The organism is Anaeromassilibacillus sp. 1001302B_160321_C8, from assembly GCF_015554745.1.
In the GTDB taxonomy this organism is placed as follows: Bacteria; Bacillota; Clostridia; order Oscillospirales; family Acutalibacteraceae; genus Anaeromassilibacillus; species Anaeromassilibacillus stercoravium.
In genome coordinates this window covers 1-57671 of record NZ_JADNJD010000007.1, presented here as the reverse complement: position 1 = coordinate 57671, position 57671 = coordinate 1, and the positions used below count along the sequence as shown (strand labels likewise).

Annotated in this window: 54 protein-coding genes and 2 pseudogenes (1 of these 56 running past the window's edge); 9 read left to right on the top strand and 47 right to left on the bottom strand. The window is 60.1% G+C overall.

The genetic code is table 11. From position 1 onward, the window contains the following. The 6 genes from I2E77_RS06500 to I2E77_RS06475 form a co-directional block, all read left to right on the top strand. On the top strand, positions 1–812 hold the 3' portion of the coding sequence (locus I2E77_RS06500; RefSeq protein ID WP_195450873.1) for a relaxase/mobilization nuclease domain-containing protein. The gene continues 403 nt to the left of window position 1, outside the view; 812 of the gene's 1215 nt are visible here — the last part of the coding sequence; the start codon falls outside the window, past its left edge; it ends in the stop codon at positions 810–812. Between the two features lie 70 nt (positions 813–882). Further along, positions 883–1413, top strand: a complete 531-nt coding sequence (locus I2E77_RS06495; RefSeq protein WP_195450872.1) for a hypothetical protein — start codon at positions 883–885, stop codon at positions 1411–1413. Positions 1414–1464: 51 nt separating this feature from the next. Further along, positions 1465–1740, top strand: a complete 276-nt coding sequence (locus tag I2E77_RS06490; protein ID WP_195450871.1) for a hypothetical protein — start codon at positions 1465–1467, stop codon at positions 1738–1740. 33 nt (positions 1741–1773) lie between these two features. Next, positions 1774–2886, top strand: a complete 1113-nt coding sequence (locus tag I2E77_RS06485; protein ID WP_195450870.1) for a sortase — start codon at positions 1774–1776, stop codon at positions 2884–2886. 11 nt (positions 2887–2897) lie between these two features. Then, entirely contained in the window at positions 2898–3155 is a 258-nt protein-coding gene (locus tag I2E77_RS06480; RefSeq protein ID WP_195450869.1) for a hypothetical protein, read from the top strand. A gap of 39 nt (positions 3156–3194) precedes the next feature. Then, positions 3195–3671 carry a hypothetical protein gene (locus I2E77_RS06475; RefSeq protein WP_195450868.1) on the top strand — a complete coding sequence of 159 codons (477 nt, stop codon included), beginning with the start codon at positions 3195–3197 and terminating at the stop codon, positions 3669–3671. A gap of 56 nt (positions 3672–3727) precedes the next feature. Here I2E77_RS06475 and I2E77_RS06470 read toward each other — a convergent pair whose 3' ends face one another. The 3 genes from I2E77_RS06470 to I2E77_RS06460 all read right to left on the bottom strand — a co-directional run bounded on the left by I2E77_RS06470 (position 3728) and on the right by I2E77_RS06460 (position 5344). Next, positions 3728–4768: a HipA domain-containing protein gene (locus I2E77_RS06470; RefSeq protein ID WP_195450867.1), complete on the bottom strand. Its 1041-nt coding sequence runs from the start codon at positions 4766–4768 to the stop codon at positions 3728–3730. Then, complete coding sequence (locus I2E77_RS06465) at positions 4758–4988, bottom strand: hypothetical protein (protein WP_195450866.1); 231 nt, start codon at positions 4986–4988, stop codon at positions 4758–4760. The genes I2E77_RS06470 and I2E77_RS06465 overlap by 11 nt, the downstream gene beginning before the upstream one ends. 122 nt (positions 4989–5110) lie before the next feature. Further along, on the bottom strand, positions 5111–5344 hold the full coding sequence (locus I2E77_RS06460) for a hypothetical protein (RefSeq protein ID WP_195450865.1): 234 nt from the start codon (positions 5342–5344) through the stop codon (positions 5111–5113). Between the two features lie 189 nt (positions 5345–5533). On the opposite strand from I2E77_RS06460, the gene I2E77_RS06455 reads away from it, so the two are divergent. Next, positions 5534–6304, top strand: a complete 771-nt coding sequence (locus I2E77_RS06455; protein WP_195450864.1) for a hypothetical protein — start codon at positions 5534–5536, stop codon at positions 6302–6304. Between the two features lie 325 nt (positions 6305–6629). On the opposite strand, the gene I2E77_RS06450 is transcribed toward I2E77_RS06455, so the two are convergent. Next, the gene (locus I2E77_RS06450) at positions 6630–8441 is read right to left on the bottom strand and encodes an InlB B-repeat-containing protein (protein ID WP_195450863.1); all 1812 of its coding nucleotides are present in this window, start codon (positions 8439–8441) and stop codon (positions 6630–6632) included. Positions 8442–8724: 283 nt separating this feature from the next. On the opposite strand from I2E77_RS06450, the gene I2E77_RS06445 reads away from it, so the two are divergent. Beyond that, the gene (locus tag I2E77_RS06445) at positions 8725–8967 is read left to right on the top strand and encodes a type II toxin-antitoxin system Phd/YefM family antitoxin (protein ID WP_195450862.1); all 243 of its coding nucleotides are present in this window, start codon (positions 8725–8727) and stop codon (positions 8965–8967) included. Next, complete coding sequence (locus tag I2E77_RS06440) at positions 8964–9338, top strand: type II toxin-antitoxin system death-on-curing family toxin (protein WP_195450861.1); 375 nt, start codon at positions 8964–8966, stop codon at positions 9336–9338. The genes I2E77_RS06445 and I2E77_RS06440 overlap by 4 nt, the downstream gene beginning before the upstream one ends. 80 nt (positions 9339–9418) lie before the next feature. Here I2E77_RS06440 and I2E77_RS06435 read toward each other — a convergent pair whose 3' ends face one another. The 43 genes and pseudogenes from I2E77_RS06435 to tnpA form a co-directional block, all read right to left on the bottom strand. Next, complete coding sequence (locus I2E77_RS06435) at positions 9419–9895, bottom strand: hypothetical protein (RefSeq protein WP_195450860.1); 477 nt, start codon at positions 9893–9895, stop codon at positions 9419–9421. Positions 9896–9898: 3 nt separating this feature from the next. Beyond that, positions 9899–13354 (bottom strand): InlB B-repeat-containing protein, encoded by a 3456-nt coding sequence (locus tag I2E77_RS06430; protein WP_195450859.1) that lies wholly within the window; start codon positions 13352–13354, stop codon positions 9899–9901. A 113-nt stretch (positions 13355–13467) separates the two neighbouring features. Next, entirely contained in the window at positions 13468–19575 is a 6108-nt protein-coding gene (locus I2E77_RS06425) for a hypothetical protein (RefSeq protein WP_195450858.1), read from the bottom strand. 118 nt (positions 19576–19693) lie between these two features. Next, positions 19694–20878 carry a colicin transporter gene (locus tag I2E77_RS06420; RefSeq protein WP_195450857.1) on the bottom strand — a complete coding sequence of 395 codons (1185 nt, stop codon included), beginning with the start codon at positions 20876–20878 and terminating at the stop codon, positions 19694–19696. Positions 20879–21041: 163 nt separating this feature from the next. Continuing rightward, the gene (locus I2E77_RS06415) at positions 21042–21689 is read right to left on the bottom strand and encodes a hypothetical protein (RefSeq protein ID WP_195450856.1); all 648 of its coding nucleotides are present in this window, start codon (positions 21687–21689) and stop codon (positions 21042–21044) included. A 16-nt stretch (positions 21690–21705) separates the two neighbouring features. Beyond that, on the bottom strand, positions 21706–22206 hold the full coding sequence (locus tag I2E77_RS06410; RefSeq protein ID WP_195450855.1) for a hypothetical protein: 501 nt from the start codon (positions 22204–22206) through the stop codon (positions 21706–21708). A gap of 71 nt (positions 22207–22277) precedes the next feature. Continuing rightward, positions 22278–22874, bottom strand: a complete 597-nt coding sequence (locus I2E77_RS06405) for a DUF805 domain-containing protein (protein WP_195450854.1) — start codon at positions 22872–22874, stop codon at positions 22278–22280. Positions 22875–22888: 14 nt separating this feature from the next. Then, positions 22889–23716, bottom strand: a complete 828-nt coding sequence (locus I2E77_RS06400) for a class B sortase (RefSeq protein WP_195450853.1) — start codon at positions 23714–23716, stop codon at positions 22889–22891. Beyond that, on the bottom strand, positions 23706–26015 hold the full coding sequence (locus tag I2E77_RS06395) for a VaFE repeat-containing surface-anchored protein (protein WP_243252549.1): 2310 nt from the start codon (positions 26013–26015) through the stop codon (positions 23706–23708). The genes I2E77_RS06400 and I2E77_RS06395 overlap by 11 nt, the downstream gene beginning before the upstream one ends. Positions 26016–26318: 303 nt before the next feature. Then, positions 26319–26597 (bottom strand): annotated as a pseudogene (locus I2E77_RS14265) (SpaA isopeptide-forming pilin-related protein); the annotation flags it as partial. Between the two features lie 732 nt (positions 26598–27329). Further along, positions 27330–28511 (bottom strand): hypothetical protein, encoded by a 1182-nt coding sequence (locus tag I2E77_RS06390; RefSeq protein ID WP_195450851.1) that lies wholly within the window; start codon positions 28509–28511, stop codon positions 27330–27332. A gap of 9 nt (positions 28512–28520) precedes the next feature. Further along, positions 28521–29060, bottom strand: a complete 540-nt coding sequence (locus I2E77_RS06385; RefSeq protein WP_195450850.1) for a DUF4313 domain-containing protein — start codon at positions 29058–29060, stop codon at positions 28521–28523. A 3-nt stretch (positions 29061–29063) separates the two neighbouring features. Further along, positions 29064–31244: a type IA DNA topoisomerase gene (locus I2E77_RS06380; RefSeq protein ID WP_195450849.1), complete on the bottom strand. Its 2181-nt coding sequence runs from the start codon at positions 31242–31244 to the stop codon at positions 29064–29066. A gap of 57 nt (positions 31245–31301) precedes the next feature. Next, positions 31302–31583, bottom strand: a complete 282-nt coding sequence (locus tag I2E77_RS06375; RefSeq protein WP_195450848.1) for a hypothetical protein — start codon at positions 31581–31583, stop codon at positions 31302–31304. A gap of 93 nt (positions 31584–31676) precedes the next feature. Beyond that, positions 31677–31940, bottom strand: a complete 264-nt coding sequence (locus I2E77_RS06370; protein ID WP_195450847.1) for a hypothetical protein — start codon at positions 31938–31940, stop codon at positions 31677–31679. After that, positions 31940–32809 carry a MuF-C-terminal domain-containing protein gene (locus I2E77_RS06365; protein ID WP_195450846.1) on the bottom strand — a complete coding sequence of 290 codons (870 nt, stop codon included), beginning with the start codon at positions 32807–32809 and terminating at the stop codon, positions 31940–31942. The genes I2E77_RS06370 and I2E77_RS06365 overlap by 1 nt, the downstream gene beginning before the upstream one ends. Further along, positions 32806–33105, bottom strand: coding sequence for a hypothetical protein (locus I2E77_RS06360; protein WP_195450845.1), 300 nt, complete (start codon positions 33103–33105; stop codon positions 32806–32808). Before I2E77_RS06360 ends, I2E77_RS06365 begins: the two co-directional genes overlap by 4 nt. A gap of 177 nt (positions 33106–33282) precedes the next feature. Then, positions 33283–33855, bottom strand: a complete 573-nt coding sequence (locus I2E77_RS06355; RefSeq protein WP_195450844.1) for a DUF3846 domain-containing protein — start codon at positions 33853–33855, stop codon at positions 33283–33285. Positions 33856–33872: 17 nt separating this feature from the next. Next, on the bottom strand, positions 33873–35186 hold the full coding sequence (locus I2E77_RS13765; protein WP_207738207.1) for an LPD11 domain-containing protein: 1314 nt from the start codon (positions 35184–35186) through the stop codon (positions 33873–33875). Between the two features lie 27 nt (positions 35187–35213). Continuing rightward, positions 35214–36860, bottom strand: a complete 1647-nt coding sequence (locus I2E77_RS06345; RefSeq protein ID WP_195450843.1) for a hypothetical protein — start codon at positions 36858–36860, stop codon at positions 35214–35216. 15 nt (positions 36861–36875) lie between these two features. After that, positions 36876–37628, bottom strand: coding sequence for a hypothetical protein (locus I2E77_RS06340; RefSeq protein WP_195450842.1), 753 nt, complete (start codon positions 37626–37628; stop codon positions 36876–36878). A 122-nt stretch (positions 37629–37750) separates the two neighbouring features. Further along, positions 37751–38422 (bottom strand): hypothetical protein, encoded by a 672-nt coding sequence (locus tag I2E77_RS06335; protein ID WP_195450841.1) that lies wholly within the window; start codon positions 38420–38422, stop codon positions 37751–37753. Positions 38423–38477: 55 nt separating this feature from the next. Beyond that, entirely contained in the window at positions 38478–39749 is a 1272-nt protein-coding gene (locus I2E77_RS06330) for a hypothetical protein (RefSeq protein WP_195450840.1), read from the bottom strand. Positions 39750–39833: 84 nt separating this feature from the next. Beyond that, positions 39834–40892: a type IV secretion system protein gene (locus I2E77_RS06325; protein ID WP_195450839.1), complete on the bottom strand. Its 1059-nt coding sequence runs from the start codon at positions 40890–40892 to the stop codon at positions 39834–39836. Between the two features lie 25 nt (positions 40893–40917). Further along, positions 40918–41778, bottom strand: a complete 861-nt coding sequence (locus I2E77_RS06320) for a hypothetical protein (protein WP_195450838.1) — start codon at positions 41776–41778, stop codon at positions 40918–40920. A 17-nt stretch (positions 41779–41795) separates the two neighbouring features. After that, on the bottom strand, positions 41796–43601 hold the full coding sequence (locus tag I2E77_RS14080; protein ID WP_195450837.1) for a phage tail tip lysozyme: 1806 nt from the start codon (positions 43599–43601) through the stop codon (positions 41796–41798). Positions 43602–43646: 45 nt separating this feature from the next. Next, a complete protein-coding gene (locus tag I2E77_RS06310; RefSeq protein ID WP_207738206.1) occupies positions 43647–46319 on the bottom strand; it encodes a VirB4-like conjugal transfer ATPase, CD1110 family in 2673 nt (890 codons plus the stop codon). 10 nt (positions 46320–46329) lie between these two features. Beyond that, complete coding sequence (locus I2E77_RS06305; RefSeq protein ID WP_195450836.1) at positions 46330–46770, bottom strand: PrgI family protein; 441 nt, start codon at positions 46768–46770, stop codon at positions 46330–46332. A gap of 13 nt (positions 46771–46783) precedes the next feature. Next, entirely contained in the window at positions 46784–47089 is a 306-nt protein-coding gene (locus tag I2E77_RS06300; protein ID WP_207738205.1) for a hypothetical protein, read from the bottom strand. Between the two features lie 40 nt (positions 47090–47129). After that, entirely contained in the window at positions 47130–47372 is a 243-nt protein-coding gene (locus tag I2E77_RS06295; protein WP_195450835.1) for a hypothetical protein, read from the bottom strand. Between the two features lie 276 nt (positions 47373–47648). Next, positions 47649–47999: a lipocalin family protein gene (locus tag I2E77_RS06290; protein ID WP_195450834.1), complete on the bottom strand. Its 351-nt coding sequence runs from the start codon at positions 47997–47999 to the stop codon at positions 47649–47651. Between the two features lie 27 nt (positions 48000–48026). Then, entirely contained in the window at positions 48027–48428 is a 402-nt protein-coding gene (locus I2E77_RS06285) for a zinc ribbon domain-containing protein (protein WP_195450833.1), read from the bottom strand. A gap of 23 nt (positions 48429–48451) precedes the next feature. After that, positions 48452–49039, bottom strand: a complete 588-nt coding sequence (locus I2E77_RS06280) for a zinc ribbon domain-containing protein (protein ID WP_195450911.1) — start codon at positions 49037–49039, stop codon at positions 48452–48454. A gap of 197 nt (positions 49040–49236) precedes the next feature. Next, positions 49237–49845 (bottom strand): recombinase family protein, encoded by a 609-nt coding sequence (locus I2E77_RS06275; protein ID WP_195450832.1) that lies wholly within the window; start codon positions 49843–49845, stop codon positions 49237–49239. Between the two features lie 158 nt (positions 49846–50003). Continuing rightward, the gene (locus tag I2E77_RS06270; protein ID WP_195450831.1) at positions 50004–50294 is read right to left on the bottom strand and encodes a molecular chaperone; all 291 of its coding nucleotides are present in this window, start codon (positions 50292–50294) and stop codon (positions 50004–50006) included. Next, positions 50272–50565 carry a hypothetical protein gene (locus I2E77_RS06265; RefSeq protein WP_195450830.1) on the bottom strand — a complete coding sequence of 98 codons (294 nt, stop codon included), beginning with the start codon at positions 50563–50565 and terminating at the stop codon, positions 50272–50274. The genes I2E77_RS06270 and I2E77_RS06265 overlap by 23 nt, the downstream gene beginning before the upstream one ends. 93 nt (positions 50566–50658) lie before the next feature. Further along, positions 50659–50946: a CD1845 family protein gene (locus tag I2E77_RS06260; RefSeq protein WP_195450829.1), complete on the bottom strand. Its 288-nt coding sequence runs from the start codon at positions 50944–50946 to the stop codon at positions 50659–50661. 2 nt (positions 50947–50948) lie between these two features. Continuing rightward, positions 50949–51224: a DUF6809 family protein gene (locus I2E77_RS06255; RefSeq protein WP_195450828.1), complete on the bottom strand. Its 276-nt coding sequence runs from the start codon at positions 51222–51224 to the stop codon at positions 50949–50951. A 14-nt stretch (positions 51225–51238) separates the two neighbouring features. Further along, complete coding sequence (locus I2E77_RS06250; protein ID WP_142692024.1) at positions 51239–51616, bottom strand: TnpV protein; 378 nt, start codon at positions 51614–51616, stop codon at positions 51239–51241. Then, positions 51613–54018: a recombinase family protein gene (locus I2E77_RS06245; RefSeq protein WP_195450827.1), complete on the bottom strand. Its 2406-nt coding sequence runs from the start codon at positions 54016–54018 to the stop codon at positions 51613–51615. Before I2E77_RS06245 ends, I2E77_RS06250 begins: the two co-directional genes overlap by 4 nt. A 62-nt stretch (positions 54019–54080) precedes the next feature. Continuing rightward, a complete protein-coding gene (locus I2E77_RS06240; RefSeq protein WP_195450826.1) occupies positions 54081–54650 on the bottom strand; it encodes a type IV secretory system conjugative DNA transfer family protein in 570 nt (189 codons plus the stop codon). A 10-nt stretch (positions 54651–54660) separates the two neighbouring features. Next, entirely contained in the window at positions 54661–55746 is a 1086-nt protein-coding gene (locus tag I2E77_RS06235; RefSeq protein WP_195450825.1) for a hypothetical protein, read from the bottom strand. A gap of 1430 nt (positions 55747–57176) precedes the next feature. Further along, positions 57177–57433, bottom strand: a pseudogene (gene tnpA / locus I2E77_RS06230) (IS200/IS605 family transposase); the annotation flags it as partial. Between the last annotated feature and the right edge of the window lie 238 nt (positions 57434–57671).

The window sequence follows — 57671 nt, the reverse complement described above, 5'->3', positions numbered from 1 at the left end:
ACACCTACCGGTACGCGATCCACATGGTCATCAACCGCTCCAACATCGTGACGGGGAAACGTCTTGCCGAGGGCACCGGTGCGCAGGCGAAACGCAACCGGGCCAACCGTGTCCGCACCATGGACAAGGAGTGGGGATTGCAGCAGGTGGAGGAGGGTGTGCGGAACTCCAAGGTTCATGCGAAGCAGCCGTCCAAGATCGAGAAGGAGATCGAGTCGCGCGGTGTCCGTTCGTATAAGACGAATTTGCGGGAGCTGTGCCGGATCGCGGCACAGCGTGCAACGAACCTTGTGGAGTACCGGGAACTGTTGGAGGGCTGGGGAGTGGACACCCAGTTCCGCAGGGGGCGGATGTATGTCACCGATACGGACAACGCCCGTTACTCGTTCTCGGTGACGAAGCTGGACGCTTCGCTGAACCCGGAGGGATTGGAACGTGCGTTCCGGAACAACGCTGCGGGCAACAGCGCGAACGGCGCAGACCGCACCGAAACGGTTCGAGCCGAATATCTGTCCGGCATCAGGGACGCCTATCTGGCGTACCGCCGTCAGGCGCAGAGCATGGAGGGCACCACACTCTCGAAGTTTCCGAAGCTCAAACTGCACCGTCCGCCCGAGGAGATCGCCGGTGATCCGGAGGTGCGGCGCACCATCCTCGCTTACTGGCGCGGGGCGGACGAACTGCGCGTGAAGCTCGCCTCCGATGTGCCCTATGCCCGCAGGCAGGAGAAACATGGTGAAACAGCGACAGGTACCACTGGTGCGGGGCGTTCCGTCCAGCACGAGGCGCGTGGCAAAAATCAGGAACGGTGACACGCCCAACCGTGGATAGTTAGATAGCATGATATAATGATAGTGTACGCGGAGAAAGGAGAATACCGCGATGGCGAAGGACTTTGAGCAAGTGGAGGCCGAAACGAAAACCGGCGGGAACGTCACGCTCGACGCCGAAGCCCAGCAGTCCCGTGAAGCCGGGAAACAACTGGCGGAGGAAGGCAGCGGGAACGCCGACATCCTCGCCGCCGCACGCTCGATGGAGCAGGCGGCGAGGAAGCAGAAGAACCTGACCATCGAACTGAGGCAGACCACCAAGGCGGTCGCCGACACGCTGAAGGAGATCGAGGACATCCGCAGCAGCCTCCATGACATCACCAGTCAGGCACAGCAGGCAGCGTTGAACGGCGTCACCGCTGCGCAGGAGCAGGCGCAGGAGGAAACCATCAAGCGGTTGGACGAGGTGTCGAAGAAGAACATCGAGTACATCGATGCTCTCACGCAGGAGTCCAAACGCCGCATCGAGCGGCTGAAGATGGTCACGCTCCCGGACCGCCTGTTCAACTTCGGGAAGTGGACAGCCCTCTTCCTCATCCTCATCATCCTGTGCCACATCGTGTGGGCTATGGTGATGGGATAATAAAAAAGCAGAAAAGGAAAACGGCTATTTATCAAAGAAAAGAGATTCATGATGAGCGAGAATGAGGTAGATCAACTCAGAGAGCAGTACACCCAGTTCGCCAATACGCTTGCCAAGCTGAGCTTATGTTTGAGTACGCTCACGAAAACAATCCACAAGTTGGAAGGACTCGCCGCGCTCATTGATTTACAGATCGAGGCATTGCGTCCTCAAAACGGAAACCGCGCAATGGAACTTCTGCCCGGCATGGGTGCGGACATGGAGTTCGCAGAACTCGGCGATGATGGTAAGACGTTCATCGAAACGGAAGACGATGGGAAAGCCTGATCCAAAGGCATCCTTCACACTAAAGGAGTTGAATTGGACGGAAACACACCCCAATGGGATGACATCATTTCAGGAGAATGGAATGAGGAGGATTCCGATTCGCCTCACAGGCATATCAAGGAACCCGATACGTTTGGTCATGTTCTCCAACTTGTGACGGGCATCGCTTTCCTCCTCGCCATCATCGCCATCTTCCAGCTTGTGTGGCAGACCTACGGCAACGAGCTTGACGCCATCCACACGCAGGAGACCATCGCTATCAATAACGGATTCGATGAAACCATTGTGCCGGACTCCGACAAAATCGCACGGTCGCAGGCAGGTGAACCGCCGGTTGATCCACAGCCAGCGGAATCCGGTTTCATCGGATGGATGTACATCCCACGTTTTGGTCTGGAATGGAAACGAGCCATACAGGAGGGCGTCGATCCATCCATCCTCGCAAATCTCGGCCTCGGTCACTATGAACAGACGGTCATGCCCGGTGCCATAGGCAACACCGCCTATGCCGGACACCGGACCCCCAGCGACCTCGGGTATGCCGACCGGTTGCAGGCCGGGGACTCCATCATTATCCAGACCAACACCACTTGGTATGTGTACACGGTTCAGAAAAGCTGGATCGTGCCCATGTCCGATGTGAGCGTGCTCGACAGTCAGGGCGATGAGCGAACCCTTACGCTGACCACCTGCGACCCGATGTACCAAGTTCCTGCACCGAACAGGCTCATCATTCGGGCGAACTTCGACTATTGGGCCAACACGGCGGACGGCATTCCGGCGGAACTTTCCGATCAGCAGCCATCCACACCAGTGCAGGATACCGTTGCGAACATCACCAAGGTGGTGCGCGACATCTCAAAACATGCGCCCATCACGCCGCTGCTGTTCGCTGCTGTTTTCGTTTTGTGGTTGGTATTCAATGGAATCTGCTGGCTCGCTTTCCGCAGGGAACGTGAGCCGAAGGCACCTACATGGAATGTGCTCACGCTGCTGTGGCGTCTGCAATGCGGCCCTGCCGCGCCGCGCGTCATCCAGTACATGCTCATGTGGATGGCGATATTGTTCGCCTGTTGGGCATGGCTGTGCCCCTTCTTGGCAAGCAACGTCCCATGGCTGGAAACACCGTATCCCGGCCTGCAATAGGAGAAAAGACAGTGAGTTTGAAGACCGTTACCGTGTATGCGCTTGAATGCGACTACTGCCATGCTCGTATTCCCGACCGGGAGTCCGGGCTGGTCGGCTGGGACACAATTGACGGCATCAATGCAGAATTACAGGACCAGTATGAACAGTGGGGCGTCACATCGGACGGACGCCACTGCTGCACCGGCTGCCTCTCTGTCACCGAAGATGACCGATACGTGACGCCGGACGGGACGGCGGCCACGCCGTTAGACGGCATCCGTAATTAAGGGTTTCATATTCGATTCATCCGACCGAAAGGAACGAAAATGGAAACGGAAAACAATATGATCGTCGAAACCCTATTGGAGCTTTCCGACGCATCGGACGAGCACATGGAAGAGGTGCTGTCCGACATCCCGATCTTCACCGAGCGGGATATGCTCAGCGAATGGGACGGTCTGCCGGTGAAAAGCAAACTCCCTCCGGAGGTGGAGGCCGGGTTCAAAACACGCAGCCAGTGGGAAGAACAGAACCTCTACCCGAAGGACGATGCGCGTCCTGTGCGAATGCACCCCTCGCCCCGCGCCCAGCGCACCTTCGATTACTACCATGTATCGGATACCGGCACCGTGACGGCGCAGGCTGAGGACGAGGAAAAACAAGTCCGTGTGACTCTCTGCGTCCATCCCGATGTCAAGAGGAACCTGCAAAGGCAGGCGGATGAACTGGACATGTCCGTATCCGACTACATCACCTTGCTCGTGACGCATCTCTATGACGATGAGTGCGGTGAAACGGACTGACGAAAAGTGAAAGGCCCCGCAGGGATGAATCCCACGGGGCCTTCCTACGGCCAGCATTACCTCTGCTGGTCTCTATTATGGTTTTCGCAGTACTGGCTTGATAATTCCATGGAAGCCGTTTTAGCGGATTGCGCTTCGTTCTTGAGAGTGACGCGCTTGTCGGGCACGTTGCTTTCTTTCTCCAACTTTCTTTCCTCAAGGAAAAGCTCATAAGCGGGTTGAAGAATCATATCCCTACGCAGTTCAACCATGCGTGTGTAGAACTCACGCCTTGCATCGCTGAGATAGGGCGTCTGTGCTATCAGGTTTCTGATCTGCTCGAAATCGATTTTAGGCAGCAGCTCACCAAGAGCCGCCCGCGCCTTGGTCCCTTCCGCTGAAAGCATGAACTCGTGATAATGGACCTTCTTCTTCCCCAGCCGCAGCGCTGCCGTGGGAAAGGTCATGGTTCGCTTCTCGAAACTTTCCCTGTCTGCCAGCAGCCCCTCCATGGCGTTTTCATTGAGCTGCGGATAGAGACATGATCCACAGTCATAAACAGGAGCCAAACCAACGATTCTGTTCTCCGCCTTATTGAGGATATACCCCCAATTTCCGGCATGACGGTCAAAGTTCCCGATCAGGGCATCCACAGTGAACATCTTCCAATATCTGTTTTCCGCCTCCGCGCGGATGTCGTGCAGAGCATCGTGATTGGCGAATACGGCAATCAGGTTGTCATAGAGGGGTGTGCGCCCTCCTGCGGTGGAGCTGTCAAGGAATGAGTTTTCCAGTTTTTTGAACTCAATGAGTTCATAGTTCTGCGCGTCCGGCAAGTTCTCGATGAAATCCCTGCACGCCACAACCACCTTGCCATTATAGGTCCCCAGCAAAGTTTCCTGAACGGGGAGTCCTGCTATTTCATAAATATGGGAGCCGAGATATTCGGAAACAGGCGCACTGGAATAGCTCGCCTGCAACGGCTTCTTTTCGTCCGATTCGAGTTTCTGCCCGAATTTGAGCATATAAACACTGCCATCGTAAATGACCTTGCGCTTGAAGTCCGCACCTTCATAGGTGTTGACAAGCTGTGTGCAGTTGGTGAAGTCAATCGTCATCGTTCTTCCTCCATCCATACTGAACATAATAGCGTCTGACCCAAGCATCGTTTTCCTCGCTAACGCTTCTGGCCGCAGCCTGCACCTCGTCGAGGTAGCAGTCCAGATTCAGTTTTTCGTCACGCTCCCATGCCGCGAGAAGTTCATTGATGGCATATTCAAGATCGGGCGGGACCTTGAACGGCAGTTGTTCAGGCCGCAAAATGCCGGACGTATCCATAATTTTCCACCTCCCAATATGCTCTGCTCCAAAAATATGGAGAAATAGGGCGCAGTTTTTTATTGCAACATGCCATCGCTGCCGGTCTCCTGATGAAGCGTGAGAAGCAAGATAGACCGGCGTCAGAACAGCGTGTAATACACCACAAGGGTGATAATGTTGAGCGCGGTGCCGAGGAACGCCCATTTGACCGCCGTCTTGCCGATGAAGCTGTTCTTCTTCCGCCAGCGCAGCCAGACGAAAAGCGGACCGAGAATGTTGAACCAGTAGCCAACGATAAGCCACACGATCCGGTCGAACACGGTGGGAATGGGAACGCGCAGATTGGGGTCAAACGTCCCGACTTCATATTTCATATGCCATCGCCTCCTTGACGAAACGGCTGTCAAACACTATTCTTCTACTTTCCTATTTTACAACATTTTGCCGTGATATGCAACGGAGAACCCCACCGCTGCCACGGACGGCGCGGACGGGGAAAACGCGGGTCCTTATAATTGTTGTAATGGCTTTACGGCCAGAAAATCCAACGGAAAGGGACCAAAATGGCACAGGCAAAAGGCTTTGCAGGGAAACTGGCAGCAGTGACGGTCGGAATCGGTCTTATGGGAATCCTGACCGGATGCGGCGGCCCGTCCCTCAGCGGCCACACCTATTACAGCGTCTCCGCCATCGACGGTGACGAAAGCTCCATCAGCTTCGATGGCGATACATGGAAGATGACGGAGGACGACAACTGGTACTCGGGCACATGGACGCAGGCCGACAACGGCAGCATCACCTTGGACGAATCCCATGGCGAGATCATCACCCTAACCCCCATCGAAGGCAGCGACGGATACCAGTATGCGGGCAAGGAGAAGCTGGGCACCCGCTTCTACCCGAGCAAGGAGGAGGCGCAGACCGCCACACATGAGTTCACGGACAACCTGCCGAACACCGTCATGGACTATCTGGAATCCGCCGACTGGAAGAAGGCGACAGGCAGCGGAAGCTCCTGCCAGCAGGCGGAGATGATCTCCTTCAAGGACGGCACGGCAGATTTCGTCAAGGGCGTCTACGATCAGGAGAACTACATCTTCCACCAAGGGCCGAACGACGGAGAATGGGGAGCCTCGGACCATTCCGGCGAATACTCCGTCACCGTGGACCAATTCTCCCGTTTCAATTCCAGCGACAACCCCCAGTTCATCGGCAACCTCACCATCGAAGGCGCGGAGACCACCTACAAGCTGGAAGTCATGTCTGACAGCATGAGACTCACGCTGGACAAGGACAACAGCATGGACCTGATCTTCACCGCGAAATCGAAATAGGAGTCCGTCTGGTGCCGGGGATAGTATGTCATTGAGGGCGCGATCTTCTCCTATTCTCAGCGCCCTTTCCCTCCTCAGCGAGCAGCCGGTGGGGACCTTCAGAATCCTCACCGGCTTCTTCTTGCCCAACCGGCCCGGCAGGCGTCCGAACAGCTCACACAGGACACGGCAACGAGTATGGAAATGCGGGAATCAGGCGTTGGGAGTATACTTGCTTATGGGGTGTCCACTTCTCCTGTCATGAACATCCTCTTTCAGGGAACAGCCCGGCAAGGATTTGCGAATCCTTGCCGGGCTGTCTTTGTTTCCAGCTTATTGATGCCGGTCAGCGGGTGCTGTGACGGCGGCGGATGATGGCCGCTCCCGCACCGGCTGCGGCGAGGGCCAGTGCGCTCATGACGCTGGTGATGATGCCGATACCGGTCTGTGCGAGACCCTGTGTGGACTGCGGGTCACCAGTGGTTTGATCCGGGTCCTGCTGTCCATCGGTCTGCTGGCCGTCGCCGGTGGGCTTCTGGTCGGGATCGGTGGTCTGGTTCGGGTTCTCGTCCGTGCCGGGGTTCTGGCTCCAGCGGGCGTACAGGGTGATGTTGTCCGAAACCGGTGCGGAGAAGTCGAAGACCTGCGTGCATTCGGGGTCGGTGTACCAGCCTGCGAACGAATAGCCGTCACGGTGGACGGTGGGCATCTCGGCGGTCGTGCCCTTGTCGATGACCTGCGTGTCCGGGTTGTTCACGCCTTCGGCCTGCGCGTCGAAGTTGACGGTGATCTTGCCTTCGGCGACCTTCTCCCAGCCCGCGTACAGAGTGATGTCCTCCGGGACGGCTGTCGAGAAGTCGTAGGGGACCGTGCACACCGGGTCGATGTACCAGCCGGTGAACACGTAGCCGTCACGGCTGATGGTGGGTTCCTTGACGGACTGGCCGGGCACGGTGGTCTCCGGTTCCGGGGCCTTCACGTCGGAGGTCTGCGTGTTGAACGTGACGGTGGCGTCATCGGGGGCCGCGTACTCGTTCACGATGTCCACATCGTCGGCCTGCGTGAGCTTGAACGTGTTCGTCGCGGGCTTCCACTCCACGTTGACGATGAGATCGGGCGTGTCCGTGGGCGACGGGAGGGTGACCTGCGTGGCGTCATACTGGTTTTCCTCGATCACGTCGAAGGTGAGTGTGTCGCTGAACGCCGTGTCGAACGCGGTCGTGTCGTAGTACACGTCCTTCTGGGACGAGTCGAGCGGTTCGGTGCTGACGCCCAGCGCATCGGTGAGGCTGACGTTCAGCTCGCCGAAGTCGATGTCGCCGTTCTCGTCCCACACGGCGTCCTTCTGATTGGAGAACTCGTAGGTGTCGTTGTCGAGATGCTGGTCGGTGTCGCCCTCCTTGGGCGTGTAGCGCAGGTCGAAGTTGAACCGGTTGGCATACGCCTTGGTGAGGCTGTCGGCCTTGGCGTCCTCCTCGTCCTTCCACTCCTTGTGGCCCACGCCCTCCACGGTTTCGACGGTCGCGTTGGCGAACGCGGTCGCCATGGAGTATTCGTCGATCTGGTCGGATGGTGCCTCGGGCAGGTTGACGGCACCCGTGCCGCCGCTGACGCTGCTGATGGTGTAGGAGACCTTGTTGTCGTCGGTGACCGAGAACACGAGGCCGACGGTGACCGCACGACCGTTGTTCATTCCATAGCCACCGAGCTGTTCGACGCCTGTGTTGCCGACGGTTTCGATGACGGCGAGGTTGGCGTTGTAGTAGGTGGTGCCATCGGAACCCTGCGCGCTGACCCAGCCCTTCTCGGACCATTCCTGAAGCTGGTCGAGGGTCACGTTGTCGAGGATGCCGCTCAGGTCCACGCCGCTGACGCCCGCGTGCTTGTCGCTGAGGTCCACGCTGTTGGTGAGCGTGCCCAACGACTGCATGGGCGTGGTGCTTCCGGTGGAACGGTCGAGCACCTGCACGTCGTACTTGTATTCACCCACGTTGGAGTCCTTGCCGCTGCCGAAGGTCATGACGGTCAGTACCGGTTCATCGCTTTCGAGGGTGTCGGCGTTGGCGGTGAATGTCATTCCGGTGGCAGCGGTGAGCATGGCGGCTACCGCCAGTCCGCTCGCTACCAGCCTCGGTGTTGTGTTCTTTGTAATGGTCATATCCATTTCTTTCTCTTGTGTACAACAAGACGGGAGAGGATGGGATGCGGAACACCGTGTCCCGTCCTCTCCCTGACGGAGGAAGCTCCCTTTTTGGTGAAAAGAGTCTGTACAGGACAAGGGAACATCCTCCGCTGGTATCCATTTTACACTTCGGGGTCGTCCAAACCTGCAAAGCAGGCAGGGGACGGCCCGGACGAAAATTGCGGTGAGAAAACGCCTCTATAAAATAGGTTGTATTTCTCCTATTATTCGGGTATAATAGGGTCAGGAGGTGTTTGAAATGGTTGTTGATACGAAGAACATTGTCTCAATCACGGAGGCGAACCAGAATTTCTCCCGTGTCGCCCGGATGGTGGATGAAAGCGGCGTGGCCGTCATCCTGAAGAACAATGTTCCGCGCTACGTACTGGTGGAGATCAGCCAGATGGAAAACGAACAGACGGCGGAGGACGAGGACGTGCTGGCCATATCCCGGCGTCTTATCGCCAAAAACCGCCATGCCTACGAGGAGCTGGCGAAATGAGGAACCTGTCGAAAAAGCAGGTCCTCGCCCTGCATTCCGACCTGATACGGGAGTTCGGCGGAACGGAGGGGATTCGGGACGAAGGGCTGTTGGAATCGGCCCTGGCCGCCCCGTTCCAGACCTTTGACGGGGAACCGGCCTATCCGTCCCTGCAAGCGAAGGCCGCCCGGCTCGGTTTCGGTCTTGTGAGCAACCATCCCTTTGTGGATGGGAACAAACGGACCGGCGCTCATGTCATGCTGGTCTTTCTTGCCTTGAACGGCGTGGAATTGTGCTATGGACAAGAGGATCTGATCTCCATCTTCCTGTCCGTCGCGTCCGGGATGTCGGATTGGCGTGATCTTCAGCGATGGATATTGGAACATGAATGACGGAAGGGGCCTGCGGTTGCAACCGCAGGCCCCTTCTCTATTTTCCGCAGCCGGTGGCTGCGGGGTGTTGGAAGCGATGGCTACGCTTCATGATCCGGCGTCGGGTCGGCGTCGGCGGCCATCATCCTGCGGACATGCAGGATGATGGCGAGGGCGGCCGCGAGGATCGCCGCGCCAGCAGTGGCGGCGACCGCCGGGAGGATGCCCGCTCCTGTGGCTCCGAGGTTTCCTGCGTCCTCGGTCATCACATGAACGTCGTCCGTGACGGTGTTCGGGTTGGACTGCTGCCCGCCGCCGGTGATATGGATTTCACCTCCGGTGTTCGGCTTATCGTCCGTACCGGGCGAATCCGGGGTGTCCGGATCGTCGGGCTGGCCGGGGTTGTCCGGCTGGGACGGATCGTCCGGCTGGTCGGGATCATCCGGCGTATTCGGGTCCTCGGACGCGGCCCCGTAGGTGAACGTGTAGCTGACGTTCCGATCCCCGTTCGTGATGGTGAACGTGACCGTCGTAGCGCCGGGGCGGCTGACGATCTCCCAGCCGTCCGGTACGTCCACGAGCTACACGATGCTGCCTGCGGGGATCGTGTACTCGCCGTCGCGGGTCGGGTCGAAGCCGTCCAGTTCCTTCCCGTCGATGAGGGCGCGCACGCCCTTTAGCTCGTCGATGACCGCGTTGCGCGTCCATTCGGCGGTGAGTGTGATGTCTCCGGTGACGGGCTGGCCGAAGTCATACGGCTGGCCGTCGAGCATCCAGCCTGCGAACGTGTAGCCGTCGCGGGTCGGGTCGGCGGGCTTGACCGCCTTCCCGCCATCGTCCACGGTCTGCGCGTCCACAGCGCTGCCGCCATTGGAGTCGAAGGTGACCGTGTGCGTCACGGGCGCGGGCGTCTCGTCCTTCTCCCATTGGGCGACGATGGTGATGTCACCGGTCACCGGCTGGGTGAAGTCATACGGCTGGCCGCCCAGCGTCCACCCTTGGAACGTGTAACCGTCCCTGACCGGGGTGGCGGGTTGGGTGATCCGCACTCCGTCCTGCACCTTGTAGCTGGTAACCGCTTCCCCGTTGGCGGGGTCGATGGTCACGGTGTGCATGGCCGGGGTGGCGTTCCAACCGGCGGTGAGCGTGATGTCGCCGGTCACCGGCTGATTGAAGTCATACGGCTGGCCGCCCAGCAGCCACCCGGTGAACTCGTAGCCGTCGCGGGTCGGGTCGGCGGGCTTGACCGCCTTCCCGCCATCGTCCACGGTCTGCGCGTCCACAGCGCTGCCGCCCATGGTGTCGAACGTGACCGTGTGGGTCACGGGCGCGGGCGTCTCGTCCTTCTTCCAATGGGCGGTGAGCGTGATGTCGCCGGTCACCGGCTGGCCGAAGTCATACGGCTGGCCGCCGAGGAACCATTGGACGAACGTGTACCCGTCCTTGACCGGGGTTCCGGGGAACATGGCCTGTTCGCCGTCGTCCACGGTCTGCGCCGGATAGGTGGTGCCGCCGTCCGAATCGAAGGTGACGGTGTGCGTCACGGGCGTGGGCGTGATCTTCTCCCAGCCAGCGAACAGGGTCAGGTTGTGGGTGACGGTAGTGCCGAAATCGTACCTGTTCTGGCAGGCTTCATCCGTGTACCAGCCGGTGAACGTGTAGCCTTCGCGTGTCGGCTGCGCCGGTTCGGTGGCCTTGCCCTGCCAGCCGACCTTCTGCGTGGGGATGGTGTGGTCCCCGCCGTTGACGCTGAACACCACGTTGTACTGGATGGGCTGCCATCCGGCGGTCAGCGTGAACCCGGCGTGCACGGGCTGGGTGAAGTCATAGGGCTTGCCGTCCTCGCGTAGCCAGCCGGTGAACTCGTAGCCGTCACGCACCGGCTTCGTCGGCTCCTTGAGCCTGTCGCCGTCCGTGACCTGCTGTGCGGGCGTGCTGGTGCCTCCCTCGGGATCGAGGAACGTCACAGTGAACTGCTCGCCGCTGGCGGTCGTCCATTGGGCGATGAGGGTCATGTCGTTGCGGATGGGCTGGCCGAACGAGTCGAACATGGACCCGCTTTCCATCTTCCAGCCGGTGAACGTGTGCCCCTCCCACTCCGGGTCGGCGGGTTTCTCCAGCACGTCGCCGTCATCGATGGTGACGGTATCGGTCAGGCCGTCATGCCCGTAGTCGTAGGTGACGGTGTGCGTGGTCACCCACCCTGCGGTGAGGGTGATGTCCTTGGTGACGGGCTGGGCGAAATCGTAGGGGTTACCGTCCAGCATCCAGCCGATGAACCGTGCGCCGGGCTTGGTGGGATCGGCGGGCTTTGCGACTTTCTTGCCGTCCTGCACGTATTCGGTGATGTCCTCGCCGATGCCGCCGTTCATGAGGAACGTGACCTTATGCGTCTTGGCCGCCGGTGGTGCGAACACGTAGGTGACCGACAGGCTTCCGTCGTCGCTGGTGAGCGTCCAGCCGAGCCGTCCATCCGTCAGCTTGGTCGCCGTCCATCCGGCGGGGATGTTGTTCAGCGTCACACTGGCACCCTCGGGGATGTTGAACAGGCCGCCGTTCACCGGGTCGAACGAGGCAACGGGCGTGTTATCGTCGCCGTAGGTGGCGGTCACACCGGCCAGCTCGCTCGTGGACTGGGTACCGTATTGGAACGTCCATGTGACCGACAGGCTTCCGTCCGCGCTGACCATCTTCCATGTGAGTGTGCCGTCCTCATGCACGGTGACCCAATTGTCGGAGGGCAGGCCCTCCAAGGTGATCTCCGATCCGTTGGGCACCGTCCATGTGCCGTCGGCCTTCGGTGTGAAGCTGTCGATAGGCTGGCCGTCGGCATAGGCTTTCACGTTCGCCAGATCGTCCAGCGAGGCCGGTGGCGTTTCGAGCGTGAACAGGTATTCGGCCTTCACCTTGCCGTCCGGGCTGGTGATGGTCAGGCGCGTTCCGGTTTCCTCGGAAGTGGAGCTTACCGTCCAGTCGTCGGGGTATCCGGTGTAGACGAGCATCCCGTAGTCGTAGGGGATGGTGAACTGTCCGCCATGCCAGTCGAACCCCTCGATCTGCCTGCCGTCGCGCGTGGTGATCTTCAGGTCCTTGAGCATGTTGATGTCATACGTCCACGCATAGGAGGATTCGGGCACGGGCGTGAAGCTGTAGGTAACCTCATCGAGGGTGCTGCTGAGGGTGATGCGCTGCGCGCCGCCGGTGACGGTGGCGTTCGCGGTCTCCTCCCATCCGTCAGGGATGTTTTCGAGGGTGACGCGGTGACCTTCGGGGATGTCGTAGCTGACGCCCTTGGTGCCGTCGAATCCGGTGACCAGAGAGCCGTCGTCGAGGCGGGCGACGACCACGCCGAGTTCATTGGACGGCTTCGGCGCGTCGAACATGAACGTGTAGGTGACCTGCGGCGTGTCCGCGTTCTTGGGTTTGAACACGTACCGGCGGCCTTCCCCGTTCTGGTAGTCTCCGACGCTGAATGTCCATGCCTGTCCCGGCCAGCCGGTGAACCCGGTCACGTCGCTGCCGCGCAGCCCGTGGATGGTCACGTCCTTGGAGCAGTCGTCGGGCTGTTCCACGCCGTTGACGGTCAGGTGCAGGCCGCGCAGCTCGTCCGTGGTGTGCGCGATGTCGGTCGCGCCGTCGAACCACCACCGGTACTCTGCCCCGCCGTTCTTCAGGAGGTAGTACGCGCTCATCTTCCCGGTGAGGTCGTGCACCATCATGTCGCAATCGACGGTCCATCCGGCGGGCACGTCGTGTATCTCCACCTTGCCGTTCACGGTGTAGGTTTCGGCGTCCGTGTAGTCGGTGTTGGGATCGTCCGCTCCCTTGGTCGGGTCGAAGCCGTCGAGCGGTTCCCCGTCCACAGTGAACCATGTGCCCGTAGGGGCGGTGGATCGGGGTGCGGCCAATGTCTGGACCGTGTGTACGGCCTGTGCGGCGAATGCGCCGATGCTGTCCGCGTTGGCTGTGGCGGCGACGCCCAGCAGCATGGATACTGTCAGGGTGCCCGCCAGCAGAACGGTTGTTTTCCTTTTCATGTTCACTCACATTTCTTTAGAAGGCCGAAAGAGGAAGGGGCGTGTCCGGCTTGATGCGGGCACGCCCCTTGAGTCACTTCGGGCAGGGGGCCTGCCTTCGGTTATGTGTCAGGTCAGGCGGCGTGCCTGCCGCGTGGATCGCGCCTGCGGCGCTTGTTCCACGCTACAGTGCCTCCGCCCAGTCCCAGCAGCAGCGCGGCCAGTCCGGCTGCCCCGCCGATGGCGGCTCCCGTCTGGGAGAGGCCGCCGGTGACGGTGACGCTCTCGTTCGGCAGTCGGCGTTCGCCCACATGGAACGGGGTGTCCTCCACCGGGCTGTCCGGGTTGGACTGGTCGGTGGGCCGGTAGACCTTCTCCACCCAGTAGTAGCTGCCGTTGAACTTGACGGTCACATCCGGGGAATCCACCTTCGTCTCACCGCCCTTGAGGGTCACGCGGTCGGTGGTGGTGACGAGCTTGTCCTTGGACACGTCATCACCCTCGGCGCGCTGCCACAGCTCGAACTCGATCTGCGTGCCGGCCACCACATTGCCCTGAATGAGGGCAGTGTCGTGGAACGGCTTGTTGGCGGTCGCGTTCTCCTGTGCCTTGGTGGTCACGGTGAGGATTTCGGTGGTCTCCTTGGCGCGGCCCAGCGTATCCGTGAAGATCGCCGTGTCCTCCACCTTGTCGTCTACGATGCCGTCGCCGTCCTTGTCGGTATCATCGCCCGGCTCGTCGGCGCGGACGGGCCGCTTCAGGCTGAGCACCCAATTGTAGGTGGCGATGCGCTCCGTCTTGAACTCGGGGCCGAGGATTTCCACCTTGCCGTCCTTGCGGGCGGTTGCCTCCTGCTCGGCGGTGACCGTCGCGTAGTCGGCGTACTCCTCCAGTGGCTTGGCGGTCTCCGGGTCGAAGTCGTTCTCGTAGAGTGCCCACGAGAGCTTCGTGCCCTTGGCGACCGGGCCGTAGACGATAGCCTTGTCCCGGATGGCGACGCCCATCTTCTCCTCGCTCACGGCCTTGGTCTCGGCGTGGATGACGCGGAACGTCTCTTCCGGGTCACGCGCCTTTCCGGTGTGGACGATGCGGTACTCCGTGCCGGGGTGGCTCACGCCGTCCGGAGTGACGGTAGGCTCATCGGCGGCCCATGAGCCGCCGTTGCCGCCGTTGTCGCCCGGCTCGCCGTACAGGTCGAGACGGTCGTCCTCGGTGGTGGGGGCCTTGTCCCAGATGCGCAGCACCCAGTAGTATTCGCCCACGGCCTTCTTCCAGTCGCCGTCATAGTGGTCGAGGATGTTCACATCCGGGGATGTGGCGGTCTCCTGACCCATGGTCAGCGGCTGGCCCTCGGCGTCCACGGTGGTCACGTACTCGTCGGTGTCCGGTCCGCCGTTCTGGTTGACCTTGTACAGGTCCCATGCGGCCATGAGCCGGTCGTTGGCGGCGATGTTCTCCAACTTCACGGTGTCGTGCACGTTGGACTGCTCCGCCATGACCTCGGTTACCACACTGGTGTCGGCGCTGATGCCGTGCAGGCTTTCGGGCTGCTGGTTGTCGCGGCCCGTGTGGAACGGCTTGTCATGGTCGCCGGGGAACTCCACGACCTCGCTCCACCAGTAGTCGCCAGCCTTCTCAAGTTCGATGTGCTCGGACTCGATCTCGGTGGTGCCGTTGGCAAGCGTGCCGCCCACCTTCACCGGTTCGGTGGACTGGACGACCTCACCGGTCTCCTTGCTCACAAGGTCGAAGCGGATGGTCGCGTCCTCGGGCAGGCGTCCGTGGATGAACGCCGTATCCCAGATTTCGTTGGCGACCGCGCCCCAGTCGTAGGTGGCGGTGGTGATGCTCACCGCGTGGAAGGACTCGGACTTGATGCGCTTGGCGGAGTCGTTGGCCTTCGTCTCGCCGCCGGTCACCTTGTCCGTGACGAACTCGGTGCCGTCGGGCTTGCGGAAGTTGAACACCCAGTAATAGTCGCCGTACTCGCCCTTATCGAGGTGGTAGGTGCCGGAGTCGTGCGTCTTCTGGTTCTCCGTCAGAGCCTCGGGGTTGTACGTCCACACGACGGTATCCTGTGCGGGATCGTCGCCGTCCGCACGCTTGTACAGCGTGTAGCCGAGCTGGTAGCCCTCAAGGACATGGCCTTCGATGTTGGCGTGGTCGGACACGTCAGCGCCCTCATAGGAGACGTTGATGTAGTTCTCGCCCTTGTAGCTCTGCGCGTTGCCCGCCGGATCGACCGCAGCCTCGCCGTTGCTCGACGGGTTCTCCCACGTCGGGCTGGCGGTCACGTCCGTGGAGATGCGGATGACCTCGAAATGCTCGTCCTTGACCTGCGTGCCCTCGTAGATGAGGTGACGGTCGGCGTAGCCGTGCATATCTTTCGGGGTCTTCGACTCCTGATCCTGCGGGACGCTCTGCCAGTCATCATCGAGGAAACCAGCCTGCGTGGCGTCGGCTGCGGAATCGAACGGGGTGAACACCTCGTCGGAGATGGTCGGCGCTCCGCCCTTGTCGTCCGGGGTCCAAATCTTGAACCTCCACTGGTAGCTGCCCACGCCGGGGTTCTCGAACCACGGGGCGGTGAAGGTCACCGGGTGGATGCGGAAATCGCCGATGGCCTCCTTCGGAAGGTCGATGCGTCCGGTGGTGGCGACGGGCTTCTCGCCGGTCGTCTTGCCGTCCATGCCCTCGGTGGCCTTCCACAGCTCCACCTCGTACTGCGTACCCTCCGGGATGACGCCGGTGAGCGTGATCGTGTCGGCCACGCTCATGGTGTTCGTCCACAGCGGCTCCACGCTCTTGGACTGGGCCTCGATAATGTCGAAGCTCTCCGACTTGACGCGCTTGGCGTCATACCAGACGATGTTGCTGTTGCCGTCGATGGTCGGGTTGTAGTCCGGGTCGGTGGAGGTGTTGGAGTTCGGGTTGGTGTCCACATCCGGGTTCTGGATGACGAGCCGGTAGTAGTAGGTACCGGCGGGGAACAGCGTCTTGTCGGTCAGGTCCACGGTCTCGGACTTGAGCTTCTGCATGTCCTTCTTGACCGTGGCGACGCCCTCGATGTTCACGGACTGGATGGCGGGCAGGTCCCAGTTCTGGCCCTCCCACACCTTCACGTCCGTGTCGCCGTTGTCGCTGGCCGGGTCCTCGCGCCAAATCTCGAACCGCATGGTGGTGCCGGGGTCGGTCTGGGCGATGAGCTTGTCAACGTCCACGTCGGACTCCTGATACGACCACTGCTTCAGCATGTCGTAGCTGCTGATGGTCTTTTCGGCGTAGTTCTCCGAGTCGATGCTGAACCACTTCTTGGCCCGTTCGGTGGCGAACTTCTGCACCGGCGTGCGCTCCTCGGACGGGTAGCCGGTCTCGGTGCTGTCGCCGGACTGTCCGAAGTCCTGCTTGTCGAGCACCTGACCGTCCGTGCCGTAGAGCGTGGCGGTGAAGTAGTACATGCCAGCGCCGCACGGGTTGTACTTTCCGGCGTTCTCGTACCCGTCCGAAGGGCATTCGGGCACAATGAACTGCTCGCCGGTGACCTTGATGGTCTGGTAGCCGCGCCGGTTGGTGCGCCCGTCGATGGCCTCGCCTCCATCCTCGAAGGGGATGAAGTTGGCCTGATTCACGTCACGGCGAATCTGGCCGACCATCTGGCCCTTGGTCTGCCCGTTGTGACCGTCGTTGCGCCACAGGCGCACGATCACGTAGGAGTCGTCCGGGATCATGCCCGCGTTGTCATGGAGGTTGCCGTTGCCGGTGCCCTCATGGCCGACGGTCTCATCGTAGATGGTCACCTCGTCGTAGAGCTGGCCGCCGACGGCGCCCATGGCCTGCGCGTGGCTGGTGATGATACCGCCGCCGCGCACACGAACCTTCTCGGTCTCCTCGCCGAGCTTACCCTTGTCCACGACCGCGCCGGACGCCGTATGCAGCGACGCCACCCAGTACACGGTGCCGGAACGCCACGAATAGGCGTCCGGGCTTGTCACGTCGAACTCAGACTTGACGTTGGAGTTGTCGGCCTGATCGTCGGTGATGTCCACGCGGACCTCATCGAGAATCTTACCTGCGTTCCCGTTGGGGAGGCTGTCGCCGGACACGGCCTCGTAGGCGGTGAAGGTCACGTACCAGCCGCGCCCCACCTTGCCCCGGACGGTGGCGACATCGTGGAAGGCATCGCCCACGCTCACGTCCGCGTCGGACACCTGCGTGCTGATGGTCGGCATCTCCACGCGCACGGTCTCCTCCGGGATGCCGAGCTGGTGGCGTGCCCGTTCCTTGCCGTCCGGGCCGTACAGGCGCACATCCCAGTACACGAAGCCGGGGTCCACGCCGGAGGCCGAAGTGACCATGGCGCTCTTCTCGTACTCGTCGTTGCCGCCCTTCGAGTAGAAGGTCTGGGGACGGTTGTGGGAGTCCTCGGCCTGCTTTTCGGTCACGTCCACGCGCTCCTCATACAGCGGTTCGAGGCTGGTGACGGCGGGGTTGTCGGAGCCGTCCGGAAGGGTCGCGTCCATCAGGGTCGGGCCGTATGCCTTGAACACCAGATAGGAGCCGGGTTCGATGATGCCGGTGACGGTGGCCTTGTCGCCGAACCACTGGTCGAAGGTGACGCGCTCGTTGGTGACCTGCGATTCCAGCAGCACGGGCAGCACATGCACGGTCTCGGTCTCGATGCCCAGATCATGCGAGTCGAGTACATCTCCGCGCTGGTTGTACAGCGTGGCCTTGAAGTACACGTAGCCTTCGGTGGGGCTGCTGATGCTGTCGGTGCGGATGGTGAACGATCCCTGCTCGCTGGAGGCGTCCGCCTGCTCGTTGGTGATCTGGATGGTCTGGTCCAGCAGCAGCGGGACGCTGGTGTCCGGCTCATTGGGGACAGCCGAATACGCCTGCACCTTCACGTAGCTGCCACGGGCCACGCGGCCATTGATCTTCACGGTGTCGTAGAACTTCTCGTTGAGGCCCACGACGCGCTTGCTCACATCCGTGGTGATGTGCGGCGCGTCAACCACCCACGTCTCGGTGGGTTCGCGGTCGTCCGTGTCCACCGCTTCGCGCATGTGTCCCTGCTTGGGAATCTGCACGTCGAACCAGTAACGGCCCGCCTTCCACTTCTCCCAGCCGAAGTCGGAGGGCAGGAAGTCCGGGCTGTTGACGGTGGGCTGCAACGGCGTGGTGAACGACTTTTCGACCTTCTGATCCACGGTCTCGTCCGCCGGGTTGCCGTCCCAGTTCAGGATGACCTTGCCGGTGATGGTCTCCTTCCGGTCGCCGTATCCGCTCAGGTTGATGGTGTCGTGCACCGGGCGGGTGTCGCCCGCATGATCGAACGTGTTCGTGGCGACCGTGCTCACATCAAGGGGATAGGACGCCTCCACCTTGAACTCGATGGTCGCGTTCTTGTATTGGGGGTCATCGACCCTGAACAGCGGCTGACCGACGGAATCCATGCGCATGGCCTTGAGGCTCGGATAGGAAACAGTTACCTGTACGTCGCCGTCATCGGTCGCCGTCCACGCGATGTGCTCCTCCTGTCCGGTCGTGGTGCCGGAATAGGTGTTGGTGCCGGTCGCGTCGAACACGGCGGGGCCGTTGAGCGTGACGGTGTACTGGACGCCTGCCAGATACTGATTGTTGGCGTTCAGGATGCCGGGGTTGACGGTACCCTTGAGCTTGCCTTCCGTGTACTGGTAGGAGGCATTGATGTTGGACGGCGTGTTGACATAGGCGTCGTTCCACATCTCGTTGGCCTTGGCGGCGACGGCATTGATGTCCGCGCCTTCCAGACCGGCGGCCACCAGCTCGTTAAAGTGAGTGTCGGACCTGTCCAGATGTGCGTGCAGGGCGTAGGCGATGGCGGCCTGCGTGAAGTCGGAACGGTCGGCCTTGTACTTGTTCACCATGTACGCGGCGATCTTGGAGTTCGCGTCTGTGGCCTCCTGCCATGTGCCGGTGTTGTACAGGGGGTTACCGGCTGACAGGCAGTAGTAGGGGTTGTCGCCGTTGTAGCCCATCGGGCCGAGTGCGGACGCATGGTATCCGACGTACCATGAGCCGCTGCTGGCGGGGTTGAACCAGTAGCCGGGGAGGCTGCCGCAGGCAGCCTGCGCCGTCACGGTGCCGGTGAGCAGTGTCGCCGCCGAGACGATCAACGCCGCAAAAGCACGTAGGATGCGCCCGATACGGGGCCCAGCCTTGCTTCTGCGGCTTTCCATGGATTTCTTTGGTTGTCCCATGGATTTCTCCTTTCTGATATGGTAATGGGTAACCACAGGACAGTATACCAGCACCGGCAAATAAAGGCTCTGCCACACCAAAAACCGGTGTGGCAGAGCCTTCTCAGAACTTTCTTGTTCAATTATCTACGGTCGTGCTCCAACTGTTTCCCTCAAGGGGAGTGATTGGTGACCCATAGCTGTCATAACCATATACGCCGTTGACGGGTCCATCGTCGAACCATTGCCCGCCGGAATCGGTCACATGATCGCCAGCGCTGTAACCGCCGCCGGAATAGCCGCCCGATCCGCCGGAAGAACCGCCGGAATACGATCCCCCGCCGGAATAGCCGCCCGTGGAGCCGCCGGAATACGAGCCGGAGGACGTACCGCCGCCATAATACCCGGAACCGGAATAGGAGCCGCCGGACGAACCGGAAACCGGGGCAGAGGACGCCGCCGCTGCGGCCTCGGCCTGCGCCTTGGCTTCGGCGTCGGCCTGCTCCTTCGCCGTAATGGAGTCGTTCACCGTCTTCACCGCGTTGTCCACAGCGATCTTCTGATCCGTGTACTCCTTCGCAGTGGTCACGCTATCGTCATTCAGAACCTTCTTCGCGGCGTCCAGCACGGTTTTCAGGCTGTCGCGCGTGGCGTTGTCCTGCACCTTCCCGTCGGAATCGGTGTAGGTCTTGTCCGCGCTGTCCACGGAGGATTGCAGCGCGGCCTTCGCGTCGGCCAGCGTCTTCGCGTCCACGGAACCGGTCACGGCATCCATGACCTTATCCAACCGGCTCATGGCGTCCCCGGCATTCTCGGCATCCGCGTCATACGCGGCCTGCGCGGCCATCTCCTGCCAGATGAGCCACCGGTTCGCGCCGGTATCGTCTACGCCGGTCTGGGCCTGCGCCTTGTCGATGGCGTCGGACAGGGCCGTGATGACGGCCTCATCCGCCACCTGAACCTCCTCGGTGCCGTCAAGGAGTTCCTGCGCGTCCCCGATCTTCGCGGTGAGCTGCTTGTCCACGGCCTGCGCGTTCGCCTGCGCCGAGTCCACGCCCCGCTGCACGTTGGACGCGGCGTAGGCGTAGCCGCCCGCTCCGCAGCCCAGCACCACAACCGCCGCAACCGCCACGGCGATCCCGATGTTCCGCCTGCGGTGGCTCCGCCCGCGCCGGGAGGAACCGGCATCCTCATCCGTTGCGGCATCGGAGACCCCGCGCAGGACCTCCGTATCGTGCAGGACGGCGGTCTCCGCCTCCTCGGGGGGCGTGCCGCCGCCTGTATCCTTCTCATCGTAAAGCGATGCTTCCCTGTATTCATCCATGATGGGTTCCCTTCTTCCGGGTCGAGTTTCAGCTTGACTACTTTTCTTGTTTGGTAGTCTTGTTGTTTGAGTTTATTGTAGCATAATAGCAAGATTGGCGTCAAGGCGACGAAAACATGAAGGAGGCGTCCTCCGCAGAGGACGCCCCCATACCGGCTTGTTATCAGGCGAAATCAAACGGAATCACGGGCTTCTCCTCCGTTTCTCCGTCTTCCTCCTCCGGCGTGTCATCCTCGTCCGGTTCCTCGTCGTAGCCGTCGTCCTGCGCAAGCTCCGCGTCCTGTATGCGCTGGATCGCGGCGGGCGTGTAGCCCATGCTGGCGGCAACGGTCTCGTCGCTGTCATCCGGGTGGACGTGCTTGAGGTAGTCGAACACGGCCAGAGCACGCTTATTGATGGACACGGTGGCCGCATCGGAATAGCAGAGCTGTTCCATGGCGAAGAACCGTTCGCCGTTGATGAGGTCGTCGCCCTCACGCCACAGTATCTTCTCCCCGTCCTTTTTGAGCCACACGATGCCGTCCAGCTCGTCCGGGGCGACGAGGAGCATGGCGCTGCCGGGGCGGCGGACGGCGGCGGTCACCATGGTCCCGTCGTCGAACCGGAAGCTGCCCCGGTTCTCGCCCTGCTGGGGCGGGGTGCCGTCGTACCAGTGCTGGACGAGGATCACGCCCTGCCCCTTCAGGTCGCCGAGGTACAGGTTCCAGTCGGTGAGGATGCTCACGCCCTCCTTCCGGTGGGGTTCCGGGCAGGTCAGGGACGTGTCGAACTCCTCGTACCGGTGGCTCCGGTAGAGCACTTCCACCTTCATGCCGTCCTCCTACGGATCACAGTGCGGGTTCGGGGGCCTGCCATTCGCTCCACGGGTCGCCCGCCAGTGCCTGCGAGGCGTCGCGGCTGGCCTTGGCCGTGGCGGTCAGGCCGTCCTCACGCTCCTCACGCGCGGCGGCCTTCTCCGCCTTGTAGCTCTCCACCTGCTCCTTGATGCCCTTCGCCAGCGCCCACGGGTTCACCTCGAAACGCTTGTACGGATGATCCGCGTCGTCCCGGCTGCCGGTCCACACGGGCACCGGCTCGTCCGCCTTGAAGGAGAGCGTGACCTGCGCCCGTTCCCCGGAGAGCATCTGCTGGCGCATGTAGTCCGACACGAACACGTCGCAGGAGTAGCCGGACAGGTCAACGCCGTTGACCTTCGTGCCCGGCGGGATGTGGACGAACGCCTTGTCGAAGGTGCGCCCGTCCTCCGTGGTGATGGTGTGGGGGTGCAGGAACGCCGCCGGTATCTTCACATGGGCGAACCCGTTCTGCTGGTTGCTCTGTTCCGCCATTTCGATCACTTGTCCTTTCCATGGGGCGGGCGGCGATCCATTGCCGCCCGCGTGGTTTCTATTGTACCGTTTCAGTCGAAGCGTGCGCCATCCGGGTTGGACGGCAGGCACATGAACACGATGTTCGTGATGAAGCCCGCCACGATGAGGATGAGGCCTATGGACCCCATGCCCAGTGCGCCGCTCAGGAGGCTGGCGTCCCCGTTGGACAGGCCGGTGATGGCCCCTCCGATGGCACCGAACAGGCCGAAGAAGAACATGATGTACCCGATAAGGTACAGACCGTACACGATGAACATGAACGTGCCGGGCTTGTCCGCGTCATGGAGGCGACGCCATGAGATGGCGATGGTCGGTAGGATGGTGGCGAGTCCCCAGCAGGCGCTCAACAGGGAGAACAGAGCGCCCAAGCCGCTGTCCGACTGGTCGAACAGGCTCAGGACGAGCCACACGAGGAAGGTGAACAGCATCGCCCACCAGTATTCGCTACGGGAGGCGCGTCCGCTGAACCGCACATAGCCTTTCCAGTACCGGATGATGGCGTCCTTGAAGGAGCATCCCGTCACCGGCAGGGTGTCGTCCGCCTGCGGCGGCGCCGGAGTGGCTGGCGGCTGTTGAGGGGCCTGCCATGCGTTTGGTTGTGTCATGTTGGTTTCCTTTCTGTCCATTGCAGATACCTCTATCAGGGTACCATTTGGTCTCCACCGCTTTCGCTTGCCACCACGACGGTGCGCTCGTTCTCCGGGTGGACATAGTAGGAGCAGCTTACAAGGGAGACGGCCTGTTCCGGCTCCGTGGTGCCGTCCAGCGTCATGGCGGCGTCCACCCGCATCGCGTCGTACCACATGCGGAAATCCTCATCATTGTGGAAGACGGTTCTCTTGGATGGTTCCAGACCGTTGACGATCTGCGCGAACCGCACCTCGTAGGCCCGTTTCCACTCCGGAGTCTGAAGAAGGATTGTGGCGTGCCCGGCGGCGAAGGTTTCGTCCGCGTACTCTTGGATGACGCCGAAGGGCGCGGCTTCCAGATTTCCAGAATGGTGGCCGAGAATGACCGCGTTGCGGCTGTCCAGCCCTGCTTCGACGCATTCCGCGTCGAGATATATGGCTCCGTAGATGTTGTAGTTCCCGTACACGTCGTGGCTGAGATAGAAGTCCGGGTCGTCCGTGGGTGCCTGCACGATGGGGGAATTGATGGTGGTGCCCGGCACGGTGATCCACCCGATGACATCTGGGTTGACGCCCTGCCAGTAGGCCCAGTCCACTGTGGGGAACCCATCATCCGCCGCCTCGCTGGCATCATCCTCCCCCGTGGAGGAGGATGCGTCGGAGGTTATGGTCAGGGAAGGGTCTGCCGTGTCCCCCTGTGTGGGGGACAGTATTCTGGGCGAGGGCGGCGTTTGTGCCGCTCCTCCCCAAGAGTGGAGGAGCCAGCACAGGATTGCCGCCATGAGTGCGAAGCCCACACTCATGCCCAACAGGATGCGGGATTTCGTCTTATTCGTCATGGCCGTCGCTCCCGTCTTTGCGGTGCAGCCGGTGCGCGCAGAAGGTGGTGCCGCCCGCCGCCACGATCAGCAGGACGATCCCGGCCACGATGGGCATGGTGCTCACGCCGGTCTTGCCGTAGGTGGTCCCCTGCGGCTTGTCCGGTTCGGGGGTGGGCTGCTCCGGTTCGGGCTGTTCGGGGGTGTCGGGAGTCTCCGGTTCCTCCGGGTGCTCCACGGTGACGGTCTGGCCCTTGTCGGTGATGTCCGCGTGGACCGCGATCACCTCGCCGTTGTGGAACAGGGTCTCGAACGCCACCAGCTCCGTACCGTCGGCAATGGCGGAGGCGTCGAACGTGAACGTCACTTCCACGCTGCCGCTGGCGGTCTCCGGAGTGAAGGTGGTCTTGGCGGAGACGGGGTTCCCGTCCGCATCCAGCAGAGGCTCCTCGGTGACATTGCCGCCTTCGTCCACATGCTTCACATAGAGCGCGCCGGTGAGCGTGTATTCCTCGCCGGGGATGAGATTCGTATACTCCACCGTATCCACGATGGTGGCCTCCATATCGGCGGTCACGGTCTTATCGCCATCCGTACCGTCCGTGGCGGTGGTGCCGATTGCCGGTTTGGGGTTTTCCACGGTGACGGTCTGACCCTTGTCGGTGATGTCCGCATGGGCCGCGACCTCCACGCCGTCATGGCTCAGTGTCTCGAACGCCACCAGTTCGGTGCCGTCCAAGAGGTTTGTGGCGTCAAAGGTGAAGACGGCTTCCACGGAACCGTCCGGGGAGTCCGGCGTGAACGTGGTCTCGGCGGTGATGGGATCGCCGTTCCCGTCCAGCAGGCTCTCTTCCGTCACGCTGCCGTCCTCGTTCGTGCGCTTCACATGGATGGTGCCGGTGAGCGTGTATTCCTCGCCGGGGATGAGATTCGTATACTCCACCGTATCCACGATGGTGGCCTCCACGTCGGCGGTCACGGTCTTGTCGCCGTCCGCGCCGTCCGTGGCGGTGGTGCCGATCTGCGGGGCGATGACGCGGAGCTGCTGGTCCACGTCGTCCTTGTCCTTGTGCTCCGCGATGAGGGTGCCGTCGCTCACGCGGTACAGCTCCTCGAACACGGTAACGGTCCTGCCGCCCAAGCCGGTGGTGGGCAGGGTTGTTTCCACGATCTCATAACCGTCCGCAGCCTGTGTGGTGAACTCGTTGATGGCGGTGACGGTCTGGCCGTCCACGGTGACGGGTTCACCGGTCTCCGCGTCCACGATGGTGGCGGCGAGCCGGTAGGTTTCGCCTGCGGTGAGGCCGGTGTAGGTCACCTTGTCGGCGATCTCCACGTTCCCGGCCATGATGGTGTTGTCCCCGTCTGCGGGATCGTAGGCGTTGGTGGTGATGGAGACGTTGGGCTGGGGCTGGTCGTCGAGGGTGCCGTAGTCGTACACCACGCCGTCACGGGTGATGGTGACGGTAGTGTCCACGAGCCGGTAGCCCTCGTTCGCGGTGCAGCGCAGCTCCTCGATGCGGTAGGTGTCATAGGGCAGTGCGCCGAGGCCGTCGTTCGTTTCGACCATGGTGTTCTCGGTGGTGAGGCCGAACCAGACGCCTGCGGTGGGATCGAGCAGAACGCTGTCGATGGTCCCGGTTTCACCCAGCGCCCAGTCGTTGCCGTTGGTGTTCTGCGTGTGGGGGTTCCACGAGGACGCGGAGTTGAAATACCCGTTGGCGTCGGTGACGATGACGTGGGCTTCGCCCGTGGTCAGGCTGGTGAGCTTGAAGGGCACGCAGGCGAGGATGTCGGCGCTGTCGCCGGTCTTCTTGCTGAACCCGAAGTCGGCGCGCTTGACCTGATTATGGACATGCCCGTCCCCCGTGACGGGGTTCACGAGGACGCCGTTCTCCCGGATGGCGAACGGGTAGACCGTGGTGTCGGTGAGGAGATAGCCTTCCCCAACATGGGTCTCCTGCAACGTGTAGGAGCCGTAGGGCAGGGCGTCCGTCCCTGTGGCGGCGTACCCGTCCTTGATGGTGAGGGTCGCCACGACCTCGCCTTTACTGTAGGTTTGGCCGTCCACGATGACCGGCTGCTCGCTGGTGGTGCGCACCTCGAACATGGTGCCGTCGAGGGATGCGCCGCCGAGAGGCGTGTTCAGGTCGCTTTCCAAATCGTGCTTGTGGACCTCCACGCCGCCCCGGATCACCTGTTCCGGAGCCTCCGGCGTCTGGTAGGTGACGGTGTTCTCCATGGGCTGCTCCTGAATCTTCTGGAAGCTCAGGAAGTCCCTGTTGAGCAGATAACCTTCCGACGGTTTGGATTCGTACATGACGAGGGTGCCGCGCGGGAGCACGGCCTGTCCGTCGGCGTTCCGGTACAGGTCATCCCCGGACACCAGATGGGCGTCATCGAGGGAAGCGTGACCGCCGTCGTCCGTGGCGATGACCCATGTGCGCAGGGGCGTGATGCCCGCCGCCTTGAGGGCGTCATAATCGCCGTAGTCGAGGGTGTCGTAGTATTCGATGGTGAACTCCGCGCCTTCGAGCGTGGCGTCGCCCTGCGGCAGGTCGTTCTCCCCGTCGTGCTTGGTGACCATCAGCCCGGCAGGCTCGTAGGCCGGAGCATCCGTGAACGTGACGGTGGCGGTCTCCTGCGCGGCGATGGTGACGGTCTGCTCCGCTGCGGGGAAGAAGCCCTCCGGGGCCTTGGTCTCGCGGATCGTGACGGTGGTGCCTGCGGGCAGTTCCAAGGTGCCTGTGGTGCCGTCCTCCCCCGTGGTGAGGACGCCCAGCACGCCGCCGTCCTGACCGTAGACGGTGAACTCCGCGCCCGCCAGCGAGTACAGGCTGTTCCCGTCCGTGATGGCCGGGTCCGCGCTCTGTTTGACGATCCCCACATGACCGTAGGGCATGTAGGTGAAATTGCCCACGCGCTGTGTGTAGCCCTGCCCGTACAGGTCGAAGTTGGGGCGCTCCTCCGGGTAGACATTCTCTCTGGCGTCGGCGAAGTACCGGCTCTCCACGATGATGTCGTAGCTTGTGCCGTTCCATGTGCCGGTGAACGGGTAGTCCCCGGCCAAGGGGATGTAGCTCCCGTGGTCGATGCACTCCCCGTGATACGTCTGCCCGTCCGGCATGGTCACGAAGAAGGTGGTGTACGGTGCCGATCCGCCGGTGTTGGCCCCGAGGTCGTCCACCTCGATATGACAGGTGCCCGTGATGGTGGGTTCCGCCGCGTATGCCTGCATGACCGGTGTGAACACGCCGAACATGCTGCCCAGCATGAGCAGGAACGCCATGGCGGCCGCCCGGATGCGTTGGAGGGGGATCGCCTGTCTGAGCCTGTGGATTCTTGCCTTGAACTGTTCCATAGTGGTCTCCTTTCCGTTTTCACGACGCTGTGAAGTGATCTATATGAAGCCGCGCCGGTACGAGGTACCGCACGGCGGAATATTCGGGAGAAGGGAGAAACGAAAAACCTCGAATGAGGGAAAATCCGGTGTAACAATCGGCTGCGGAAACTGCATGCCGTCGATCAAAAATGTGAATTGTTCCCTTTTTGCGCGGGAACATCCGCTTCCGGGGATGCGCGAAACGTATGCGCATCCCCAAGCACGGGGCAGCGGCGTCCTTGCCGCTGCCGTTCACCGATCCTGCTGCGGGGCGACGGTGGGACCGGTGGTACCGGCCAGCATGTCCGAGGCTGTGCGGGAGGAAGCCGCCTCATCCGCGAGACGGGTCGGGAACGGCTTATGCAGCGCCTCCTCCGGGACATGGGGCGCAAGCTCCGGCGGCTGTACCGGATGCCAGCCGGGGACCGGCTTCGCGTCCAGCCACGCCTCGTAGATGGTGTTGTAGGGGATGCCGGTGCGGTTTTCCAACTGGTAGAAGACACGTTCGCGCACGATGGAATCCCCGACGCCCAACGCATCATAGAAGTCTCCGCCGAGGGAGACGGCCTGCATGGCGGCATCGAAGGTCATGTCCGGCTTGATCTGTTGTCCCAGATCGTCGTCCGGGTAGGCGTTCAGGTACCAGTCCCGGACCAGATCGCCATCCTCGTGACCGGGGGCAATTTCGACGGCGAGGTCTGCCGCCCGTTGAATGACCTCATCCGGCACGAAGTGGGCGATCACTTCCCATCCCATTGCGATGGAACGGTCCTGAAGATCGCTTCCGATCCCGTCGATGACCTGATCGATGAGGGCTTCCACCTGCTCCCCCTGCGGGCCGTGCCGGTCGAGTTCCACGTCGTATGACGGGTCGCAGGCGTCCTCGATGGCCCCTGCGATGTCGTCCCTTGCCCATTGGATCGTGCAGAACACCTCCGGCCTGTCCGTGGCAGGCCCAGCCACGGGGCCATGGGCATGGGCGACGTTCTCCAACGCGCTGTCCTCCAACACCCCGGACGCGCCCGCGCGGTTGTTCTTGGCGAGTTCGATGGTGATGCGGTTCCGCTCCTCCTGTGTGAGGAATGGAACAAGTTCCGCATTGTCGTTTTCGATCCATTCGGCGGCCAGCGCGTACCGCACCATATCATGCGGGTTCGCGCAGTTCCGCGCCCTGTTCATGAGCTGCGTGCTGGCGAGGCTGCACAACCCCAGCAGTTCCTCACGGCTTGGCTCCGGCAGGCGTTGGATGGAACCCGGCCTGATCTGCGGATCGTAGGAGTACACCGCGTCCGGCGCGGCGTTGAAGATGTCGAGGACATCCCCGGCGAACTCCTCGAAGGATTCGTCCGGGTCATCATTGAAGTCCCGGTAGTCGTCCCTGAGTGATTCGATGGCCTCCCGGCCCGTCGAATATATCCTGTCTTCCTGCGGCATGGCTGCCTCCTATCTGTTGTTTTCCCGTGCCGGACTGATGCCCGGCGTATCCTGCGTGAGTTGTTCGGATGCCTGTCGGGCCTGCTCCGCCGCGCCCCGGAGCGTGGGTGCGTCCGGCTGACGTTCCGCCTGCCGGTCGGCGGTCAGCCGGTCGATGGTCTCCTCGTAGGTACCCATGGCCTCCATCGCCCACGGGGCGACCTTGGCGAACGGGTAGGTGCAGTAGCCGGAATGGCAGACGCGATCCGTAAGGGTGATGATCCCAGCTCCAACGAGCGCATCCACCAGCTCTTTCGAGTTGTTGTTGGTGTCGATGATGACGTTGCCCTCCGTGGCGCACCACCATGCGGCGTCCGGGTTGTCGGGAATGTTCACGGTGATGTCGCTCCACGGCGACAGGTACTCACTGTCCGCCGGGTCCGTGGCATCGAGGGCGGAGATGGCGAAACCTCCGCCCATGGTATAGGAATCCCTGTAAAGAGCGAGGGTGTGGTGGTCTCCCCACCGGTTCACATATTCCAACGTCACCGCGTTTGCGTCCTGTTTCATGGGTTACCTCCTCGCCTTGTTGTACTTGCCCTTGGGCTTGCTGTCGAACGTGGGTTCCAAGTCCCCGTCCTTCTTCAATCGTATCTTGCAGTCGAAGGTCTTGCCCGCCTTGGACTTGCAGCCCTTGAGCGGCACCTGCTTTCCGGAGAGCAGAGCGGACGCCTGCTTCTCGGAGAGCTTCTTTCCGCAGAATCCGAAGAGCTTGAACCCGCACCCGGAAATCTGCTTCCATGTGCCGTCCTCCTGCTTCTCGTTCTTGTTGGAGGAGCAGGCGTAGATGCTGCCGGTCTTCACCACGTCCTGACCGCACAGCGGGCACTTGCCCACCACGGGGTGGGAGCCGCTGCTGATGTACGCGCCTTGGTAGGCGGTGTCCATGTGCTGGCGGAACACGTTCACCACGTTGTCCTGCAAGCTGTTCACGTCGGCCCTGCCGTCGGCGATGTCCTGCTGGATCAGCCACCAGCGGGCGGTCACGTCCGCGCCGCGAATCTCCGGCGGGAGCAGACGGTAGAAGGCGCGGGCCTTCTCGGAGGAACGCACCTTGCCGCCGGTCTCGTCGAGGAAACCACGCTGCTTGAGCTTTTCGATGATCTCCGCACGGGTGGCGGTGGTGCCGATGCCGCCGTGCTCGCCCTTCTTGCCGTCGTCCTTCCGTTTCAGGATGGCCTTGGTCTCCGGGTCCTTCACGTACTTGGCGATGGACGCCATGTCGGCGATGAGGGTGCCTTCCGTGTACGGTTTGGGCGGCGTGGTCTCCTTCTCCGTCACCGTGCAGGAGATTCCGGTGAGGGTGTGGTCCCCCGCGTCCAGCCACGGGTTCCCCGTAGGCGCGTCCTCCTCATTCTCCTCGCCTGCGTGGCCGAAGGTGGCCTTGAAGCCCGCGTCCTTCAATCGCTTGCACACGGCGGTGAAGCCGCCTTCCTCCGTGGTGAAGGTGCTGGTGCTCACGTCGTACCGGGCCGGGGGAAGGAACTGCATGGCGTACCGTTCCACGATGGCCGTGTACACCTTGGCCTCATCCTTGGTCATCTTCTCCACTGGGGCGTCGGCCTCCTGCGGGATGATGCCGTGGTGGGCGGTGACGTTCTTCTCGTTGAACGCCTTGGAGTGGAGGGTGTAGTCCAGCTCCCACGAGACGCCGAGGTTCCGCATGGCCTGCGCCAGCACCGTGGGGGCCTGCGCGTGGTGCTCCTCCTTGAGGTACTGGGAATCGCTGCGGTTGTAGGTGATGGCCTTGTACCTGTCGCGCAAATCCTGCGTGATCTGCTGGGTCTTTGCGGCGGTGAATCCGTACCGGCGGCTCATGTCGGACAGGAGGACCGTCAGGTTGTAGGGCAGGGGCGGGTTTTCCACCTTCTCGGAGAGCACGGTGGTGAACCCCGTGTCGGTGCCGTCCAGCCTGTCCTTGAGGGCGTCCAATGGCTCCCGGTCGAACAGGCGTGTTTCACCGTCCAGCAGTGTCTTGCCGGGCTTGAACTTGAAGGTGACAGGCTCCTGCGCGTCCGCGCAGCCGCCCGTGGCGGTCAGCTCGTAGTATTTGCGGGACACATGGTGTTCGATCTCCTCGTCCCGGTTGACCACAAGGCCCAAGGTGGGGGTCTGCACACGGCCCACGGTGAACCGTCCGCCGAGCCGCTTGGTGGCGAGCCGGGTTTCGTTCATGCCAAAGCAGGCGTCCGCCATCTGCCGCGCGTAGGCGGCCCTGCCCGCGTTGCGGCACTCCCCGTTGGGGACCAGCCGCTCGAACGCCTTTTGGATGTTCTTCTCGATGTTGTCGTTCACGTAGACGCGCAGCACCTTGCCCTTGTAGCCGAGATAGTCCAAGAGTTCGTCCACGATGAGCTGCCCTTCGTCGTCCGGGTCGCCCGCGTGGATCACGCAGTCCGCGTCGGCCAGCAGGCCCCTGATGCGTTCCACCAGATCGTCCTTGCCTTTGGCGGGCTGTTTCGGCCAGTCCGGGATGAGGATGGGCAGCGCGTCGATGCTCCACGGCTCGCCCCACTTCCGGTCCACATGCTCCGGTTCCACCAGTTCCAGCAGATGCCCGGCGAAGGCGACCACCGTATACCCGTTGCCGCTGATGGGCAATGGGGTGGTCTCCGATACCTTCCGTCCGCACATGGCGCGGGCGATGTCCCGGCCCAGCATCGGCTTCTCCGCGATCACCAACTTGTATCCCATATCGATTAGTCCTTCCTGTGTTCCGAAAATTGGGTGCTGCCATTGTCACTTCTGCCCTCATCCATGGCTTGTCTCCTTGCTCTTGATGCGCAGAGGGCACCATCTTGGGGAAGTTTTGATTTGCGGGACGTTTTCGCCCGGCGCTGTGAAGCCGATGAAGCCGGGCAGCCGGGGACTGCGCGGACATACTCTATTGAATGTTTCCAGCGCGTCGGGGTGCTTGCACATGCAATCGCCCCGTGTTCCCTTCGTATGCCGGTTGTTCGCCGTCATCTTTGCCCTGCCAGTCAGCTCCATGAAGGGGCAGGTGCGGCAGGCCGGTATCTCACCATGCACCATTTTGATAAACCTTTCCCAGTCGTACATAGTCGAGGCGGCAATCGATGATCGCCTTTTCCAGATCGAAGTGCTCCGTCGGCAGTTCCTCCTCGCTCATCCGCGCTTCGAGGCCGTAGCCAGCCCGTAGTAGAAGAAGAAATCGTTCTGCTCCTTGGTGAGGAACCGGACGAGAAAGCATTCCGGCCCGCCGTCCGGGGGCAGGGGCCATGGTTTGACGAGGGTGTAGCGGATGAGCGTATCCCGCAGCCGGTCGATGGTTTCGGTCAGTTCGGGATGCACGAATTTGCACAGTTCGATGTAGTGCCAGCAGTTGTTCAGCTTCCCCTTGGGGAACTGCTCGATCATGGGGGCCGCCATCAGCGCTCCCCCTTGTCCTGTACACGTCCGGCATCGCCCATGCTGCCAAGCTCCGCGCTGGCCTGCCGGGCGTCCTTCGTCTCGGTATCCAGCCCGTATGCGGATTGATTCTTGGATTCCATATTGACTATGCACTGCGGGCGGCGTATAATAATGCTACAGAGGCCGGGATCGACAACGTGGCTCCGAAGCAAGTGGAGTTTCGCAAGCGCGTTGAGATCGCGGCCTCTTTCCTCGTTGTAGTAGATCACCTTGTCGGGTGTGATGAGGTTGTCGAAATAACGCGAAAAATTGTTCTTCCCGTACACGGTGACGATGAAGTTGGTCTCGATCTCCCGCAGCTCGTAATACCCCGGCCCGTTCGGGCGGATCGCCGCGATGATCGGAAGGTTGTCGCAATCGACGGCGCGGAGCAGCGCGAGCAGCGTGTCCTCCCGTGCCGGGCTGTCGCAGAGCATCACGGGGTGGGCCAGCAGTTCCGGCAGGCGCTTCAACTGCGCGACGGACAGGCCGTGACGGTGCGGGTCATCCTCGCTTTTTGGACGGATCGCCCTGAGAAGATGCTTCTGGGTGTAGAGCATGGGAAGCTGGTCGAATCCGGCCTCTATGTACAGTCGGGGCGTATCGCAGACCTTCACTGCGCTGGTGCGGGGGAAATCCCCGCAGGTGACATCATCCACCTCATCGCCGAACCTAAGATATTCCGCGCACTCCTCCGCATAGTCCGTATACTCCTGTGAACGGTCGTCCCCGTCCTTCAGATGGACGCCGCCTCGCGGGTCCAGATAGGTGACGCGCTCCTCGTCGGGCATGTCCACGGAGTTCTCGTATTCCCGGATGGTCAGGATGATGGAACGGTCCTTGGTCATGCCGCCCTCCTTGTCCCGTGCATCCTGCCCTCCGGACGGGACGCGATGAAGATGCGGATGGGGTGCAGCGCCATGGGGTCCACCGGGCGTCCCACCATCTCCTTGAACAGGTACATCTCATGCTGCGTATGGGTCTGGTGCATCAATGAACGAATCCTGTCCAGATCACAGAGGATGCCGCGCCCGCTCTCGAAATCGAGGAGGATGACGCACCGGCTCTTGGCCCGGCGCTGCCTGTTCCGTTCCAGACCGGCATTGGTGATGATCTCCACCGGGTTCAGTATCGTCTGTTCCATAAATCTCCTTCCTTTGTAGGTTACTATCATCATATTTTTATAGTGAGACATTTTTGTAGGATTGTGTTTTGCCAGTATTCTGGCATATTTGATGCGGCGGGAAACCGCCGGTAAGGCCGGATACCTCATCGGGCGATCGCAGCCCGAATGATTGTATCCGGCTTTTCGTTTGTCCTCTTACCGCCCATCCATGCCGTGCTGGGGATTGTCCGGCGTTTGGCCTCCGCCGAGCGCGTTGGAGGCGTCGCGGGAGGCGTGAGCCTCATCCTTGAGGCTCACACCATGCTCCTGCGCGGGTTCCTCCCTGTGGCGTCCCTGCTGGATGGCGAGGGCTTCGGCGAGGCCGCTGCCGGGTGCGGAGACCTTGGTGAAGTATTCGCCCACTTGGGCGATCTCCGCGTCGGTCAGGTCCCGGTCCATGCCGGTCTCCGGGTCGAAACCCACGGCCACGATGTCACCCCACAGGATGGTGTACAGTTCGCCCTCCTTCACAACGCTGGTGTAGTCCATCTGGGAGAGGTAGCCTTCCTCCACCATGTTCTTGGTGGCGTAGACGGCGCGGTTGGGCGGGCAGTTGCCCAGCCCCTCCTCGTTCACGTACAGGCAGATGTTCTCCCCGAAGATCACGTCGAACGGTTCTATGTATCCGCCCACTAACTGTTGCAGGTCGTGGAGCGCGGACCCGTTCTCATCCTGTTGGATGTCGATGGCATGGGGCGTGCCGTCCGTTGGTATGAGCATTCCCTTCATGATGGGGCCTTCTTTCTCTATCGCTGGTTTTCATGGGTCGAGGCGTCGGGCGTGTGGGCGTCGAGTGCGCGGGAGGAGTCCCGTGCGCTCTTGGCCTCGGCGCTGAGGCTCACGGATTCCTTCTGCCCGGCTGTGCCGTCACGTTGGGTGAGCATGTCGTGCTCGTACCGGTCGATGTCCTGCATGGTGAGCCAGTCCGGTTTCTCGGGGAGCTTGTCGTAGAGTTCCCGCATCTTGGAGACCTGTGCCTCGATGTTTCCGGCCCACAGGTTCTTCTGGGCAGCCGTCATGTCCATGCCGAAGTCCACGCACGCGCCGAGGTAGTAGTCGCAGTCGGACTTCAACCGGTCGAGGAGCTGGTAGTCATAGGTGGATGGCTCTTCGGGGCCGGGCGCGGGGGTCGGTTCCTCTCCGACGGCGGGTTGCAGTGTCTCCTTGGCGGTGTTGAGCCAGTCGGTCACGTTTTGCAGGTCGGTGCCTGCCACGGTCCATGATGGAACGCCGCCGTCAAGGCTGAACGACCGCATGTCGCTCAGGGGTGTGCCGGATTCATCCATGCCGAGGAGGGTGCTCATGTAGTAGCGGCTGACGAACTGGCCGCCCTGTTCCGTGTCTTTCGTCATGTCGTAGAACTCCACGAGGGGCAGGCCGTGCCCGTAGAGCTGGCAGTCGTTGATCCGCTCCCCGATGTGGGGTGCCCCGCTGCCGATGGTGTCCCCGTAGACGAGATTGCCGTTCACACCGTAATGTTCGCCCTCCTGTACGAGGTGGACGCGCCAGCCGCCCGTGAGGAGGTCGTGCAGCGGATTCCGGTCGGGGACTGCGGTCTGATGGTATCGCGGGTCGTTGGCGATGGCCTCGGCTTTCCGCAGGCAGTCTCCGATCGGCTGGGTGTCGAAGCAGTCTTGGATGAGGTCGATCTGTTCGTTGGTGAGGATGGCGTGGGCATCCGATGCTGCCGGTGGGATTTTCTCGAAGCTGAGGAGCTGCCCGTCAAGATACCAGCCTCCGTCGAGGCTCACGTACTCGCTGTCGTCGCTTTCCAAAATGTCCTGATCCAGTTCTCCCTGTGGGGTGAGGCCCATGATCTCCCGCAGGTCGTCCGGGGTGCCGTAGCAGAGAATGGCGTCCTTGGTCTCCTGCATTGAATCGAGAATATCCATGGTGTCCGGACGGTAATTGGCCGGGGCGATACAGAAGTACGGGGCGGCGTAGTTGGTGTTGTGCCCTTCGATCTGGTAGGTGAATATGCCGAGGGCGTCAGGCCCGGCCCCGAGTCCGATGCGCAGCAGTTGGAGCTTGAGGGGTATCTGGTTGTCGTATTCCGCCATGGTGACGGCTCCTTTCTGAAATGGTGGTTATCGTTGGGTTTCCTGTGCAGGGGCATCCGGTGCGGAGGTTCCGCCGAGGGCCTGTGAGGCGTCGCGGCTGGCCTTGGCCTCCCCGCTGAGGCTCACGGCCTGCTCCTTGTCTGGCGGCGTGTATCGAGGGCTGGGCACATTCTCCTCCAAGGTGTGATTGTCGTGGAGGTAGGCGTAATGCCCGTCGTAGGTGCAGGCATCGACTTGCAGGCAGATGTCGGTGCGGTTGATCGCGTCAGTCAGGTCGGTGCGGGTGATGAAGTCGAAGGCGTGGTTGACCATGATGCCGGGCTTCACGTCCGCGTAGGGGCAGTCGTAGCTGGATGGGCTGTCGGCTAAGCGGACGCCGTACCGGTGCCAGCCGTCCGGAACCCGTTCCATGGGGATGCGGTCGTCATTGGTCCATGCGGTGATGTGTTGCCCGTCGTTGAGGGTCAGGTTCAGGCCCATCAGCAGTTCCTTCGATGCGGAGGGCTGCGCCGCTTGGATATAGGATTGGATGCGGGACAGGGATTCGGTGTCGGTGCCGTCAAGGATGTCCTCGCATATCTGCAACAGGTCATCGTCGAACTTGCCGTCTATGTACGCATACATCTCATAATTCAGATCAGGGATGCCGGTGACTCTGCGCAGATCGAGGATGATGTCGAAGTCGAGGGTGCCGCCGCCATGACGCGCGACTTCACATACCAGAGGATACTGTTCGCGTGCCACGTCCAGATCGCTCAGATCGATGCTCGCCGCCATGCGTCGCACCTCATCCTCGGTCGGCGGCTGACCGGATGCGTCGGTTTCCGGCCTTTCGGCTGTCTCCTTGGAAACCGTGCCGTCGGCGGTGTGTTCAGGCACCGGCTCGTATGGCTCCGGTGCCGTGGTGTAGAAGACGTTATCGGCGCGGTCCTCGTCGAACTGCCGGTCGAGGGCCATGCTGAGCGCGGCGTTGCCGCCAGCATTGTAGGTTTCGACCCATTCGGCGTCGCGGTCGGGTTCGTTGCCGTCCAACATGTACATGTTCCGTGCCCATTCGGGTTCGCCCTCGAACGCCTGCTCGTAGTCGGCGGCACGCACGTACCCCCAGTCGCCGATGCGGTATACGTCCTCGCCCTCGTACAGATCGGCGGGGTCGAGGCGGGGGCGCAGCCGGTCATCGACGCGCTGCACGAGCTGCTGCACGTCCTCCAAGGTCAACAGGTGTTCGGGCGGCGTGAAGGTGAGCACGGTGAGATGTTTGATGGTGTCCGGGTCGAGCCGGGAGGCGAACCGTCCCACGGCGTCGATGATCTCCCTGCGGTTGTCCCACAGGAGGTCGTCGGCCTGCTCTTGGCTAAGGCCCTCCCAGTCGCCGTCCCGGTTGATGCGCATGTAGTCGTCACGGTCGGGGTCCCAGCCCCCGTACCGTGCCTTTTCGGCGATGTCCTCTCTGGTGAGGCCGTGCCCCGCCTGTATGATGGCGAGCCAAGATGGGTACGCCTTGTAATATCCGAGGTCGGAATCGGGATTCGCGTCGAGAATGCGGTCCACCAGTTCCCGCAATGCGTCGATGGAATCCCGTGTGTGCGGTATCCCTTCCACATGGGCGGACAGGTCTTGGCAGATGGTCCGCATGTCCTGCGCCAGTTGTTCGTATGCTTCGTCGTTGCTCATGTTGCTTCTCCTTCGTCAGCGTGCGGTCTCATGGATCGGGGCGGTATTGCCGGTGGTCTGCGCGAGCTGCATGGAGGAGTCCCTTGCGCTCTTGGCCTCCGCGCTGAGGCTGAATGCCTGCGCCTGTTCCTTGGGGTGTTCCGGCTCCTCGTACTCCTCGGCGGGGCAGCCGAAAGCCTTCTCCATGTAGCGGGGCACTTCCGCAAGATCAGGGTCGTCCCACAGGTCGCGGATCGCTTGGAGGATGGACTTGACCCCGGTGCTGTAGCTCCTGCCGTTTATCGTGAAGTGATCTGTGGTCCAAGTTGCCAAGGCGTCCTCGATAGCCTCGTAGGCATCCATACCTTTGTTAGTGAGCTGGCGGAGTTCCACGCTCACGCTGCCGTCGTGGTGCGCTCCGGTGAGGAACAGGTGCCCGTTCTCGTCCCAGATTTTCTGTATCTCGCAGTCGGCGAACACGTTGTCCCCGTCGTAGCTGGATGGGGATGTGTCGATGGCGTCCCTAAAGCTGTCGTATACGGTGAACCCGCTGCGGGTGCCGTCCCACCGTCCGATGCTGCCGGACACGATGACGGGGTTCCCGTACCAATCGCTGTTCTCGTCGGTGATCGCGGGCGTGAATCCGGGGGTCTGTCCGTCGAACCAGCCGATCAGGGCGTCGGTTTCCTCCTCGTAGTCGGTCTCCCGCATTTCCATTACACGGTCGAAGATTTCCTCCTCCGAATACTGTTCACGCACCTCCTCCTCGGTGAGGCCGTCTCGTTCCATGATGTCTTCCACGGCCATGTCCTCGCCGTCCTGCCCGAGGTATGAGTAGGCATCGAAGATGATCCGCTCCTTGGGCTGCGGGGTGGTGGCGTCAGTCGTCATAATAGTCTCCTTTCATCGGCTCATCGGTGCTCGGGCTGTGTGGTGCTGCGCTCCGGAGGATTCGCATTGTGACCGCTGTCCAGTGCGGCGGAGGCGCTGCGGGACGCCTTCGCCTCCGCGTTGAGGCTCATGGACCGTTCCGTCAGGCGCTCTCTGCTGGCACGCACTTTCGGCAGGTAGGTGGAGTGGGCCGCGTACTCTGGGGCGACGGTCATGGCCGGATCGTCCCACATGGCGAGCACGCTGTCTCGCATGGGGTTCCCCTTGGGGTAGGCGCTGTCCACGGGGTTGATCCAAGCGTAGCGATATGTGGAGAGGGCGAGATCGTTCAGATGGTCCATACCATTGTTGGTGAGCTGTCGCACCTCCATGTCCACGGTTTCGCCGCTCCGGTCGCCGGTGATGAAGAGGTGCCCGTCCTCGTCCCGGATGCTCGTTATCTCGCAGCCGTGCAGCGGCGAGTCCGGGCCGAGCGACATACCGTCGAAGCTGCCGCTCACGTAGATTTCATCGCCGCTGCGCGCCATGAGGGGGTTCCCGCCGTTCTCCGGGGCGAACGTGCGCGGTTCCCGGATGTTGTAACCGGCGAGGTAGTCGGCCAGATGGTCGAATGATTCCCGGAATGAGAGGTTGCGGATGCCGGGTGGTTCCTTGCGGTGTTCCTCGATGTCCCAGATGGTTGTTTCCGTCATGATGGTCCCCTTTCATACGAGTGGGCGGGCGGGGCCGTGGCCCTGCCCGCCATTGTCAGAGTTCCGCCCGCGTGTCCTCATGGGCGGGGGCGTCATTGCCGTGGTTCTGTGCGAGTTGGGTGGAGGAGTCGCGGCTTTCCTCCGCCGCATGGGTGAGGGAATCATCCCCGACCTCGGGGTGTTCGGCGAGCAGGTCGCGCCATGCGGTCTGGAACGCCTGATCGTACCCGTCCTTGTTCGCCAGCCGGACGGCTTCGGCGCTCATCATGCACGGGTTCGGCCTGTCGTAGCCGGAATCCCGCAGCGTGTCCGCCATGTCGGCGGAGAGTTCCCCGTCCTCGTCGCCGAGGGCTTCGGTGAGGGAATCGCTCATGGTCTCCTCCGCAAGGTCGGTGGCGTCGCTGAACCGGTTCATGCCGTCGGAGGCGTCGCGGATGCCTTCGATGAGGGTGTCGGCCATGTCCTCCGAGATGGCGTAGACCCCCTGATCCTTCAGGTGGGCGAGGACGGTGGCGGCGAGGATGTCGGCCTTGTGGTCGTACAAATTCTGCGAGTAGCATTCGTACTGCGCCGCCTGCGTCATCTTCATGAGGTCGCCCTTGCAGCCTTCCAAGAGGCCCTGCGCGTCGGCCTCCTCCAGCCATTCGTAGTTGTCTGGCAGCCAGTGGAGCAGGTCATGGTAGTAGATGTCCACCATGCCGTCCGCCGCCTCTTGCAGCGCGTCATCGATGTAAGAGGCCCCGTTCACGTAGTCCACGGCGTCTTCGCCGTAGTCGCCGAGGTCGAGGAGGTTGTCGATTGCCTCCTTGATGGTGATGAACTTCTGCCCGCCGTAGAGCATCTGGTCCACGGGCGGATGTTCGTATGCGTCCTGCCGTGCCTGCTCCTCCTGAAGCTGTTCGACCTGCGCCTGCACTTCGGTCTCATACTCATCGAGGGTGTCGGAGAGCTGGTTGGCCTCGCCGTTGCTGAGGTTGAGGGTGTCGCGCACCCAGTCCTGCGCCTTCCTGCATCCCTCCCATGCGCGGATCGCCTCGGAGGGCTTGCGGTAGCCCATGTCATCGGCGAAATCGTCCACATCGCGGTAGGCGTCCCGTATGCGGGAGTCCGAGAGGAGGCTGCTCACGACCTGCGTGACGGTGGGTTCCCCGTGCACGCTGGGGTTGCTCTGGTAGTCGGTGGTGAAGGGGTCGCCATACCTCGGGGTGAGCTGGCAGGTGTATTTCACATGGTTCGGGGAGAAATCCCCCTTTCCGGTGTTCAGAATGTCGAGATGGATGCCTGCGAGGAAATTCGCGGCCTGTTCGGGTGTTTCGTATGCTGCCATGACGGTCTCCTTTCCGTGGTCCCTTTCGGGTACCACCATTGTATCCGGCGGGCTGGATGCCCGCCGGGGTCATGGCGGGGCATGTCAGCTTCCGAGGATTTCCTTGGCGATGCCGCCGGATTTCACGATCATGAAGATGAGGACGACGCTGATTGCGACGCCTTTGAGAAGGTTTATCAGGCTGTCCGCGCTGGATGTGGTCATAAGGAAGAGGATGTCATTGCCCGCGCTGAGGCTTGACACCGATCCCGCGAGCACGAATGGGTAGGCCACGAACAGGAACAGCAGGATCGCCCCGGCCAGACAGACGGACGCGAAGTTCTTCAGGAACCCTATGCCCATCTGTCGGGTTTCCTCGAAACCGAGGAGTGAAATGGGGATCGGGGAGAACGCGGCGTAGATGTAGATTTGCCATGCGCGGACGTAGCACATGGCGAAGCCGAGCACGAAGGCTACAAGACCGAAGAGCAGGCAGATGACGGACATGATGAGGGTCATGAAGCAATCTCCGATGTTCATTGAGTCCCACTGGTCCTGCGTGACGCCATCGAGGCTGAACACGCCCGCTTCGCCGGTGCTGTCCCCCACCGAGCCGATGGTGGGAATGATGTCGTCGTTGACGATCCCGTAGATGGCCTGCATGATGTCGAGGCTGTTGTTGATGAACCAGTGGAGCAGCACGTAGATGACCGCGAGGAAGACGATCTCCTTGACAGCGGGCAGGGTGCTGGTGGCGTCGATGCGCTGGCTGATCTTCACCAGTTGGACGAGCATGAACAGGGCGAGGATGGATTCGCCTACGGGGATCACGGCGGTCTGGAAGATGTTGTTGGTCAGGTTGTACATATCGGTGCCCAGCAGCGAATCGAAGGGACCGCTGAGCAGGGCTTCCGTGCCGACGTGGTTGATGAGCTGGTTGTAGACGTTGAAGATCGATGTGGCCCATCCGAGGATCATGGAGCAGATGAATTTCCGCAGACTCCCGCCGAAGTCGGTGATCCAATGGTATTCCGGTTCCTCGGCGTGGGCCGTGACGGGAAGCAGCAGGACGAGGGCAATGGCGACGGCGGTTATCGCCGCCATGCGCAGCCACCTGCGCCGCCTGTCGTATACGGATGTTTCCGTGATGGTGATGTTATTCATGGGTGTCCTTTCTTGCGTCCGCCGGTCACAGGCCGAACTCGTATGTGCCGTCCGCACGGTGGTAGGTTGCGGATACGGTTGCGGTGCCGGAACCGGGGGCGGTATCCGCGATGGTCAGGGTGAACGCGGTGGTGATGGTGTTCTCGTTGTAGTCGATGGTGGCGATGCCGGTCCACGATGCCGTGGAGGCGGTGGGATAGTAGGCGGCACACCATTTGCTCAGTTCGCTGGTCAGTGTGTCCGCGCCGCCCAGCAGGGCGGTGATCTCGTCGTTCAACCCTTCCACGGTGATGTTCTGCACGGGGTTCTGCCGTACATAGTCCGTGTCTTGCAGTTGGAAGGCGGTGCCGCTGGACAGGGTGGCGCTGAGGGTGTCCGTCACCTCGCCGGTGCCTGTCTGGCAGGTGTAGCGGATGACATGGGTGCCGGTGTCCGTCTCGAACACGGCGGTGTCGATCTCCATACCCGCCGTGTCGGTGCCCTTCTCCAATCGGGTGACGGCGTAGGTGTGTTCGGTGGCCTTACCGTTCACGGTTTCCGTGTAGGTGTGTCCGGTAAATTGCAGGGTGTCGGTGCCGTTGTTGGCGGACCAGACGGAGGCGGACAGCGTTTCGATGAACGCCTTGGTGTCATCGTCGTAGTTGTCGATGGCTTTGCGCTGCGTGTCGGTGAGGTCGGGGTCGGCCTCCTCCTTTTCCTGCTGCTTTTCCTCGTCAGTTTTCTGTTCCTCCTCCGCCTGCTGTTGCTGCTGGGCGGCAATGTCGGCGCGGTGGTGGGCCACGTTGACGGCGCTCATGGCGCTGCCGCCGATGAACACGATGAGGAGGAACAGGCAGATGAGGGCCGCCGTCCGGTGTTCCGTGACGATTTTTTTGAACTTGTCCATGTTGGTTGTCCTTTCCTTTACCACGGCCAGCCGTAGACGACCCAGCCGCGCCCGTTCTCCGCGATCCAGTCCGTTAGTGAGCTGGTGCGGATGCCGGAGGAGATGCTGTCCATGACCTTGCCATCTCCGATGTAGATGCCGGTGTGCCCGTAGATTGCCCCGGCGGAGCCGCTGCCGTACTGGGCGGAGATGATCTGCCCGACCTTGATGTTGGCCCAGTCGGAGGAGGTGGCGTATCCGGCGAGGATGGAGTTGCCGTTGCCGGTGGGGTATCCGAGTCCCGCCTGCTGGTAGACGTGGCTGACCCATGTGGCGCACAGGTCCGCGCCGGGCCATGGGGTGACGAGGGCCGCGTTGACGATGGCTTTTCCGGTCTCGTCCGCGTTGGCGTAGTCCTCGCCCAAGCCGCCCGCCCCGCCGGTGAGCAGCGCGTAGAACTGCTGGGCTGCGGGCAGTCGGTCCTCGGTGAAGGAGGACGGTGCCACGTCGGAGCGGGGCCGTTCGTAGCAGGCCATGAAAGCGTAGGTGGCAAAGCCCACATCCGTACTGGACTGCCATGCCTCGTAGCTTACGTCCTTTCCGGCGTAGTCGGTGATGGCCCCGTAGTAGCCGCTCTCATGGAGGGCGGTGCCCCATAAGCCTTGCAGGTTGGAGGCGATGTACTCGGTCTGGGCTGTAGCGGAATCCTTCTGTTTGCCGTTGGCGTCGCACCAGTTGGCGAAGGCCGTGTAGGAGCTTCCGGTGAACTGGTACAGACCGTACCCGGAGGAGGCGTCTCCCACGGTGGGGTCCCAGCCGGATTCGCCTTGGATGTTGCCCATGATGGAGGCGATCTGCACCGGTCCGTAGCCTGCTTGAGAGAGGGCCGTGGCTACCTCCAACTGCACACCGCTCAAGCCGTTCAGGCTGACCTGATTCTGCTGCTGAGTGGAGGACCCGGAGGCCCCGCCCAGCACGGCGATGAACACGACGACGAGAAGAATGCCCAGAAGGGGGGCCAGAAGCCCGCCGAATGCCCCCGCGACCGCCTTCAGCCCTCCTCCTGCGGCCCCTTTGAGGCCCGCCGTGGTGGCGGAATGGGCGGCGGCTGTCTTCGACGCGGCTGCCGCCGCGTTTTTTGCCGCCGCCTGATAGGTGCGCCGTTTGACGTAGCCTGCGGCCTGCGCCCTGCGTTTCACGGCGGCGGGGTCCGCCGCCTTTTTCAGGTATTTCTTCTCGGACAGACCGCCAAGGGGATTGCCCTGTGTGGGTATGGTTCTCCTGCTGTTCGCCGGGCCGTCACGCAGCACTCCGTCCACGCCACGGCTCGCCGCGCGTGTTCCGGTCGGTTGCGGGGAGGCTCCCAAGCGTTTACGGATGGCCCGGTAGACGGCCTTTGCGCCGGACACCGTACCTTTCGTCTCGTAATACAGGTTGTCCGCGCCGTCCAGTTCTGTGTCCTGCAAGGTGTTGTGGACAACCGCCCCGGCTGCCGTCGCCGCAGTGCGTTTGCCCATGGCTGCCGCCATGTGGCGGTGCGTCTGTGCCGTCAGGCTGGCATCCGGCGCATTGGGGTTCTTGGCCTGCCCGTCGGATATGGTCCTCCATCCCCCGGCGGGGTCCCGTCTGCCTCGGGGCGGCTGTGGGCCGTCGGCCATGGGAGGACGGCGGCCTGTGGAGGACGGCCCGCCGGTGGGAAGCTGGCGGTCCTTCAGGACGCTGCCGCTCTTGTCGGCGCTGTTCACGAGGCCCGTGTTCACCGCGTCGGTCTGTTCCGTGAACAGGAGCCTTTCGCCCGCGAGCACTTTCTGTTCGGAGGTGGTGACTAAATCCGAAGCCTTCACCGACGATCACCGTCCTTTCCTACCGGCTGCCTGATGCCGCCGGGATCATTTGCCTTTCCCGCTGTCCTTGTCCTTGGTTTCGTTGGGGTTGGTGCTCCACAGATCGTAGAGCGCGTTCCCGGAGGGGAACCGTCCACGGATGGGTACGCGGGCGTTCCCGGCGATCAGCAGGCCGTCGCCCGCTTCCGCGCTCTCGTCGATGCACTCCTCCTCCTGCTCGGACAGGTTCAGCAGCTCCGTCCACTTCATGCGGTCCAGAGGGGACTGCTTCAGGAGCATGAGGAAGTCGGCGTTGAGCACGATGTTGCGTGCCGCACTGTTGTTGAGCATCGCCACCGCGTTCTGGGTGATTCCGGTCAGGAGCAGGCCGAACTTTCGGCCCTCGTTGGAGAACCGGCTGAAGTAGTTGAGCACGGTCGGGTAGGCGAACATGCTCTGCATCTCCTCCACGTACAGCCATGTGCGCACGCCCCTGCGGGCGTTGAAGTACATGCGGTTTCGCACGGCCTCGCACACGTTGATGAGGGCGAACACCAGCATGGAGTCCGGCAGGTCCTTCAGGTTGAAGTCCACGATGCGGCTGTTGAAATCCACGTTGGACTGGTGGTTGAAGAAGTCCATGGACCCCTTGACGAACCGCTCGTACCGCAGGGCGATGACCTGTGCCAGATGCTCCGGCTGCTCTCGGGCGATGTCGTAGAAGTCCTGCAAGGTGGGCGGCAGCCCGTCGCCGCGCTCGTCCGCCCGTTGGAAGGCCAGCTCCACGCATCGCTGGATGATGGACTGGTCCACCTCGGAGAGGGACTGCCCGGATTCCGCAGCCGACGCGCCCGCCTGCGCGAGCATGGCGTCGATCTTGAACGCGATCTGCTCGCTGCGGGTCAGATGTTCCACGCTCACCGTGTCGAAGGGGTTCAGGTAGGTGCCGGTACCCACGCCGAAATGGTAGGTGGTGCCGCCGTACCGGTCGGCGATGGCGGTGTATTCGCCCGCACGGTCGATGACGTAGATTTCGTCCGTGGGGTTGGTGAAGATGGTGCCGGTCATCTCGGTCTTGACGAACATGCCCTTGCCCGAGCCGGTCTTGCCGCACACGAAGCCCATGGGGCTGGTCAGCCGCTTGCGGTTGCAGATGACGAGGTTCCGCGAATGCTTGTTCTGTCCGTAGTAGTTGCCGCCCTTGTCGTCCAGCTCCTGCGTGGCGAAGGGCACGAGGATGGCGACCTGCGCGGTGGTGAACATGCGGCTGATCTCAACATGGTTGTGGCCCAAGGGGAGGATCGAGTTCAGGCCACGGCGCTGCCGGTAGTCGTAGGTGTCCACCTCGATGGAGGACTGGCGGGCGACCGAGATGATGCGCATCACCTGCTGGTCCAACTGTTCCTTGGTGGGCGCGTAGGTGTAGATGAGGCCGGTGAACACGTAGAGCCGCTGGTTCTTGTTCTGCAAGTGGTCCAGCACGTCCTCGGTCTCCTCCTTGGAGTATTTCAGCTCCTGCGGGAGGATGCTGAAATCGTACCCCTTGTTCACCGCCGAACGCTGCTCCTCGATGATCTCCTTGTCGATCCACGCGGAGCGGCTGCGCACGAAGTTGATGGCCTTCGACTTGTCCATGGGCTGCACGTACCATGTGACCTCCATGGGGATGGGCAGGTCCACGATGTCCGCCAAAGCGCGGTCGGAGAGTTCCGAGCCGAACTTCTTCATGACGAGTACCTGCCCGTACACGCCGTTGTCCAGTTGGAAGCAGTCGTTGTACATGCCGTCCGGCTTGAAGTCGATCTGCGTGGGCGCGATGCAGTCCTTGGTGGTCTGCACGCTGCGGGCGGAGATGTCTCGCTGGTAGTCGAAGTAGAACGGCTTGTACGGGTTCAACAAGCTGTGGATGACCCTGAGCCGCTGGGTGCCGTTCAACAGATGGGGCTTGGACCCCATGGAGTTCAGGATGCGGCTGGATTCCGTTTCGATGCGGGAGAGCTGCCGGGCGGCGTCCTCCGCCGTGTCCGCCGACACGGAATAGGTCAGGTAGCGGTTGCGGCGGATGTTGCTCACGCCCTCCTTCACCTTGTCGTTCAGGATGTCGTTGAACAGTTGGGCGTCGTGCCGGGCCGCATCCGTGGACTGGGCGTTGGGGTTGAAGAACCTCCGGTGGCCCACCTCCTCCCGCAGAAGGGGCGTGTTGACGACGCTCATCTGCACGAGGGTGTTCGCACCGAACTGGTCGTACAGGCGGGTCAGGGCGGAGAACATGGCCTTCTGCTGTTCGTCGCGCACGCTGTGGTAGCTGGTGTCGTCGAACGCGATGGACGAGGAGAACAGGCCCTCCTCCACCTCGCAGATGCCGTCCTGATACATCCTGTTGTATCCGATGTAGTCGGTGACGGTCTTCGCCGCCTCCCGCTTGCGGCGGAAGCCCTCGGTCTTGTCGCTCAGCTCCTTGTCGCGGTCCTTGAGCTGCGACTTGATGGACTTATAGCTGCGCTTGGCGTTCTTCTCGGCATTCTTCGCCTCCCGTTCCCGTCGGGCGATGTCGCGTTTCGCGGCCTTCTTCTCCTTCCGGGTGAGCTTGCGCCCGTGGGCGGTGCGCCCACGCCGGGGGGCGACCTGCCCGAGGGCGTCCACGTCGATGGCCCCCGCATCGCTGTATGCGGGCCGGGGGTCGATGCCGCCCGCGCCGGTGGCGTGGACGAACTCGTCGATGTCGAAGTTGGCGGTCATGGGATCGTCCTCATACGATGACCCGGCCTGCGCGGGGGGAATATGCCTCGATTCCCTTGAGTTCTCCCTGCTTCCGGTAATATTTTCCATAGATACTTCCTTTCTTCTGTATGTGGATGTCCGGGTCACGTACCAGCCCGCTCTGCGTCATGGAGGGAGTGTAGAAGATGCGGTCGTCGGTGAATTTGGCGCGGAGCCACAAGGGGACGAACTTCTCGAAGGGCATCCCCTTGGGGCGGATGAACCCGCAGCACCAGAACGGCAGGCTCACCGCGTAGATCACCATCATGTAGTCGCCGGGGTTCAGGCCCAGCACGAAGTACAGGTAGACGCCGGTGAGCACGCTGACGCCGAGCGCCCCCGCCACGGAGACGAGGGTGCGCCCGGTCATCTTGCCCACGACCTTCGGCTGGTACTCGGCGATGTCCTTGTGTACGGTCACGGAGAGCATGGGCTTCCCCCTTTCAGGCGATCAGGTGGAAGGATGACGCAGCCACGTCAAGTTGTGAATCCATGGGGGCCACGGTGTATGTGTTGACGGTCATGGCGGCCGCGCCGGTCCACGAGGTGTCGAGGGAGCCGAAGTAGACGGCAGCGCCTACGACGATGGCACCGCCCACGATCATGGCGATGGCACCGGCGAGCTGTCCGCCGCCGCCCTGCATGCCGTCCTTGATGGTCATGCCGAGGTTGATGAGTCCGAAGACGATGAGGACGCCGCCGAGGAAGGTGACGCCTTGGGTGAGCATCTGCACTACGTTGTCGAGCATGGTGGTTGTTCCTTTCTTGTTGTGTGAATGGGTTGTCGTTTCAGAATCCTGTGAACCCGTAGAGCGCGGCGAAGCCTGTGACGATCCCTCCCGATACGATCAGGGCGATGGCCTTCGCCAGTTCGCCGCCTCCTCCGCGCATCCCGTCCTTGAGCTGGATGCCCAGATAGATGAGACCGATGAACAGGACGGTCGCACCCAAAAAGGCGATGGGTTTCGCGGCAATACGGACCAGTTCTTCCATGTGACCCTCCTTTCCCTGAATTAGAGATAAATTCGACATGGAAGTTGCCGCCAAACATAGCCGCAATATAACCGATACAACCCATAGCATTCGGAATCAAATTGATCAGTACCGTAATAAAAGAAAAGAATACCATCAAAGACACCGCTTTTACGGCACTTCTTTTCAGCCAACCATTTTCCTCAAACAACAACACATAGCCAGCGATAAGTACAGCAACCAGATATCCGCTAAACAGCCCTGTCAGGTAAATAGCTGCTCCCAGCATTCCCACAGAAATACCTAATCTTGTTTTTTGCATTTTCTTAACCTTCCTTACTCTTTATCCTTATTCAAAACCAACTCCTGATCCGTTCCTTCCATAGAGAGAACCAGACGGTCTTCTGTCAGCTCTTCTATACTAAACAATAATGTATCGTCCCCATACGGATTAGAAAGCTTTAGTGAGTCCTCTGAAATACTCCAATTAGCCTCATCAGAGTCATCCCCATTGAACCCAATTGCGTCTCCATCCGAGAAAAATTCAAAACCAGAAGTAGAATCCTCTTCAAAAATCCACCGACCAACAATTAAATCAGAAGGCGATTTAGACCCACACCCCGCTAATGAAGCGATAAGTAGTACAACACTTAAAAGGCTTACTAAATATTTTTTAACCTTATGCATTTCTCGTTCCTCCAACCTATATGTAAATTACTGTAGCCCTTCATAACAATCATCACATACAAAAACCATCATATGTGCCAGGTTTTCATAGTGTTTTGTTGCCTTCTCGCCACACCAAGCACATTTTTTACTGCAATCTTTGCAGACATAGGAATATGAATCATCACTCATCTTATAAGCAACTGACGGGCTATTCCCACACCAATCACACGGCTCATCAGACATCGAAGTAAATCGTGTTACTACAAAGATTGCGACCGCAAGTACAGCAACTCCTAATACTACTTTTTTCCATAATCCTGCTTTTCGGGGTGGACGAGAGAGAGTAGTAACACCAGACTCACTTTTCTCCGGTTCGACAGGGGCACCGCAATTGGGACAAAATTTTCCTTCATCCAAAGGGGCACCGCATTTTCCGCAAAACGCCATAGTTCACTCCTCCTTCTCGACATTTAGAGTTTCGTTCCGCACTCTGTGCAAAAAGCAACTCCAGTTTCAATTTTTGCGCCACAGCTCGGACAAACTCTGTCTTGTTCCTCGCTTTCTGCTACAGGAATACTCGTTGTTTCTGACGCTGTCATTTGAGCCATCGGCTTACCACAAGAGGTACAGAAGCGAACTCCTTTTTTGACCATAGCCCCACAACTTTCACATCTCACCATATCATCGATGTTTACAGGCTGGACTTTTGGCATAGGAGCACCGCAAGAGCTGCAAAAAGCAACACCTGATTGGACTTCTGCACCGCACTTCGAACAGCGAACAATACCTTTGATATCTTGAATCTGCTGGCGATAGTTTTTAATCTTTTCTTCTGCTTCCACAAGTGAAGCAATCATACCGGCAAATTCTTCTTCGTGATCTTGCAGATGCATGGTCACATAAAGCTTGCCAACTTGATAGTATGTGTTATTGATTTTTGTTTCTTCCTCAGAAATCATCGAATTCAGCTTTGCAATATCGGACATTTCTTTTGCCTTTTGCATAGCTTTTGCGGTGGTTTCAGAGGCTTTTTGGCTAAGGTTATCCCAAAATGCCATTAGAATCCCTCCTAAATTTTATCCTTACGGGAAAGTCTACTTTTTTGCAAGCAGTACAAATTGCTAAATTGGCAGTAGTCATTGTGCCAAAATTCGCCAAAACCACTGGATTTTTTCTTGTTGTTGGCGTATAATAATTTTTATTAGAGGGAATATGCAGTTTACAGGAATGTAGACTTTCCTGTAAAAATCCCTACTCACAACAACTTGGCTTTTTCGTAAATCTCCGCACGATAGCGGAAAGTAGAAAGCGGCATCCCGCACAGCTTTGCAGCAGCTGAACCGGTAATTTTGCCGTTTTTCCATTGCTGGTACACATGATGGAAGTTTTCTGGCAAAGGCTTCGGTGGTCTGCCGAAACGAACACCCCTCGCTTTGGCTGCGGCAATCCCTTCTGCCTGGCGCTGCCGGATATTGGTGCGCTCGTTTTCTGCCACAAAAGACAGCACTTGCAGGACAATATCACTTAAAAATGTACCCATCAGGTCTTTTCCCCGGCGGGTATCCAGCAAGGGCATATCCAGCACCACAATGTCAATGCCTTTTTCCTTAGTCAGGATCCGCCATTGCTCCAGAATTTCAGAATAGTTACGCCCCAGACGGTCGATGCTCTTGATATAGAGCAGATCGTCTTTTTTTAATTTCCGTACCATTTTCCGGTACTGCGGGCGTTCAAAATCTTTGCCGGACTGCTTATCTATAAACAAATTTTTCTCCGGGATAGATAGCTCTTTCAGGGCAAGAAGCTGCCTGTCCTCATTCTGTTCCCTGGTGCTGACACGGATATAACCATATAAATTTCCCATTGGTTTTCCTCCTTTCTTCCGACTGGAAAAACAGCTCCCAAATCGGACAATCTTTCATTATCTATGGTACTGGATAGGGAATAGCTCCGTCTAAAAAGCCAGACAAAAAGCCGGGTCTGCACCCGGCTTTTTGCTGTAAATCAACCCTTATCGCTGCATTACTTTGTCTTGCCGCTGAAACCATTTTGCCGGGCGTACTGGCTGGCTTTCTGCCTGCGTTCCTCGCTGTATGGGGGCTGCAAGCGGATGGACAGCCGGGACTTGTCGATCAGATAGGACACGCCGCCCATACACTCCGGCTTTTCCAGCTGGCACAGGTCAGGATACTTTTTGCTGAACGCTGCCAGCCGCTTTTTTAGACCGGCATTGTAGGTGTAGATGCTGGCAGTGCTTTCTCCCTCGTTGAACAGGATGATGGTTTCTTTCTCAATCTTCGTCAATCTTGTCATTGTCAACCTCCATGCTGCCGCCCACGATGCGCTTCAAAATAGCCTTGTGCCGGTAATAGGCTTCCATCTCCAGCTTCATATTGTAGAAGAAGCAGCGATACCACTTTTCTACGCCCTCGCTGTCCAGTTTGTCAGCCAGAGCTTCCACAACTTTCCCTCCGGCAGGGTCGGGAATCAGGTCTGCCACCTGATACAGACGATCCACCGTTGCTTCACGGTTGGGACAGCCAAAGACAAACAGGATTTTCTTTTCACCAATGCTCATTTTCATAAAATAGTCCTCCTTGAAGTTGATAAAAATAAAAGCGGCAGATAGTTCCCATAGGAATACCTGTCGCTTTGTGAACGATATGAAATTGTCGGGTCAGGACTTGATAAAATCACGCAGTCCGTAGTTTAAGTCTACAATTCTTTCAATCAGCCATTCCGCTATCTGGGGGATGATGAAGATTGCAAAGCTGACTGCCAGCATTTTTAATGCTTCCATGCCGGTACACACACCGAACAGCAGCCCTGCAAGCGTAATCATGAAGATCATTCCTGCCAGCAGGTCAAAAATGATAGCAGAAAAGGAAGTCAGGAAGATTGCCACCCATTGAATCAGGGTCACAACTGCCAACAGCGGCAATGCCAACAGCTTTATCAGAAACATGGCTATTTCTCTCCATTGACCTGTTCATAGGCTTCATGCTGAACAATCAGCCCAGCGGAAAAGCCGTATTTGAAGTGGCTTTCACTTTCTTCACATTGGGCGATTGCTGTCTGCGCCCGGAGTTCCTGCACCAGCTCATAGTCCTCTTTGCTGAGCCGCTGGGACAACTGCTCCATCAGTTTTTCACAGGCTTTGACCGCCTTGCGGTATACTTCCGATGTAGGGACAACTGTTTCACATGGATAAAACCTCCCGCTGTACATCTCTTCCAAAATCATAACACCACCTCCCTTCAGCAGTAGATTAACTCTGCCTTGATGATTTCCTCAGCCCGGCTGCGGATGGAGTTCATGGACTGCACCCACAACATCTGATTTTCAGCTTTCATGGCTTCGGTCACACCCTCGGCTTCTGCCATCTGGCGGATAATCAGGTGCAGCCTATCCGTTGCCTGTTCGTTCAGATCGGCAAGGACAGTGTGGAGCTTGCCGGACAAAAGCAGGTCACTGTAAACCATCGGGCGAAACTGTTTCAGATAGGACTGGTGCAGCCGTCCCCAGTGACCAATGGGGCGGTGTTCCTCCGGCAGCTTCAAATCCGGCACATAGTAATCGCCCACCAGCACATAGTCCATGCCGTTTTCGTGGATTCTCGGTTTTAACTCTTTCATGCGGATATTTCCTCCTTACTTTGGTTCTTTTTATGATAATCCTCCCTGCGTTTGGCAAGGTAGGCTTCATAACGCCTGATTCCATCGGGATCACCAGCATCTGCCGCCGCTTTCATTTTCTGACGGGATTTTGTGGTTGCTTCGCTCTGGTATTTCCGCTTTTCAGCCAGCTGTCGGGCAGCTTCCGGGTCAGTCCTGGCAAGCTCAACCAGTGCATCGTGTTCAGCCTTGCGTTTGGCTGTCCGTGTGCGGGTATATTCAGCCTTACGCTCTGCCATCATAGCCGCATACTCCGGGTCTGACGCTATCCGGGCTTCTTCACGCTCCTTTTTGCGCTGCCGGGCTTCGGCTTCTTTGGCTTTCATTGCCGCCCATTGCTCGGCTGCTTCCGGGTCAGTTTTGGCTTTTTCTTTCAGCTCTGCTCGTGACAGTTTCTTTTTCCGGGTAGCTCGTTCTATACGCTTACGCTCGGCTTCCAGCAGCTTTTCCTGACGGATACGCTCCTTTTCACCCAACTGCCGGAGATATTCCGGGTCAGCTTCTCGGGCTTCCCGAATTTTCTGGCGGTACTTCTGGTTTCGCTCCCGCAGTTTGCTCAAATGCTGCTCATATTGGGCAATCGCTTCCGGATCACCGGCTTCTGCTGCCAGTCGCAGGGCTTCTATTTTCTGTTTCCTGCGTTCATTGGCTCGTCTGCCTTTTTCCTGCTTTTTCCGTTTTTGCTCCGCATCTATGGCGGCAATCCGTTCTTCCTCGGACACAGTTCCAACAGGTGGGTAGTAGCTGCCGATGAAATTAAAGTGGATGTCGATGTTCTGCTGGCGGTAGATGGTGCGCCCACCAGTTGCTTCATGAACTTCCACCCGGTCGATGAAAGAGTAGAGCATGGAATCGGTCAGTTCTATGCAGTCACGGTATTTTCTGACCAGTGCCAGAAAACGCTCAGTGTCTGCTTTCTTTACGGTTTCCTGCTGAATCTGGCTTTCCAGCTCCTGTACCCGCCGTTCCAGAAGGATTTGTTCTTCATCGTACTGCTGGATCATGCGCTGCGCCTGTCGTTCCGGCAGCACACCTTTTACGGAGCTTTCGTACAGGTTTTGGATCATGGTGTCCAGCTCTGCCATGCGCTTTCTGGCTTCTTCCAGTTCCCGCTGTCCGCTGTCTGTGTTTTTGCTCTGGTTTTCATTCCAGATGCTTTTGAGCTGGGCAACAAACTCGGCTTCATTTTCAAGGGCATATTTGCTGACCGCTTGGATTGCCTGTAAAATTACCGCTTCCAGAACCGATGTTTTGACAAAATGGGATACACATTGACCGGCAGTATTCCGATAATTTCCGCACTGAAAAGCTGAATCTGAATCAAACCGTTTCCCGCTTTTCACCCTGTCCGGGCTGCAAAAATTCATCCTTGCGCCGCAGTCTGCACAGTAAATCAAGCCGGACAGACGGTGGGTATAGGTTCCGTTGGCTGCTTTCGGGCGCTTCTGCAACCGCAGTTTATGGGCAATCTCCCATGTGTCCTGTTCAATAATGGCTTCATGGGTATCGGGGAAAATCATCAGTTCATCGGCTGTGGCGGCTCTGCGCTGCTTCGTTTTGAAATTCTCGCAGATGGATTTGCCCAGCACTGTATGTCCCAGATATTCCTGCCTGTCCAGAATGTACCCTACGGTGGTTGCACTCCAGCGGTAGGGGTCTGCAACCTCGCTATGTCTGCAATTTTCAGGAAAATACCTGGCGGCATGAGCAGACGGTATCAGTATCTTTTCCGCTGACAGCATTTCGGCAATGGCAGTCACTCCAATACCCTGACAAGCCAGACGGAAGATTTTCCTGACAACCTCGGCAGCCGGTTCATCCACGAGCAGCTGCTGCTTGTCCTCTTTGGTGCGCTTGTAGCCATAGGGGATAGAGCCGCTGCACCTCATGCCGTTTTTCATCCGGGCTTTGAATACCGCCTTGATTTTGTTGCTGGTATCTTTCGCATACCACTCGTTCATGATATTCAAAAACGGGGTAAGGTCATTGTCTGAGGGGTTGGCACTGTCCACGCTGTTATTGATGGCGATAAACCGGATGCCCTTTTTCGGGAAAACAACCTCGGTATAGTAGCCGACTTGCAGGTAGTTTCTGCCAAAACGACTTAAATCCTTTACGATCAGGACAGCCACATGACCTGCTTCAATTTCTTCCAGAAGGGCGTTAAAGCCGGGACGATTGAAGTTCGTACCGCTGTACCCATCGTCCGAAAAATGCCGGATATTTCTCATACCATGCTGACGGGCATATTCTTCAAGGTACATTTTCTGATTCTGGATACTGTTGGATTCTCCAACCTGTTCATCATCTCTGGACAGTCGCTCATACAACGCTGTGATTTTGATTTCCTCTTTCTTTGCCACGGTTTTAACCTCCCTTCGTTATGTACTTTTATCTCGTGTGACGCATCCTTTCTCTATCCTCTTCAAGTATAGCCCTTGGGGTCGGTGATGAAGTAGTTGGCGTTGAGCTGCATGATGTTGGGGGTGACGTAGTTGAACGTCTTGCCGGAGCCGGAGCCGCCGATGACCAGCACGTTCAGGTTCCGGTCCAGCTCGGGATTGTATTTGGGCCGGTAGAGGGCGAGTCCGTAGTTCTGGGTGAAGATCAGGTTGTTGTCCTCGTTGGTCTGGTCCTTGAACGCCTTGCCCTCCTTGAGGGTGCCCCAGCGTGCCGAACCGCTCTCCTCGCCCGCACGGTAGTTGCCCATGAAAGCCACGAACCGCAGCCATACCAGCCACACCACGCAGAACATGCCGAGACCGACGAGCAGGGATGTGGCCGACAGGTCGAGATGCAGGGGACGGTCGAGGATGAGGGGCCACATGCCGGTGAAGGCGTCCCCCCAGTGGTCAAAGAAGTTACCCGGCTGGGAGGCGATGGCCTCCCCGTATCGGTCGCCGAGGTAGAAGCCGAGGACGGACAGCAGGAAGGTGACCAGCGCCGAGACGCCCATCTTCCGGCTGACCTCCGGGTTGCCGCTGTGCTTTGCCATGTGCCGCCTCCTATCGGACCGGGTTGAGCTTGTCCGAGATGTCGGTGACGTGCTCCTGCGCCTGACCGCTCTCCTTGGCGAGCTGTTTGCTGGCATCCCTTGCGGCCTTGGCCTCCGAATCGAGGCTGTATGGGCGATTGTTCTCCTCACGGACCTTAGACGGCGGGACATCCGTGCCGTTCTGCTCCCGTTCCATGCGCGTGGTCCGCGTATCCGTGTCCATGCCGTCATGGGAGCGGATGCCCTGATTCAGGTCCGGGGTCTCTCCGCGCTGATCCAGCGAACCGTCCGATACCGTGGGCCGGTTGCGTGTGAACCAGTCCTGTCGGGCGTCCACGCCGTAGTTTTTCTGAAGTGTGTCGGCCCCAACGGACCAGTCCTGCCGGTGCTCGAAGGGCAAAGGCTGTCCGTCCGCACCCATGCGGGCCTCATAGAACATGAGTTCGCCCGTCATGGTGGTGGTGACGCCGATGCCCTGTTCGGCGAGCCGCTGGCGGAAGTCCTCGAAGTTGGTGCAGTGGTCGCGGGCGTCCTTCACCTTCTCCGCGATGGTCTGCGTTCGGCTTGGGGTCTCCTGCGCCTGCGCGGCGTGTTCCTGTGCGGGAGCCTGCTTCGGCGCGGTGCGGGGACGATCCGTGATGGGGATTTCCCTGAGCTGCGGCAGCTTCTCCGGGCTGACCGGCTGGCGGAGCGTTTCGCCGATCCACTGTTCATGCTGGCGTGCCACCTCCTGTGCGAACTGGGAAATGCTGGACTGCATTCGGTCGAGGTCCGCCACGGCGAACTGAAGGAAACCGTTGCCCTGCGGGTCCGTGAGCGGCATGGCGTACACGCCGTCCTGACGGCACATCTGTGCGAACAGGGCCGCGTCCTGTGCGCCGCCGAACGGCACGCAGACCGCCTCGCGGGCGGCTGCGGCCTGCGCTTGGGCCTGTGCTTGGGTCGGGTCCATGCCGTTTTCGATGAACCGCTGCCGGGTCCATTGCTCCGCATTTCTCTGGTAGTCCGCGAGGAAACGGCGCACTCCATACCCGACTGCGCGTCCAAGAAGTCGGAAAATCCGCTCTCCTATATCGTCGCCCATATCCTGTGCCATGTTGTTCCTTCCTTTCTCCCGCCGGGGCGGGCGTATTGGGCTGCCGTATCCCTTCCATCTTACCCGTGGCACCTCCTTTCCCGGCAGCCTCATTCTCTACACGATGCGGAATGCGTCTGCTGCCAATGGGGAATGAAAATGGCCCCGATCCGAAGACCGGGGCCGCAGGCAGAGATTGGACTGTGTGACGGCATCTATGGGTTACGAATGCGCTTCCAACCGCCGCCTGACAAAAAGGATACCACAGGAAACGAAGGACTCAACGGATTCATGGTGGACATAAAAATCCCCCGAAGGTGGAAAACCCTCGGGGGTGAGTTTCATGAGAGAAGGGGCTGAGACCCAGGAGTATTTGAGCTGTACCTCAAGCCTCCGCCCGCTCCCTATTATACGGGAAACACGGATGTGACACGCCGGTCATAAAAAGCCCCGGCGCTGGGGAAGGCCGGGGAAGATGGTGCGGCGGATGGCGAAAATTGGGATGGCCGACATCCGCCGCGATTCATCATTATACACAGGAATCACCGGAACCAACGGGACACGCCGGGGAGACGGTGAATAGGAAAAGACCCCGATGCTGGTAACATCGGGGTCAACGAATCTAAAAACATAGCCATCATAGCACACCGCTGGTAACGGTGATGACGGCGACACCGGCGCGCTCGGGAGATTTTTCGCACGGTATATAAGAGGCCCGCCCGGCTGAGGGGTACGACCACCGGTGGGAGGCGTCAGAAGCTAGGTCCTCAACAGACCCCTGAATCGCGGATGGCATAAAAGGGATGCCCGACATCCGCTTTGGTTTACCGGACCTCAAAAATGGCGTTCAGGGGGTTCTCCGGCTTCTCCGGGCGTAACGACCCCGGCTGGTTTCGATTGTCTTGGCTCCGTCCGAACCATCGTCCCTGTTCCCCTCCCCTTACAGGGGACAGGAATCTCCCGAGCTTCCACCATCCGAACCTGTGACGGCAATGACAGCAATGACAGCAGTTTGGATAGCAACATGTGCCGTCATCGTGCGGTAGGTCCTCTTCGCCCTTTGAAAAGGGCGGGCCGGACGGCAACCCTAAACTTTCCTGCGGGGCGTCGCCCCGCACCCCACACTCGCCGTGGGGCAGGAGGAAAGACGCCCCGTCTTGCCTCCACTTTCGAGTGTGGCGCTCCGCTTTGTTCAAGCCCTTTCGCGGCATATCCTCCCTCGCTGCGTTCGGTCCGGTATTCCACGATGGCTTGACCACGCTCCCGCGCGATGCCCTGCGCTCATAAAAGGAAACCGCCGTATGGGAAATCCTGTACGGCGGTTTTCGCTCCCGGTTGGATTGGCATATCAAGGCCCGTCCTGTCTTGCAAAAGTGGTAATTGAGTGGTAAATCGGCTGGCTCCATGGGCCGAAACCCCCGGTTTCATGCGGTTCCCAAGGTTTTTATGAATTTCCCTTTGAGAAAACCTACGAAACTGGAAACACTCATCTTAGGCGGTATTTCCACCAGCATGTGGATATGATCCGGACACACTTCCGCCTCTACTATTTTCACTTGTTTCCAATTGCATAATTCTCTCAATATCTTCCCTATTTCCACACGGTTTTCTTTGTAAAAGATTTTTCTGCGATACTTCGGCGCAAATACTATGTGATATTTGCAGTTCATGTTGTATGTGCTAAACTATTCTTGTCATTAGGCGTCATGCCTTTTGTCCTCCTTTTGATACTTTAGTGCAGTTGGCAGACCGCATCTTTATTGTATCAAAAGGAGTTTTTATTTCCTATGCAACGCTAAAGCTTTTTGTGAACTCCCCGGCACAGCCGGGGGTTTTCGGTAAACAATAAAAATACCCGGTACTCAAACATGAAGTGACCCCGAAAAGTTAGACAATATTTTTGAAGAAATTGCTCAAGCAACCGAAAGGGCTTGTTGTCTGTGAAG

Bases quoted from the DNA above. Each gene is read 5' to 3' on its own strand.
- I2E77_RS06370 (WP_195450847.1), bottom strand. From the start codon at position 31,940: ATGGCGGCCCCCATGATCGAGCAGTTCCCCAAGGGGAAGCTGAACAAC.
- I2E77_RS06440 (WP_195450861.1), top strand. From the start codon at position 8,964: ATGAGGAACCTGTCGAAAAAGCAGGTCCTCGCCCTGCATTCCGACCTG.
- I2E77_RS06470 (WP_195450867.1), bottom strand. From the start codon at position 4,768: ATGACGATTGACTTCACCAACTGCACACAGCTTGTCAACACCTATGAA.
- I2E77_RS06270 (WP_195450831.1), bottom strand. From the start codon at position 50,294: ATGACAAGATTGACGAAGATTGAGAAAGAAACCATCATCCTGTTCAAC.
- I2E77_RS06325 (WP_195450839.1), bottom strand. From the start codon at position 40,892: ATGAATAACATCACCATCACGGAAACATCCGTATACGACAGGCGGCGC.
- I2E77_RS06355 (WP_195450844.1), bottom strand. From the start codon at position 33,855: ATGAAGGGAATGCTCATACCAACGGACGGCACGCCCCATGCCATCGAC.
- I2E77_RS06295 (WP_195450835.1), bottom strand. From the start codon at position 47,372: ATGTCGAATTTATCTCTAATTCAGGGAAAGGAGGGTCACATGGAAGAA.
- I2E77_RS06255 (WP_195450828.1), bottom strand. From the start codon at position 51,224: ATGATTTTGGAAGAGATGTACAGCGGGAGGTTTTATCCATGTGAAACA.
- I2E77_RS06310 (WP_207738206.1), bottom strand. From the start codon at position 46,319: ATGACCGCCAACTTCGACATCGACGAGTTCGTCCACGCCACCGGCGCG.
- I2E77_RS06465 (WP_195450866.1), bottom strand. From the start codon at position 4,988: ATGGATACGTCCGGCATTTTGCGGCCTGAACAACTGCCGTTCAAGGTC.
- I2E77_RS06240 (WP_195450826.1), bottom strand. From the start codon at position 54,650: ATGGCAAAGCACAGCGGCAACCCGGAGGTCAGCCGGAAGATGGGCGTC.
- I2E77_RS06275 (WP_195450832.1), bottom strand. From the start codon at position 49,845: ATGGGAAATTTATATGGTTATATCCGTGTCAGCACCAGGGAACAGAAT.
- I2E77_RS06395 (WP_243252549.1), bottom strand. From the start codon at position 26,015: ATGTACGAATCCAAACCGTCGGAAGGTTATCTGCTCAACAGGGACTTC.
- I2E77_RS06385 (WP_195450850.1), bottom strand. From the start codon at position 29,060: ATGAAACAGGACGCAAACGCGGTGACGTTGGAATATGTGAACCGGTGG.
- I2E77_RS06410 (WP_195450855.1), bottom strand. From the start codon at position 22,206: ATGGCGGAACAGAGCAACCAGCAGAACGGGTTCGCCCATGTGAAGATA.
- I2E77_RS06495 (WP_195450872.1), top strand. From the start codon at position 883: ATGGCGAAGGACTTTGAGCAAGTGGAGGCCGAAACGAAAACCGGCGGG.
- I2E77_RS06455 (WP_195450864.1), top strand. From the start codon at position 5,534: ATGGCACAGGCAAAAGGCTTTGCAGGGAAACTGGCAGCAGTGACGGTC.
- I2E77_RS06425 (WP_195450858.1), bottom strand. From the start codon at position 19,575: ATGGGACAACCAAAGAAATCCATGGAAAGCCGCAGAAGCAAGGCTGGG.
- I2E77_RS06390 (WP_195450851.1), bottom strand. From the start codon at position 28,511: ATGCCGCAGGAAGACAGGATATATTCGACGGGCCGGGAGGCCATCGAA.
- I2E77_RS06320 (WP_195450838.1), bottom strand. From the start codon at position 41,778: ATGGACAAGTTCAAAAAAATCGTCACGGAACACCGGACGGCGGCCCTC.
- I2E77_RS06430 (WP_195450859.1), bottom strand. From the start codon at position 13,354: ATGAAAAGGAAAACAACCGTTCTGCTGGCGGGCACCCTGACAGTATCC.
- I2E77_RS06250 (WP_142692024.1), bottom strand. From the start codon at position 51,616: ATGAAAGAGTTAAAACCGAGAATCCACGAAAACGGCATGGACTATGTG.
- I2E77_RS06235 (WP_195450825.1), bottom strand. From the start codon at position 55,746: ATGGCACAGGATATGGGCGACGATATAGGAGAGCGGATTTTCCGACTT.
- I2E77_RS06360 (WP_195450845.1), bottom strand. From the start codon at position 33,105: ATGGAACAGACGATACTGAACCCGGTGGAGATCATCACCAATGCCGGT.
- I2E77_RS06305 (WP_195450836.1), bottom strand. From the start codon at position 46,770: ATGCTCTCCGTGACCGTACACAAGGACATCGCCGAGTACCAGCCGAAG.
- I2E77_RS06335 (WP_195450841.1), bottom strand. From the start codon at position 38,422: ATGACGGAAACAACCATCTGGGACATCGAGGAACACCGCAAGGAACCA.
- I2E77_RS06345 (WP_195450843.1), bottom strand. From the start codon at position 36,860: ATGAGCAACGACGAAGCATACGAACAACTGGCGCAGGACATGCGGACC.
- I2E77_RS06375 (WP_195450848.1), bottom strand. From the start codon at position 31,583: ATGGTGCATGGTGAGATACCGGCCTGCCGCACCTGCCCCTTCATGGAG.
- I2E77_RS06415 (WP_195450856.1), bottom strand. From the start codon at position 21,689: ATGAAGGTGGAAGTGCTCTACCGGAGCCACCGGTACGAGGAGTTCGAC.
- I2E77_RS06450 (WP_195450863.1), bottom strand. From the start codon at position 8,441: ATGACCATTACAAAGAACACAACACCGAGGCTGGTAGCGAGCGGACTG.
- I2E77_RS06380 (WP_195450849.1), bottom strand. From the start codon at position 31,244: ATGGGATACAAGTTGGTGATCGCGGAGAAGCCGATGCTGGGCCGGGAC.
- I2E77_RS06330 (WP_195450840.1), bottom strand. From the start codon at position 39,749: ATGGCAGCATACGAAACACCCGAACAGGCCGCGAATTTCCTCGCAGGC.
- I2E77_RS06285 (WP_195450833.1), bottom strand. From the start codon at position 48,428: ATGGCGTTTTGCGGAAAATGCGGTGCCCCTTTGGATGAAGGAAAATTT.
- I2E77_RS06340 (WP_195450842.1), bottom strand. From the start codon at position 37,628: ATGGAACGAGACGGCCTCACCGAGGAGGAGGTGCGTGAACAGTATTCG.
- I2E77_RS13765 (WP_207738207.1), bottom strand. From the start codon at position 35,186: ATGGCGGAATACGACAACCAGATACCCCTCAAGCTCCAACTGCTGCGC.
- I2E77_RS06405 (WP_195450854.1), bottom strand. From the start codon at position 22,874: ATGGACAGAAAGGAAACCAACATGACACAACCAAACGCATGGCAGGCC.
- I2E77_RS06445 (WP_195450862.1), top strand. From the start codon at position 8,725: ATGGTTGTTGATACGAAGAACATTGTCTCAATCACGGAGGCGAACCAG.
- I2E77_RS06290 (WP_195450834.1), bottom strand. From the start codon at position 47,999: ATGCATAAGGTTAAAAAATATTTAGTAAGCCTTTTAAGTGTTGTACTA.
- I2E77_RS06490 (WP_195450871.1), top strand. From the start codon at position 1,465: ATGAGCGAGAATGAGGTAGATCAACTCAGAGAGCAGTACACCCAGTTC.
- I2E77_RS06420 (WP_195450857.1), bottom strand. From the start codon at position 20,878: ATGGATGAATACAGGGAAGCATCGCTTTACGATGAGAAGGATACAGGC.
- I2E77_RS06260 (WP_195450829.1), bottom strand. From the start codon at position 50,946: ATGTTTCTGATAAAGCTGTTGGCATTGCCGCTGTTGGCAGTTGTGACC.
- I2E77_RS06300 (WP_207738205.1), bottom strand. From the start codon at position 47,089: ATGCTCGACAACGTAGTGCAGATGCTCACCCAAGGCGTCACCTTCCTC.
- I2E77_RS06265 (WP_195450830.1), bottom strand. From the start codon at position 50,565: ATGAAAATGAGCATTGGTGAAAAGAAAATCCTGTTTGTCTTTGGCTGT.
- I2E77_RS06400 (WP_195450853.1), bottom strand. From the start codon at position 23,716: ATGACGAATAAGACGAAATCCCGCATCCTGTTGGGCATGAGTGTGGGC.
- I2E77_RS06475 (WP_195450868.1), top strand. From the start codon at position 3,195: ATGGAAACGGAAAACAATATGATCGTCGAAACCCTATTGGAGCTTTCC.
- I2E77_RS06365 (WP_195450846.1), bottom strand. From the start codon at position 32,809: ATGACCAAGGACCGTTCCATCATCCTGACCATCCGGGAATACGAGAAC.
- I2E77_RS06460 (WP_195450865.1), bottom strand. From the start codon at position 5,344: ATGAAATATGAAGTCGGGACGTTTGACCCCAATCTGCGCGTTCCCATT.
- I2E77_RS06280 (WP_195450911.1), bottom strand. From the start codon at position 49,039: ATGGCATTTTGGGATAACCTTAGCCAAAAAGCCTCTGAAACCACCGCA.